This window comes from Pseudomonas asplenii (assembly GCF_900105475.1).
GTDB classification, from domain to species: Bacteria; Pseudomonadota; Gammaproteobacteria; order Pseudomonadales; family Pseudomonadaceae; genus Aquipseudomonas; species Aquipseudomonas asplenii.
The window spans coordinates 4,588,506-4,646,176 of the sequence record NZ_LT629777.1 but is presented as its reverse complement, the minus strand read 5'-3'; the positions used below and the strand labels follow the sequence as shown (position 1 = coordinate 4,646,176).

The following is a 57,671-nucleotide window of genomic DNA, read 5'->3' as shown; positions in this document are numbered from 1 at the left end:
AAGCGGTGGTCATCGCCCGCGACGACAGCCAGGGCGATGCGGATAACCAACGCCTGGTGGCCTATGTCTGCGGTGAATCGGTACCGGCCGAGCAACTGCGCAGCGCGCTGCTCAGCGCACTGCCCGAGTACATGGTGCCGAGCGCCTTCGTCCACCTGGAGGCGCTGCCACTGACTGCCAACGGCAAGCTCGACCGCCGTGCCCTGCCCGCCCCAGGCCAGGACGCCTTGGCCAGCAAGGCCTACGAGGCGCCACAAGGCGAGACCGAAGAGGCCATCGCCGAGATCTGGAAAGGCTTGCTGCACCTGGACCAGGTCGGTCGCCATGACGGCTTCCTGGAACTGGGCGGTCACTCGCTGCTGGCCGTGCAGTTGCTTTCACGGCTACGGCGCAAGCTCGGGGCGCGGATCAGCCTGCGCGAACTGTTCGACGCACCGACCGTGCGTGGCCTGGCCACGCTGGTCAACGCCAGTGCACCGAGCGAAGCCCAGTCGATTCCGCTGGCCAACCGCTCGGGCCGGCTGCCGCTGTCGTTCGCCCAGCAGCGCCTGTGGTTCCTCGATCACCTCGATCACGCCGCCGGTGCCGCCTACCATTTGCCGATGGCCTTGCGCCTGACCGGCAGCCTGGACAAGGCGGCGTTGCAGGCCACCCTGGATCGTCTGGTGGCGCGTCACGAAACCCTGCGCACCCGTTTTGAACTGGTGGACGGCGAACCGTTGCAGAAGATCGCCCCGGCCGATACCCGCTTCCCGCTGACGCAACAGGACCTGCGCGCACTGTCGAACGAAGCCATTGAGGCAACGCTGGAGCGCCTCGGCCACGACAATGCGACCCAACTGTTTGACCTGAGCCAAGGCCCGCTGGTGCGCGGCCAACTGCTGCAAGTGGCGGACGCCGAGCATGTGCTGCTGATCACCCTGCACCACATCGTGTCCGACGGCTGGTCCAACAGTGTCCTGGCCCATGAAGTGAGCGTGCTGTACAACGCCTTCAGTCAGGGGCAGAAGGATCCGTTGCCGGCACTGGCGCTGCAATACGTGGATTACGCCGCCTGGCAGCGTCAATCCCTGGACGGTCCGGCGTTGCAAACCCAGGTCGACTTCTGGCGCAAACACCTCGAGGGTGCGCCCAGCCTGCTGAGGCTACCGCTGGATCGGCCACGCCCGGCGATCCAGAGCTATGCCGGCGGCATCGTCGATTGCGCCTTCTCGCCGAAGTTGAGTGCCGACCTGCGAGCGTTCAGCCAGGCCCAGGGCAGCACGCTGTTCATGGTGCTGCTGGCGGGCTGGTCGGTGATGATGAGCCACCTCAGCGGCCAAACCGACGTGGTGGTCGGCACCCCTGTCGCCAACCGCCAGCGGCCGGAACTGGAGTCGTTGATCGGTTTCTTCGCCAACACCCTCGCGCTGCGGGTCGGTACCGACCACGACCTGCGGGTAAACGACATGCTCGGGAAGATCAAGGACCTGACGCTGGCGGCCTACAGCCATCAGGACCTGCCGTTCGAGCAGGTGGTCAGCGCCTTGCAGCCGACCCGCAGCATGAGCCACAGTCCGTTGTTCCAGGTGATGCTGAGCCTGGACAACACCCCACCGGCACCGCTGCAACTGCCCGGACTGCAGGTGGCGTCCCTGGACAGCGCCCACCGCACCACGCAGTTCGACCTGTCGTTGTCGCTGGTGGACGCCGGCGAACACATCGGTGGCAGCCTGCAATACGCCAGCGACCTGTTCGATACCAGCACCGTGCAGGCCATCGCCGAGCTGTTTGCCAAGCTCCTGGAAAACCTGGTGAGCGACGCGCAGCAGTCGATCGGCCAATTGCTGGAAAACACCCCGGCGCTGCCACGTTCGGCCCATGCCATGGCGCTCGCCGAGCCGACCGGGGAGGAACGGCCCGAGGCACGGCCTTACGAAGCGCCACAAGGCGAGACCGAAATCGCCATCGCCCAACTCTGGAAAGAGCTGTTCAAGCTGGAGCAAGTCAGCCGGCATGACGACTTCTTCAGCCTGGGCGGCATTTCGCTGATGGCCGTGCAGATGGCCTCGCGCTTGCGCAAGGTCCTCGGCAAGCCGATCGCGGTGCGCGATCTGTTCGTCGAACCGACCATCGCCGGTTTCGCCCAGACGCTGGACGGTCAGGCTCGCCCGGGTCAGCACAGCAACCTGGTGGCGATCCGCCGTACGGGCTCGCAGCGGCCGTTGTTCCTGGTTCACCCCCTCGGCGGTGAAGTGCAATACGCCCGGGACCTGGCTGCGGTAGTGGATCCACAGGTACCCGTCTACGGCCTCGCCGCCAGTGGCCTGGTTGCCGGCGAAACACCGCTGTCGGAGCTGCCAGCCATGGCCGCGCGTTACCTGACAGCCATTCGCCAGGTTCAGCCACAGGGACCTTACCGGATCGCCGGCTGGTCGGCCGGTGGGCTGATCGCCTATGAAATGGCCCGTCAGTTGCAGGCTGGCGGTGAACAGTTGGAGTTCGTCGGCATCATCGACACGTCAACGCGTCCTGAACCGGCGTCGGCGCAGTTCGTGAGCGAGGCACACTTCCTGATGGACTGGCTGCCTCGGCAGATCGATCCCCAGGTACAACGGCAACTGGCTGGGCTGGCGCAGGAGAATGCCATCGAGGCGATGCTGGCGCTGTGCGTGGCCCAACAGCTGCTCCCGCTGGAACTGCCCCAGGACATCGATGCCGACTTGCTGCGTGGCCATCTCGCGGTGGCCTATGCGACACACTTGGCGATCGGCGCCTATGTCAGCCCAGCCAGCTCACTCAAGGTATCGCTGTTCACCGCCAACGGTGAGGAACGCAACGATCCGTTGTTGGGCTGGGGAATGCTGCTTGAAACGCCACCCAGCGTCACGGCACTTGCCGGGACCCATGAAACGCTGGTCAAACCACCCCTTGTCAGCGCACTGGGCCAGGCGATCTCTCGGGCCTTGAAGGAGAGTGCCGCTCAATGACCCTTGAAGACAAAACCTTTCACTCTCAAAAAAACGGCGCCGGTTGAGTGGCGCCAGCCCAGTGAGCCAGTGGCCGGTACCCATCAAGCGTACAGGCCGCTGGCGCACTCATGGAATGGGCGAACCTTCCTTGATCATTCGTCGTCCCTGCTTATACTGCCCGACTTGCTGAACAGCCAGCGGGGCCGATTGACCGGCCCCGCTGACAATCGTCCGGGCAGGCCCCTGCGCACGCCCGTGCCGCAGCAGCTGAGAACATGAGCACCTTCGAATATAAGCACCTTTGAACAAGAGCCTCCCATGACCGATCACGACCTGAGCTTCCTGCCCGACCCCGACGCCGACTCCATTTCTTCCGATGTCGCCGGTTTCGGCGGCCTGCTGGTGTCCACCCAGATCCCGACCCGCGCCGACGGCAGCCTGGAGCTGGGCGATATCACCCTGCAGAGCGAATGCACGCTACAGGCGCTGAAGGTGGCGCTGGAAAAAGCCGGCAGCTCACTGGACCGGGTACTGCACCTGACCATCTACCTGACCGACATGGCTGATCGCGCGGCCTTCAACGAGGTCTACAAACGCTTCTTCGCCAAGCCCTGGCCGGTTCGGGCAGCGGTGGGCGTAGCAGCACTGGCGACCGAGGGCATGCGCGTGGAAGTCACCGCAATGGCGGCCAAGGCCTGATTTCAGGGACTGGCACAACTCCCTGGGTTATGAGCTTTGCGCAAGCGCATTCCAGGCCACCCGGCGGCAACGGATGCCGGCCGGGCGTTTCACCGGTACAATGGCCGTCTTGACCGTGCAGCCTGACTAGAAAAACATGTCCCTACCCAAGCATCACCTCGAATTGCTCAGCCCCGCCCGTGACGTGGCCATCGCCCGCGAAGCCATCCTGCATGGCGCCGATGCCGTGTATATCGGCGGCCCAAGCTTCGGTGCCCGCCACAATGCCTGCAACGAGGTGAGCGATATCGCCCAGTTGGTGGAATTCGCCCGGCGCTATCACGCGCGGGTCTTCACGACCCTCAACACCATCCTGCACGACAACGAGCTGGAGCCGGCGCGCAAGCTGATCCATCAACTCTACGATGCCGGGGTCGACGCCCTGATCGTCCAGGACCTGGGCGTGATGGAACTGGATATCCCGCCGATCGAGCTGCACGCCAGTACCCAGACCGACATCCGTACCCTGGAACGGGCCAGATTCCTCGACCAGGCCGGCTTCTCCCAACTGGTGCTGGCCCGCGAGCTGAACCTGCAGGAAATTCGCGCGATCGCCGACGAAACCGACGCGGCCATCGAGTTTTTCATCCATGGTGCCTTGTGCGTGGCCTTCTCCGGCCAGTGCAACATCTCCCATGCGCAGAACGGTCGTAGCGCCAACCGGGGCGACTGCTCCCAGGCCTGTCGCCTGCCCTACACCCTCAAGGACGACCAGGGGCGCGTGGTCGCCTTCGAAAAACACCTGCTGTCGATGAAGGACAACAACCAGAGCGCCAACCTGCGTGCCCTGGTCGAAGCCGGCGTCCGCTCGTTCAAGATCGAGGGTCGCTACAAGGACATGGGCTATGTGAAGAACATCACCGCCTACTACCGTCAGCGCCTGGACGACATCCTCGAAGGCCGCCCGGACCTGGCCCGTGCTTCCAGCGGCCGGACCGCGCACTTCTTCCTGCCGGACCCGGAAAAGACCTTCCACCGTGGCAGCACCGATTATTTCGTCAGCGATCGCAAGATCGACATCGGCGCCTTCGACACGCCAACCTTCACCGGCCTGCCGGTGGGTGTGGTGGAAAAAGCCGGTAAACGCGACCTGCAGGTGGTGACCTTCGAACCGCTGTCCAATGGCGATGGCCTCAACGTGCTGATCAAGCGCGAGGTGGTCGGCTTTCGCGCGAACATCGCCGAACCCCGTGGCGAATTCGAGGAAGACGGTGAGAAACGCTACCGCTACCGCGTCGAGCCCAACGAAATGCCGGAAGGTATGCACCGCCTGCGCCCCAACCATCCGTTGAACCGCAACCTGGACCACAACTGGCAACAGGCGCTGCTCAAGACCTCCGCCGAGCGCCGTATCGGAGTCAGCTGGAGCGCCCGCCTGCGCGAGGAGCGCCTGGAGCTGAGCGTCACCAGCGAGGAAGGCGTCACGGCCAGCGTCGCCCTGGACGGGCCATTCGGCCTGGCCAACAAACCGGAGCAGGCCCTGGAGCAACTGCGCGACCTGCTCGGTCAACTGGGCACCACCCAGTACCACGCCACCGCCATCGACCTCGATGCGCCGCAGGCCTACTTCATCCCCAATTCGCAGCTCAAGAGCCTGCGCCGCGAAGTGATCGAAGCCCTGACCGAAGCGCGCATCGCCGCCCATCCACGGGGTGGACGCAAGGCCGAAACCAGCCCGCCGCCGGTCTACCCCGAGTCGCACCTGTCGTTCCTGGCCAACGTCTACAACCAGAAAGCCCGTGACTTCTATCACCGCCACGGGGTCAAGCTGATCGACGCGGCGTACGAAGCTCACGAGGAAACCGGTGAAGTGCCGGTGATGATCACCAAGCACTGCCTGCGGTTCTCCTTCAACCTGTGCCCCAAACAGGCCAAGGGCGTGACCGGCGTACGCACCAAGGTCGCGCCGATGCAACTGATTCAGGGCGACGAAGTGCTGACCCTCAAGTTCGACTGCAAGCCTTGTGAAATGCACGTGATCGGCAAGATCAAGGGCCACATCCTCGACCTGCCGCAACCGGGCAGCGCCGTGGTCGGCCATATCAGCCCCGCCGATCTGCTCAAGACCATCCCGCGCGCACCGCATTGAGTTGAGCGGCCTTGACGGCCGTTCCCGTCACACGGGCAAATAAAGTCGCCGAGCCGCGCCGCAGGGCTTGCATATCGGCGCATTGCCCTCTTCAATGAGCAGGCCCAGCCTCCAGGCGGGCCCCTGTTTCCTTGTCGAGACGAGCCAGATGGATCTGCGCCAGAAACCCGCCCTGTGGAAGACCTTGTGGGCCTTGCCTGCGGCCACCCGCTGGCTGCTGTTCGGCATCGGCCTCTCGCGCATCGCCTCGTTCATGGTCTGGCCGTTTATCGTGGTAGCGATGAACCGGCGCTTCGGCACACCGATCACCGATATCGGCGCACAACTGGCTCTGGGCGCGCTGATCAGTATTGTCCTCTCGCCGCTCAGCGGTTTTCTCGGTGACACCTTCAATGCCCGTAACCTGATGGGCTTCGGTTGCCTGCTGGGGGCCGGCTGTTTCCTGCTGATGGGGCTGGCGCCCGGGCAGACCAGCTACTTCATCGCGATCATCGGCATGGCGGTCGCCCACAGTATTCTCGAACCGCTGTTGCGGGTGCTGCTGAGCGATACCGTCGCCACCGACAGCGAGCGCACCCTGCTCTTCCATATCCGCTACTACGTGGTCAATTGCGCGGCCGCCAGCGGGCCGCTGATCGGCATGTGGTTCGCCAACCGCGAGAGCGACGCAGTGTTTCCCCTCGCCGCGTGCACCTACGCAGTGCTGGCGCTGACCATTGTCGCGGCCGCGCGCTATCGGCTGCAGGCAGCGCATCTGGCCGCCCCCGAAGCGGCCTCGCCGCCCTTGCGCCAGGTGTTGCGGGCGATTCTCGGCAGTCGCCTGTTCCTGACCATCATCGTCGCCAACTTTTTCCTGGTGCTGGTCTACGCCCAGGTCGACGAATCGCTGACCTTCTACCTGTTGGCGCTCAAGGTCGAGGATATCAATAACGTGATCGCCACGCTGAACGTCACCAACGCTTCGGTGGTGCTGGTGTTCCACCTGTTCCTGATGGGCTGGCTGATGACCCTGGCCGACAAACGCGCCTATGTCCTGGCTCTCGGCTGCCTGATGATCGGCCACGCGATCATCGCCCTCAACACCGGCGCCCTGTGGTACGGCTGGATACTGGCGATCGGTTTCGCGACCCTGGCCGAGATTATCGTCATGCCGCTGTTCGCGACCATGATCGATCGTCTCGCACCACCCGGCATGCGCGGCAGCTTCATCGGCATTTCCATGCTGGCCGGCCTCGGCTCGGCACTGGCCCCCTTGCTCGGCGCACTGGTGATCAGCCACTTCGGCGGGGTTGTGCTGTTTTCGGCGCTGGCCCTGGCCTGCCTGCCCATCGGTCTGCTCGGCTACCGCGCACTGGATGCCGGTCAACCGGCCAGCGCGCTGGAACCGACGACATGAACGCCGCGACCCGGCCCTACTCGGAGTGATCCTGGGATGAATCCTTACCAACTGCTGGCCCCGCGTTCATTCTGGCGCAGTGCCGTGGCGCAACAGACGGTCGCGGGCATGAGCGAGTTGTGGTTGCCGCAATTCGACATCGAACGCGACGATGCCATCGTCACCGCGGGCTCCTGCTTTGCCCAACATATCGGCCGGGCCCTGGTCGAGCGCGGGATGAACTGGGTCGACAGCGAGCCGGCGCCGGCCGGACTGTCGGAGGCCGAGCGCAAGGCGCGGCACTATGGTGTATTTTCCTTTCGTACCGGCAATCTCTACACCCCGGCGATGCTGCGCCAGTGGCTGGAATGGTGCCTGGGCATCGAGGAGATGCCCGAAGAGATCTGGAGTCGTGATGGGCGGTTCTTCGACCCGATGCGTCCGGTCGTCGAACCCGAAGGCTACGCCAGCCGGGAGGCACTGCTGGAGGCCCGCCAGGTCACCTTGGCGGCGATGAAAACCGCACTGGAACGGGCCAAGGTGTTCATCTTCACCCTGGGGCTGACCGAAGCCTGGGTCGACCGGCGCAGCGAGCGGGTCTACCCGGTGTGTCCTGGCACCTTGCACGGGACGTTCGATCCAGCCCTGCATGCCTTGCGCAACTTCGGTTTTGTCGACAGCTACCGGGACATGCACCGGGCGCTCGAATTGCTGTACTCACTGACCCCGCGAATCCGTGTGCTGCTGACCGTCTCGCCCGTGCCGCTGACTGCCACTGCTACCGGCCAGCACGTCTTGACCGCCACCACCTACTCCAAATCGGTGTTGCGCGCAGTGGCCGGCCAGCTTTGCGAGGAACAACCGCACGTCGACTACTTCCCCTCCTACGAAATCATCACCGGCACGCCGTTCAAGGCCGCCTTCTACCAGGACAACCAGCGTGAGGTGACGGCCGAGGGTGTGGCGTTCGTCATGCGCCAGTTTTTCAGCGCCCTGGACGGTAAACCGGCGGCTGCCCAAGCGCCTGTCAATCCGGCTATCCATCTGCCCAGCGAGGACCTTGTTTGTGAAGACGCCGTACTCGACTACTACGCCAAACCCTAGTTTCCTGTTGTTGGGCGACTCCAATGCCGGGCCGATCGGCAAGGCCGCGCAGGCCCGCGGGCTGTCGGCCTGCGGCGGCCCCTTGGGCGCCGGGCGCGATTTCAACGTCGACTTCCTGGTGGCGAGGCCGGGCGACGTGGGGTTTCGTGATCCAGAAATGGATCAGCGTTATCGCCAGGCGCTTGCACTGGCCGGGGTTGCTCGGCTGGGGGAGCTGTCGATTCCGCTGGTCAGTACACTGGGAATGAGCGTGCACTTTCTCGCCAGTCGGCCAAACTGGCATTGCTATCAGGACGACAACGGCGAGTTCGATGCGGGGTTTCTGCAGGGGGCCTTGTTCGAGTCGATCATCGAAGAGATGAGCCGACATGCCCTGGCGTTCCATGAACGGGTGCTGGCAATGGGCATCAGGGTGCTGATGGTTCTGCCGCCGCAGCGTGTGCCGGAGTTTTCCAATGCCGAGGTTTTCATGGCGGCGCAGGAAGTGCTGATTCGACGGTTTCGCGAATTGGGGGTTGAGCTGGTCGATGTAAGGGAAGCCGCCAACGGTGAAGATGGCTGGCAGGACCCGCGTTTCTGCGAAATCGATGACCCCCTGCATGGCAACCTGGCCTTTGGGGAACTGATCGTCGATGCACTGCTTGACCAGCTCCCACAACGCCATTACGCCTGATATACCGCACCCGGTCTCCCACAGGATCCTGCGGGCGCTGACAGAGGTGTCAGGTTTCGCTCCAGGGTTGCGGCTGCTCACCGAGGATGGTCACCCGTTCGCCATACCGCGAATGCGGGAAGTAGTCCCACACGGCGTGGTGCTGGGTGCAGCGGTTGTCCCAGAACACCAGGGTATTGGGTTCCCAGCGTACCCGGCAGGTCAGGATCGGCTCGCGGGCCACCACGTCGAACAACAGGCCCAGCAGCGCCTGGCTTTCACCATCGGACAACTGGACGATATGCGAGGTGAAACCGGAATTGACGAACAGTGTCTTGCGCCCGGTCTCCGGGTGGCGCACCACCACCGGGTGTTCGTTTTTCGGCAAGCCTTCGGGCGCCTGGTAACCCTTCCACGGAATCGAACCGTCGTGGACCGCCGTCAACCCCTGCAGGAAGCCCTGCATCGTCGGTGAGAGCATGTCCAGCGCCAGGTGCATATTGGCGAACAGGGTATCGCCGCCGGTGCCGATGGCCGGGATTTCCTTGATGTACAGCATCGAGCCCATCGACGGTGCGAGATCGGCGGTGCCGTCGGTGTGCCAGGCTTCCCCGGCGACGAAACGCGACTGCGCGGTGGCCCGGATGACTACCAGTTCGGCATCGTCGCCGTCGATGTCCTCCACCGGCAGCGCCCGCAGCTCACCGAACAGGCGGCCGAAAGCCTTGTGCTGTTCGACACTCAGATGCTGGTCGCGAAACACCAGCACATGGTTCTCCAGAAAGGCCCGGCGAATCTCTGCCAGTTGCTCGGGTGCCAACGCCTGGGACAGATCCACCCCGCCAACCTGCGCGCCAATGATCGGCGTCAGACGGTCGAGCGTGATGTGCTGATAAGGCGCGCGTCGCTCGCCGGCGATCCTCTCGACTGCTTTCAATGCCCACTGATCCATGTTCCCTCACCTTTCTTGAGTTATTCCTGCAATCTGCCTGGCCTGACTGCCGGGCTGAGCGGACTTGCCCGCGCTCGGCTGCACAGCAGCCGCCAAGCAGTCGACTCGGCCCCGACAGTGGCTCAGTTTCCAGCCTTGCGCAGCGAGCGCGGACGCATATCGGTCCAGTGCTTGGCGATATAGTCCAGGCAGGCCTGGCGTTCGCCCCTGGCACCCGTGGCGGTCCAGCCGATGGCCATGTCCTTGCCCTGCGGCCAGATGGAGTACTGGCCCTGGTCATTGATCACCACTTCGAACATTTCTGCTTCATTGTTCATGCTGTTCTCCAGAGAAATAACGACGAACGGCCGGAGCCGCCTCGATCAGGCAGCGACTCAGACCCTCTGCCAGCGCCCTCAATACCTGCCGTCGGGCATCAGCCTGCTGCTCGCCACTGCCGGCACGGACCAGCGCGCAGATCCGCGTTGCCCCGGCGCAGATGCTGGCGTAGGCCTGGACATCGTTGTCGGCATAGACGGCGGCCACGATTTTCGCGTAAGCCCGGCTGTTGGAATCGGCGAACGCGGCTGCGTTGGCATCGGTACTGAGCTGGGCGTAGTAGTCGGCATAGCCCAGGGCATCACCGAAGTGCTCGGCGATCATGGCCGTATTGGCCGCCGCGGTGGCATAGACCATGGCGATCTCATGGGCCCGGGCATAACCGCTGGCATAGGGAAAGGCCCGCCGGTACAAGGCGGGCAATATCGGCTTGAACGCCGCCAGCCACTCGCCGCGCCGGCCGTTGAGTCCCAGCGCGGCACGCCGATGCAACTGCTGCAAGGTGAGCATATCCGTGGTTTCGACCCCTTCGATTGCAGCTTCGAGCAATACCGGCAACACCGTCTCGGCCTGCCAGACGTGCATCAGGCGAAACGGTGGTGGTTCGCCAAACCCCGCCAGCGCCGCCTGCAAGTCGTTGCTCCAGCGCAGAGCCCAGTCCTCGGGTTGTCCGGCCAGCAGCACCGGAATCAGCTCCTGCAGCCAGTGCGCGTTCTGTTCAGGTTGCATGCTCGCCTCCCTGACCGATCGTTTCACCAATCAGCCGTGCCCAGTGACCGGCGACGATGCCGTAGTGGTCGGTATCCAGCGTTTGCCATTCGAGCAATTGCGGCAACAGTGTCTGCCAGGCCGCCTTGAGTTGATCCATCTGCCAGTTGCGACCGACGCCATACGGGTTGGCCTGGCGGGCAACGAACAATCGTGTGCAGGTGCTCGGCAGAACCGCTGGTGTGAAAGTCCCCATGCTCGCCATATTGTGCTGACAACAGGTAGTCAGTCGTTGCAGGTAGCCCTGCATCTCCCCGGACAGGCCCTGCTCGGCGGCCTGTGGCCAGCGCTGGGAAAATTCGCGCTGGAACACCTGCTCGATATCCCGCGCGTCCATGCGGGCCAGCTCGGCTCCGGCGTCCGGCGCCGGTGGATCGATCAGGTACAGCAGTGGCTGGGGCAGACCCGCCTGGTACGCCTGCGCGCACATCGCCTGGGCCACCCAGGCGCCGAACGACCAGCCGGCCAGCCGCCACTGGCAGGACTGATACGGCAACCGGGTCTGCAACGCCTGCAGGTAATGGGCCGCCCGTTGCTCGATCGTCACCGTCGGCAACTGCGGATGCTGCAGCAGCGGATCGGCGATCACGCACACGCCCAAGGTCTCGGGCAACGCCGCCGCCAGTTCGCGATAGGCCTGCACATCGCCGCCTACCGGATGCACCAGGCACAACCAGTCACGGCCGGCTCCCGGACTCCAGACGTCGAGCTGCACTGCCTGTGCCCAATCGGTGACCGGCGCCTGGGTCCGACTGCCGCCGAGCAGCGCAAGAATCTCCCGTAGGCTGACCCTGGGGCTGAACTGCGACAGTTGCAGGCCCACCCCCAACCGTGATTGCACCTCGTCGATCAGGTCGAGCAGGGTCAGCGAGTCCGCACCCAGTTCGTACAACGAATCCCCATCCTCCAGCGCATCGACGCCGAGCCATTGGCACAGGCACTCGCGCAGGTGTACTGCGGGATCCGGATCATCGTCGGCTGCTGGCACTGCCTCGGAAACCAGCGCCTTGTGCCGCTGCGGATAAAACTGTCGCGACGCTTCGATCGACGTGGTCGAAACCAGACACTGCGGCCATTGCAGCGCCAGGGCCAGGTCAAACACCTGCGCCCCCTCTTCGACCGACAAACCGACCGCCAGGTGACGCTGATGAGCCTCGTCAGCGCCGCTCACGGCGGTGGCCATGCCCCGCTCGCGCCAGATATCCCAGTTGAGCCCCATCCGCACGCAGGTGCTCGCGGTATCCGGTTGATACTGGGCGAAGCCGTCCAGTACCGCGTTGGCAGCCGCATAATCGAGGTGGCCCGCACCGCCGAGCAACGCCGACATCGATGAGCAGTACAGGACAAAACCCGGCGACAGCCGTGCGATCAGTGCCTCGACGGCCAGCATGCCGAGGGTTTTGGCCGCCATCGCGCTGTCCATCTGTCGTGCGTCGCGGTTGCGGATCAGGCTGCCGGCGCCGATGCCCGCTGCGTGAATGACCCCCGCCAGCTCGCCGTAGCGCTGCGCCAATTGCTCGACGATGGCTGGCCAGCGCACCAGATCGGTGATATCGGCCAGCACGTTATCGACCCGCTCACGATAGGCGAGCAGGTTCGGTGGCAGTTCCCCGCGCCGCGAAAGCACCACCACCCGCCGCCCTGGAGCCTGCAGCAGGTGCTCGCACAGGCTGCTGCCGATGCCGCCATTACCGCCCAGCACCAGGAAGGTACCGGTTGGCGGCAACAATGCCGAAGCCGGCAGTGGCGTCGTCGGCGGACTGGCAATCAGCCGTGGTTGCCACAGGTAACCATCGCGAACTGCCAGGCGCCGGGGCAAACCCGTCGGGTTGCCGAGCAGTGTCGCCAGCGGCACGGCCTGGCTCGCCCATTGCGCCGATTGCAGATCCAGCCAGTGAACCCGCAGCGGATACTCCTGCGGCGCCACTTCACAGACTCCGGCCAGGGCCCCCAGCTCGGGCCGGCGCACCGCACCATCGACCGCGCAGGCCTGCGCAGACAGCAGCCACAAGCGTAACCGCGTCTCCCCCGCCATCGCTCCCCAGGCCTGCAACAAGGCGCTCGGCGTATCGAGGCAGGCCCATTGGGCGCCAGCCAGACTCTGTTCGTTCACCTTGCCGCTGACCGACAGCGGCAAGGCATGCAGCCAATCCAACTCGGCCGTGCGCGGCTCAAGCAACTCGGCCAGCAAAGTCGACAACGCCTGGGCGTCAGCCGGGTCCAGTTCGAAGCGATCCGCACTCAGGCGGCGCAAGCCATTGCCGGCGCGCACTTCGACAACACGTTCATAGACGCTGCCCAAGGCCTCCAGTAACCCTCCCGCCAGCGCTTCGGCTGTGCAGACCACCAGGGTGCCGCGCTGCCCGTTGACCGGCCCGGCCTCCAGACGGCGGACCCGCACCCATTGACGCTGGTAGAACCAGTCCGGCAAGGCCTTGCGGGCAGACGCCGGCGCAGCCTCGACCGATATGGGCGACGGCACTGTGGTCGGCTGGAAGCGACAGGTTTCCAGGTCGAACGCCGACGGCGGCAGGTTCCATGGCGGCGCGGCCGAGCGCTTCGGCCAAACGATCCGGGCGCCCTCATACCAGGCCCGGAGGATGTCCTCCGGTGTCGCGTCCTGGGCCGGCCAAGCCTCGCTCGACAGCGGCACTTCGCGAATCAGGGCCTCCTCCACCAGCCATTGGCCACCGGCCTCCAGGCGCACGCCATAACGCCAGCGCTGCTGACGGCGGCCCGATTGCAGGAAGCGCAACAGCGCTTCGTGCTGGCCCGGAAACTCGTCCCGGTACGCCTTGATCGCCGCGATGTTGCGCAACAGCGCGCTGCGACTATGGGCGCTGATCAGCAGACAGGCCGGGCCGGGTGCCGTAGCGGGCTCGATCGCAGGAGCGGCCGCGACGATCACATGGGCATTGGTGCCGCCGATGCCGAAGCTGCTCACTCCGGCCACACGCCGACGGCCCTCGGGCCAGGCATGCGGCCGGGTCGGAATGTAGAACGGCGTGTGCTGCAGATCGATCTGCGGATTGATCCGGTTGAAGCCCAGGTTCGCCGGCAGTACGCCGTGATACACCGCCAGGGTGGCGCGGATCAGTCCGACCACGCCGGCCGCCGCGCCCAGGTGGCCGATCTGGCTCTTGACCGAAGCCAGTGCACAGTTGTTCGCTGGCGCCGCGCCGAAGGCCTTGCTCAAGGCCGCGACTTCGATCGGATCGCCCAGCAGCGTGCCGGTGCCATGGGCCTCGACATAGCCGATATCGACGCCGCGCAGGCCGGCCTTGTCCAGCGCCTCAGCGATCACCGCGCTCTGCCCGGCCACCGACGGTGCGGTGTAGCTCATCTTGTCTCGACCGTCGTTGTTCAGCGCCGAGGCCTCGATGACCCCGTAGATCCGGTCACCGTCGCGTTGCGCCCGAGCCAGCGGCTTGAGTACCACCACCCCGTAACCGCTGGCACCGAGCGTGCCACTGGCATCGTCGCTGAACGGCCGGCATTGGCCGTCGCGGGAAAAGATGTGCTGCGGCCGGTAGCGGTAGCCGTCGGTCAGGGTCGGGTCCACCAATACCCCGGCGGCCAACATCACCTCGGCATCGCCCTGGCGCAGCAGCGCCGCCGCCAGGTGCACGCCGATCAGCGAGCTGCCGCAAGCGGCCTGCACGCTCATCGCCGGCCCGTTGAGGTTCAGGTGATAGGCCGCCTTGGTCGCGAGGAAATCCTTGTCGTGATGCAAGGCCATCTGGAAGCCGTCCGGCAACTCGGTTTCATCGGCCTGACGCAGCAGTTGCTGGAAATAGGTGGTTTCGCCGCAACTGGCGATCAGGCCGATCCGTGGTCCCTGCGCCGAGGGCACCAGGGCCGCATGCTCCAGCGCCTGTACGCAAGCCATCAGCAGATGACGCTGCTGCGGGTCCATCAGCCGGGCCTCCTGGCGACTGATGCCGAAATACTCGGGGTCGAAATCGAGCATTGCGGCCAGTTGGCTGCGGGCGCCGACCAGTCCCTCCCCGGCGTCGAACAGCTCGACGCCCGACTCGCCCGCCTGGACCATCGCCCAGAACGCGCGCAAGTCCGGCGCGCCGGCGACGTTCACGGCCATGCCAATCACCGCCATCGGTGACTGGACAAGCTCGCCAGCGCGCGCTTGCCGCCCGGTCTCGGCCGGCGTGCTCGCCAGGTGGGCTGCCAGGCGGCGGATGCTGACCTGCTCGAACAGGTCGGCCATGCTCATCTGCAGATCGGCCTCCTGATTGTAACGGGCGTGCAGGCGCATCAGGCCGAGGCTGGTGGCGCCGGCCTCGAAGAAGCTCTGGTCGAGCCCGATCGGCCGGCCGATCACGGCTTCGAACAGCTCGCCCAGGCGCCGTTCCAGCGGGTTGGTCGCGAGCGTAGACGTGTGTGTGGCCTTGCGTTCCAGACGTTCGCCCAGCCCGGGCAACGCCTTGCGGTCGACCTTGCCGCTGGGCGTGCGTGGCCATTGTTCGATCCGCCAATAGGCGTCAATCCGCACTTGTGCCGGCAACTGCAGGGCGACCCGACGATCGAGTGCCTCGGCGGTCACTGAAGTACCGTCGAGTTGCAGGTAGGCGTTCAGTTTCGCCGACTCGGCTTCAAGGGTGACCACCGCGCCGCTCACCTCGGGCTCCTGCATCAGGGCCGCTTCGATCTGACCGAGTTCCAGGCGGTGACCGCTCAACTTGATCTGCTGGTCGTCACGCCCCAGGTAGTGCAGGCAGCCCTCGGCGTCGACCCGGGCCAGATCGCCCGTGCGATAGAACAGCCGCACGCCCCCACTGCCGTCGGGCAACTCGACGAACCGGCGGCTATTCAACGTCGGATCGCCCAGGTAGCAGCGCGCGACCATCGGCCCGGCCACCAGCAGGTAGCCCGTAATACCCGACGGTAGTGGCCGGTCATGTTCGTCCACCAGGAGCAGGCTGGCATTGCTCACCGCCCGGCCGATCGATGCACGCAGCGGCCAGTCGCGTGCCCCGCCCTCCAGGCGCAAACCGCAGACCACGTGGGTTTCGGTCGGCCCATAGTGATTGAACAGGCTCGCCTGGGGCATGCCGGCAAACCAGTTGCGCAAGGTGTCGGTACACAACAGTTGCTCGCCTGCGGTGATCACCTCGCGCAGACGCGTCGGGTAGATGCCCCGGTTCACCGCGGTTTCGGCCAGGTGCTGCAAGGCCACACAGGGCATGAACAACCGCTCGATGTCCGCCGCCAGCAGGTACTCCAGCAGCGCCGGGGCATCCTGGCGCCAGGCCGGCACGATCAGGTGGTAGCAACCGCCGCCACACAGGGTGCTGAAGATTTCCTGGAACGACACGTCGAACGACAGCATGGAGAACTGCAGGGTCTGCGCCCGCGCCGCCAGACCGCCGGCACCGCGCTGCCAGTGCAGCAGGTTGCACAGCGTTCGGTCCGAGACCTGGACCCCCTTGGGCGTGCCGGTCGAGCCGGAGGTGAACAGCATGTACAACGGCCGCTCACCCTGGTGCGGCGTACGCGTGAACACTCGTGCCGGCGCATCGAGGTCCACTCGATGGCTGGCAATGCCGTGTTCACCCAGCTGTTCAAGGGCCGCCCGGGTACTCTCGCTGAACAACAGGCGATCGGCCCCAGACTGAATCAGCACCTGGCGCAATACCGCCTGCGGATAAGCCGGATCGAGCGGCACCGCCGTCAGGTTGAGCTTGGCCAGGGCCAGCAAGGCGACGATATGTTCAACCGAGGTATCGAGGAACAGCAGCACCGGTCCCGGTGTTTCCCCCAGCGGCGGCAGGTGCGCGGCATCGCTCAGGGTCGCCGCCAGGGTATCGGCCAGTTCGTTCAGGTGGCGGTAGTTCAGCCGCTGTTGGCCGCCGACCAGCGCCGTGGCCTGCGGTGTGCAACGCACCTGATGTTCGAACCAGTCGGCCAGCGTGGCGAATGCCGGCTGTGCGGACTCGCCCCGGCTGGCTGCCGGCAAGCGCTGGCGGTACGGCAACAGCCACCGGTCCAGCGGCTGGGCCGAGGCCGTCAGGAGCCGGTCCAGACTGTCACGAAACCCATCGGCCGCCGTCTGCACCTGCGCCTGGTCGAAGTAGTCGCACTGGTATTCCCACCAGCCTGTCAGCCCCTGCGCGCTGTCCACCAGCGACAAGGTCAACGGACACTTGGCCTGCACCGGCCCCCTGAACTCCAGGCGTGCCTGGAGCCTGTCCAGCTTGGCGAAGTCGGTGTTTTCCAGCACAAACATGAAATCGAACAACGTCTGCTTGCCCGACAGGCGCAGATCTTCGACCACATCCGCCAGGGCCACGTCCTGCAAGGCCAGAACCTGACGGAGCAGATCGGTCTGTTCGCGCAGCAGTTCGTCCAGTGAATGCTGGCCCTCGACTGCCGTCGGTATCAGCACGGTATTGGCAAACATGCCCACCACATCCTCGAACTCCGCCAGGGGCCGGTTGGACACCGGGCTGCCGATGCGTGGGCGCGACAGTCCGGTCAGCGCATACAGGCTCCAGGCAAACACGCTGAACAGCACCTCGAAACGGGTCAGGCGCCGCTGTACGCAGAACCGTTCGAGCGCCGCACAGAGTGCCGGCTCCAGGTGCTGCCGGTATTGCCGGGCCTGGGCACCGCCGACACGGCGTGGCGCGACCAGGGCCGGCGAGGCTGGCGGCTGCTCACGATGGAACTGCGCCAGGGCGCGACGCTGTTGGCGATAGTACGGATCGACACTCCATTGCCGCTGCCACTGGCCGAATTCCAGCGGGGTCAGACGCACCGATGACACCGGGAGGTCGTCGCCCTGCCGGTTGGCCCCATACAGGGCGAGCAGATCGTCGAACAGCAGGTTCAGCGACCAACCGTCAACCACCGTGTGGTGCAGATGCAGCAGCAGCCGGGCACTGCCGTCGGCGAACGGTAGCAGCCAGGACTGGAACAGCGTCGCCGTGCCCAGGTCGAACGGCGTGGCGAACACCAACTCGGCGAAAGCCTGCCAGTTGTCCTCGGTGAATTGCCCGCGGGGCAGACGTCGACAGGTCGTGCCCTGTTCATCGATCAGTTGGTCGAGCCCCTCCGGCCCGGCGACGAAACGCGTGCGCAACGCGCCATGGCGCTCGACCAGTTGCCCCACCGCCGTGCCCAACGCATCCAGATCGACCGAGGCCGGCAGGTGCAAGATCATCGGCACGTTGTACGCCGTCGAATCCGGCTCACGCTGCTGCAACAACCACAATCGGCGTTGCTCGGCAGTAGCGGGCAGGCGCCGGGCGCTACTCGGCGCCGGTGCCGGCGGGTACGCAGCACTGGAGCCCTGCGGCTCACTCAGCTTGGCAGCCAACCCGGCGAAGGGTTCGCCGAGCAACTGCTGCATACTCAGCTCCACCTGCCATTGCTGGCGGATCGCCGAACGCAGCCGCAGGGCCTTGAGCGAGTCGCCACCGCTGCCCAACCAGTCATCCCCGGCACCGAGCTGTGGCTGGCCGAGCAGGGTTCGTACCTGCGCCAGCAGCCAGGACAGTTCCGCGCCCTCCTCGTTACCCGCCGCCAGATCGTCCGGCCGCGGGGCACGCCATGGCTGGCGGGCCTCCTCCAGCAAGCGCTCACGGTCAACCTTGCCATTGGCGGTCAAGGGCAGGCGCTCAAGCAGAAACAGGTGGTGTGGGCGCATGTAGCCCGGCAGCTGCGCCTGCAGATAAGCGTCGAAATCGGCATGCTCCAACGGCCCCCGCGGCACGATAAAAGCCAGCAACTGATGGTCCTCGGCGGCCTGGCGGCGTGTGCAGACATAGGCCTGGGCGACACCCGGATGTTCGATGATGCGCTGTTCGACCTCCCCCGGTTCGATACGAAAGCCACGGACTTTGACCTGGCGATCGGCGCGGCCGACATATTCGATCAGACCGGACTCGTTCTCCCGCACCCGATCGCCGGTGCGATAATGCCGCTGCAACTGGCCGGCGGCGTCCGGCAAGACGAGGAAACAGCGTGCAGTCTCCTCGGGGCGCTGGCGGTAGCCCTGGGCGACCCCGCTGCCGCTCAGATACAGCTCGCCGACGGTTCCCGGGGTAACCGGTCGCTGCTGCTCATCGAGAATGCGCACCCCGGTATCGGGCAAGGGGCGGCCGATGGGCACCGAGGCCCCGCTGAAATGGCGGGCAATCGGCTGGCACAGGGCGAACGTGGTGCATTCGGTCGGCCCGTAGACATTGAAGATCTGGCAAGCACTGTCCGGGTTGGCCCGGTACCAGTCGCGCACCGCCACCGCGCTGATCTGCTCGCCGCCGATCAGCACCTGACGCAGGCTGGCAAAGCAGCGCGGGTATTGCCGGGCCAGGGTATTGAACAGCGACACGGTCATGAACAGGCTGTCGACCCGCTGCGCCTCCAGCACATGGGCCAGTTGCCGGGCGTCGAGCAGGTCGTCGTCAGCAACGATCACGCAGGTACCGCCGTTTAGCAGCGGCGCCCAGAGTTCGAAACTGATGGCATCGAAGGCCGGGTTGGCCAGGCAGGCGATTCGATCGCCGGGACGGATATCGATGTAGCCCCCCGACTGTACCAGCCGCAACAGGCCACGCTCGCCGACTTCCACCGCTTTCGGCGTGCCGGTCGAACCCGAGGTGTAGAACAGGAAACTCACCGCTGCCGGCTCATCGGGCAGGGCCAGCGGGGTCTCTGCCACGTGCTCCAGCAGCGTCGAGACATCGGCCTGCCACAAACGGTTCGACAGTTGCGCGAGTGCTTCGTCCACCAGCAGGCCGACGCAACCGCTGTCTTCCAACATCTGCGTCTGGCGCCCGCTTGGGCTGGCACGGTCCAGCGGCACCACCACGGCGCCGACCTTGAGTGCGCCGATGATTGCCGCAAGCCAGCGCCAGGAACGCGGCATGCACAGCGCCAACGACTGGCCGGGAGCCACGCCGCGCGCGAGCAGCGCCTGAGCGATACGCTCACTGGCGGCGGCCAGTTCAGCATAGCTCAGGGTAGAGCTGAAGGGTGCCTGCCGGTCGATCACCGCCAGGGCCAGAGGCCTTGTCCTCACCTGTTCGGCAAAACGTCCGAGCAGGGTTGCAATGGCTTGCTGAGCGTTATCCATTACGCCTCCTGCGGCAGAGAATCGGCTGGCGAGGTCACAACGATGTCGAACCGCCGCAACTCCTGTTCCAACGTCCTGGCGACGCGCTGCAGCTCCACCGTCTCGAGCATGTCCCAGTGACCGCCATTGACCAGCCTGGCCAGATAGCCCTCCCCCGCCCGGCGCCGCCAGAAGCTGCGCAGGCCATGGAGCTGGGCACGATTGAAGCCTTCACGGGCCTGGATCAGCACCACCCGCCCGGCCTTGGGCGCACAAACGTAGTCCGCCACGGCCATGCGGTTGTGGTTGTAGATCTGGAAATAGCGCTCGACCTGGGCATCGTCGATGCCGGGGTACATGCCGTTGAAGCGCACCAGCTTGTCGCGGAACTCGGCCATGTCCACCGGGGCCATCTGCTGGCGATAGGCGCTGTTGTCAGAGCCCTGGGTATCGAGCAGCACCACGGTGACCTGGCGATAGCCCGCTGCGGTCAGGCGCCGGGCCATTTCATAGGCCACCAGCCCACCGAACGACAGCCCGGTGAGAATCAACGGTTGTGCCAGCAGCGGCTCGATGAGCCGCATGTAGGCAACGGCCATCGCCTCGACCGTGGGTTCGGTGGTCTCGCCAGGATTGAGCCCTGGCGACTGCACACCGTAGACCCCCACCGATTCGTCGAGGACCTTGGCCAGCGACAGATAGCAGAAAGCCGTACCACCGGCCGGGTGGATGCACACCACATTGCGCTGACCGGCGCCACGTCGGAACTCGATCAGGCTGCCTTGCGCCGTGGTCGGCCCGGCGCCCGAGCGAATCCAGCCGCCCAGGGCCTCGATGGTCGGATGGCCGATCACCACGCGGATCGGCAGCTCGATGCCAAATACCTCGCGGACCTGATGCGCCATCTTGATCGCGGCGATGGAGGTGCCTCCGACATTGAAGAAGTTGTCGCGGATACCGATCTGCGAAGCCAGCAGCAGGCCCTTCCAGATCTGATAGAGCGCCAGTTCGATATGGTCGCGCGGGCTCGACAGATTGACCTGACGGTTCGCCAGATCGTGGTCGGCCATGGCCCGCAGGGCATCACGGTCGATTTTGCCATTGGCGGTCAGCGGCAGCGCCTCCAGCCACAGGTAGGCACTGGGCAGGACCTGCGCCGGCAGGGTCAGCGCCAGGTGTTCATGGGCCGCCGCTTCCTCGGGACGCGTGGCCGCAAAGCTGCAACAGGCCACCAGACGCTGGTGCTGCGCGCTGTCGCCAACCATCAGCACCACCGCGCGGCGCACACTGGGGAACGCTTCGAGCCGGGCCTCGATTTCTCCCAGTTCGACCCGCACGCCACGCAGCTTGACCTGAAAATCGTTGCGGCCCAGGAATTCCAGTTCGCCGTCGGCGCGATAACGCGCCAGGTCGCCGCTGCGGTACAGGCGCTCGCCGGGCACGAACGGACTGTCAATGAAGCGTTCAGCCGTCAATGCCGGCAGCCCCAGGTAACCACGGGCCACACCGACACCGCCGATATGCAGGTGACCACTGACGCCAACCGGCACCGGTGCATCGTGCTCGTCGAGGACATACAGGTGGCTGCCGGCAATGGGCCGACCGATGGGCAGTTGCCGGGCCGGCACCTCGGCGCCGGGTTGCAGGGTCCAGACACTGTTGATCACCGTGGTTTCGGTGGGGCCGTAGACGTTGTGCAGGCGCGCTTCGGGCAATACTTCCTGGAAGCGCCGGGCAATCGCCGGGGTCAGTTCGCCACCGCCGCAGAAGACATTTCGCAGATCCTGGCACTGACTGACCTCATCGACCTCCAGAAACAGCTGCAGCATCGCCGGCACGAACACCAGCGCCGAAACCCGCTGCTCGCGCACCGTCCGTACCAGATAGTCTGGCTCGAGATGGCCGCCAGGGCGGGCCAGCACCAGGCGCCCGCCCATGGCCAGCGGCCAGAGCAGTTCCCAGGCCGAAGCATCGAAGCCGAACGGAATCTTTTGCAGCATGCTCGCCTGCTGACCGTCAGCACAGATCTGCTGACACCACAACAACAGGTTGCTCAGGCCACGATGGGCAACCATCGCGCCCTTGGGCAGCCCGGTGGTACCGGAGGTGTAGATCACGTAGGCCAGGTGCTCGGGTGTCAGGCCGATGTTCTGCGGGTCGGGGTTGGCCACGGAGCGTTCAGCCCACTGGGCCGCGTCACTGTCGAAATCCAGCACCGGCACTGCGCATTGCGCCACGCCGAGTGTATCGCGCAGCAACTGTCGCGTGGCGCCCTGCCCCAGGACCACCCGTGGCTCGCTGTCGCTCAGCATGTGGCCCAGGCGCCCGACCGGATAGGTCGGATCCAGCGGCACGTAGGCACCCCCGGCCTTGAGCACCGCAAGGATCGCCACCGGCAGCGCCAGCGAGCGCTCCAGACACAACGCCACACGCACATCGGGGCCGACGCCGAGGCTGCGCAGATGGTGGGCCAGGCGGTTGGCACGCTGGTTCAACTCGGCGTAGCTGAGCGATTCGCCCTCGCACAGCACCGCACAGTCTTGCGGCGCAGCCGCCGCCCGGGCTTCGATCAATCGATGCACACAACCGGGTTCCCGGGCCAGCGGCGCACTGCGGTTCCAGTCGAAGACCATCTGCTCGCGCTCGGCCTCGGTCAGCAGTTGCAACCGGCCAATCGGCTGTTTGGCGTCAGCCGCGATCTGTTCGAGCAACTGCCGGTAATGGCCGCTCAGGCGCGCCACGGTACTCGCCTCGAACAGGTCGGTGTTGTATTCGATCACCAGTTGCAGGCCCTGAGCCTGTTCCACCAGTTCAAAGGCGAGGTCGAACTTGGCGGTGGCGCTGCTGGTGCCGTAGGACGCCAGGCTCAACCCCGGCATTTCGACCGCCTCCCCAGGAGTGTTCTGCAACACCAGCATCACCTGGAACAGCGGCGAATAGGCCGTGTCGCGCTCGGGGTTGACCGCTTCGACCACCCGTTCGAACGGCACATCCTGATGGGCATGGACCTCCAGCATGCGCGTGCGCACGTCACGCAGCAGCTCGGCGAAGGTCCACTGCGGCTGCAACGGGTTGCGGATCACCAGGGTGTTGACGAAGTGGCCGATCAGCGGTTCGATCTCGGCCTGTCCACGGTTGGCGAACGGCGTGCCGATGCACACTTCCTGCTGACCGCTGTGACGCCACAGCAGCACCGCCAGTGCCGCCATCAACACATTGAACAGCGAGCCCTGGGTCTGCCGCGCCAGGTCCTGCAGTTCGCGCAGGGTACCGCCGTCGATGCGACTGACCAGGGTCGCCCCGGCATAACGCTGCACCCGGGGCCTTGGGCGGTCGGTGGGCAGCGTCAGCAACGGCGGCGCATCGGCCAGGGTCCGCCGCCAGTAGTCGAGCTGCGCCTGCAAGGCTTCCCCGCTCAGGCGGCGCTGTTGCCAGCAGGCATAGTCGGCATATTGCACCGCCAGTGCCGGCAGACTCGACGGCCGGCCTTCGAGGTAGTCGCCGTAGAGGGTCACCACTTCGCGCAGGATGATACCCATGGACCAGCCATCGGCGATGATATGGTGCAGGTTGTACAGCCACAGGTGTTCCTCGTCCGCCAAACGCAACAACGCGGTGCGCAACAGCGGCCCCTGTGACAGGTCGAACGGCGCTCGCGCGTCCTCGGCCACCCGTGCCCGTACAACCGACTCGCGCTCGGCGGCTGGCAACGAGCGCAGGTCGGTGACCGGCAACGACAACGGACGATACTCATGAACCCGCTGACACGGCTCGCCATCGTGGTCGCCGAAGGTGGTACGCAGCACTTCGTGGCGGCGAACCAGTTCGTTCAGGGCCCGCTCCAGCACGGCGACATCCAGCCGCCCCTTGAGCAGCAGCGCATTGGGGATGTTGTAGAACGGATTGCCCGGCTCCAACTGGTCGAGAAACCACAACTGTCGCTGGGAAAACGACAGCGGCAAGGGTGCCGTGCCAGCTGCGCGTGGGACGATGCCCTCATTGGCGCTCAACCGCTCGATCAAGACCGGCTTGTGCTGCTTGAGCGCCTGCAGCAGCTCTTCGTTGAGAAAGCCCTTGGGCGCCTTGCAGCGCAATTTGTCGCCATCGACTTCCAGCACCACGCCATGACGGTCGAAAAAGGCCAGCAACTGATCGGCATTCATATCTCAATCTCCTCCATGTCGCTGTCGTCATCCGTGTGCGTGTGACTGAACGCCTCGACCTGGGCGCTGCGCTGTTCGCCTTCGGCGCGCAGGCCACCGACCATCGAATAGATCAGTTGATGGCTCGACCCCAGGTCGAACAAGGCCGGCAACGTCTGTTCGTCGATCGAGCCCATGCCGCACACCCCCAGGCCATGGGTGGCCGCGGTCATGATCAATAGCTGGGTCATGGCCCCGGCCTCGATATGGCAGAAATCGCGGCTGCGCTCGCCATAAAGCGGCTGGATCGCGGCCATGTCGGCGATGAGGAACAGCGAGAACGCGGCGTTTTCGTAGACCGGGCGATTGACGAAGTAATCGTAGGTATCGGGATCGAGTCGCGATTGTTCGCCGATTGCCAGCAATTGGTGCTGCACCGGGTCGTAGTAGTAGGCCCCACCGGACACCCCGGCGACCCGTTGCGGCTTGATGTACAGGTAGGCCTGCAGCGGATAAAGGCCACCCGCCGAAGGGAACTGGTACTTCACCTCACCGTCCAGTTGCCCGCGTGACAGTCCGGCCAGCCAGTGGGCGAAGGCCTCGGTGGCAATCGCCTGCAACTCGTAGCGGCGCACCGAACGGCAGTCACGCAAGCGCTGGGCGAAGCCGGCCTGCGTCGGCAAGGCCAGCGCCACTGCCGGCAACGCCTGGGCGAAACGTCGGCGCCCGCGCTCGTCAGCCTTGAACTGCTGGCGTACTTGCGGATCCTCGATCACCGCCTCGCTCACCGCCGCCGACGGCTGCACGCGACCGGTCGGTGGTTGGCTGGCCAGGTTGCGGCGGTACAGTTCCAGCAGGTTGGCCAGGGTCGGCTGGGCCAGCAGTTGCGCCAGGTGCGGCCGGAACTGCAGCTCGGCGGCCAGCGCGTTGCTGATTCGCACGATATCGATGGAAGTGGCGCCCAGGCTCAGGAGGTTGGCGTTACCGGCAATCGTCTCGCGCTTGAGCAACTGCTGGACGATCGCCACCAGCCGTTGCTCGCGGGGCCCCTCAGGTACCAGTGACGGCCCCGATTGCTGGTCCTCCAGTGGTTGTGGCAGGCGGCTTTTGTCGACCTTGCCATTGGCCGAGAGCGGCCAGGCCTCCAGGAAGGTGAAAGAGCTCGGCACCATGTAGGCAGGCAGCTTGTCCGCCAGGTAGAGCGCAAAATCGCCGGCCTGCAACTGCTCGTCGCTCTTGATGAGATAGGCCGCCAGGCGTTTTTCGCCGAGCTGTTCGCCGAGAATCCGCACCACCGCGCTCTGCACGCCGGGATGACGGTTGAGTATGGCTTCGATCTCGCCCAATTCGATGCGATAGCCCTGAACCTTGACCTGGTTGTCCTCACGCCCGAGGAATTCGATATTGCCGTCGGGCAGCAGGCGGCCGAGATCGCCGGTGCGATACAGCCGCTCGCCGGTCGCCGGGTGCGCGAAGAAGCTCGTAGCGCTCTGTTTCTCGTCGCGCCAGTAGCCCTTCGCCAGGCCGATACCGCCGATATACAACTGCCCGGGCACCCAGGTCGGACGCGGTTGCAGCGCCTCGTCGAGGACATGAAAGCGCTGCTGGTCCAGCGCCTTGCCATAGGGAATGCTGCGCCAGACGGGGTCGACCTGGCCGATCGGGTAACAGATCGACCAGATCGAGGCTTCGGTCGCGCCACCGAGGCTGATCAGCTCGATGGCTGGCTGCAAGGCCCGTGCACGTCCCGGCAGGTTCAGCGCAATCCAGTCGCCGGACAACATCGCCAGGCGCAGGCAGGCAGGCAACACACCGCCCTCTTGCTCGACGGACTCCAGCAACAGCCCGAGCAGTGCCGGCACCGAGTTCCAGAGGCTGACCCGATGGCGCTCGATCAGCTCGCGCCAATGCAGCGGGTCGAGTGCCAGGCGCGGGTCGAGCAGCACCACTGCCGCGCCGACGGCCAGGCTGCCGAAGAAGTCATAGACCGACAAGTCGAAGCTCAGCGACGAGATCGCCAGGACCCGGTCCTGTGGGCCGACGGCAAAGCGCCGATTGATGTCCAGCAGGGTGTTGACCGCCCCCCGGTGATCGATCACCACGCCTTTGGGCACGCCGGTCGAGCCGGAGGTGTAGATGACGTAGGCCAGGTGCTCGGGGCTCAGCTCGACCGCGTGCAACGAGACCTCGCGGCTGTCGGTGACCTCGCTGACGCTGATGACCTCGACCAGCGTCGACCAGTCGCTGTCTGCTTTCAGACCGGGCTGGCCGAGCAGCAGACGGGTTTCGGCGCGTTCCAGGATATGCCGCACCCGCTGCGCCGGCAGTGCCGGATCGATCGGCAGGTAGGCGCCCCCGGCATACAGAATCGCCAGAGTGGCCACCAGTTGTTCCCAGCCACGCTCCATCATCACCGCGACCAGTTGGTTGGGCTGTACGCCCCGGGTCTGCAAGTGTGCTGCGAGCTGACGGGCCTCGCGACGCAGCTGCTGGTAGCTCATCTGCCGCATCGGCGCAATCAGTGCGACAGCCTCGGGGGTCGCCAGGGCCTGGCGCTCGAACAGCTCGTGCATCAACAGCGATGTGGTCGGATAAGCCGGGGCTGGCGGCAGGCACGCCTGCGGCAACAGCCCGGGCGTGTTCGCGGCCCAGGCTGCGGGTTCGAGCAGACGGTCGAGCAGGCTGTTGTAGGCGGCGAACATCTGCTCGACCAGACCTGCGGGGAACAACTCGTCGATGCTGTCCCAGTTGAACAGCAGCCGTCCTTCCAGTTCCAGCAGGGTATGGTCGATCCACACCTGCGGGGTCTGGGTGATGCTGTGCACGTTCTGCGCCTGCAGGGCGTCGGCCAGGTTGTACTCGGCCTGTTGCGTGGCAGCCTCGGACAAGGTGCTGTTGAACACGATCGGAATCGCTGTCTGCTGCGCCCCGCGGGCCTGGGACAGTTCGCGCAGCACACGCACGCCGCTGACCACCGCATGGTCGATGTCCTGCCACAACTGCTGCTGGATCGCCCGAGCCTTGTCGGTAAAACCGACGCGGCCGTCGATCCGCACCTCCAGCAGCACCAGCGAGGTGAAGTCGCCGATGATCGAGTCGACATCCGGGTGCAGCGGCAATCGATTGAACAGCGGCAGGCTGAGGGTGAAACGTGGCTGGCGGCTCCACAGCGCCAATACCTCGCTGAAGGCCGTCAGCAACACCACCGACGGGGTCACGCCAAACTGCTTGGCCAGAGCCTTGATCCGGCTCCAGTGCTCAACCGACAGTTGCCGGTCGCGCCGGGTGAAATGCGGCGTGGCGATGCTCTGCGGCTGGCACACCAACGGCAGGTCGGGGGCCGGCGCCAGGCTGGTGACCCGCTCGCGCCAATAGGCCAGGGCCCGCTCGTAGCGTACGCCACTGCGCAACTGGTGTTCGGCCAGTACGTAATCGCGGAAGTTCAGCCCCGGTGCGGGTAGCATCCGTTGCGGTTCCAGGTAGAACCCCATCAGTTCGCGCGCGAGGATCTGGCTGCTGGCGGCATCGACGATCAGCGCATCGAGGCTGATGTGCAGGTGGCTGATGTCGTCGTCGAGCAGGGTCAGGCTGAACTCGAACAACGGCCAGCGGCTGGCGTCCAGCACCTGGTGGGACAGGCGTTGGCGATTGCCCTCCAGCGCCTGTTGCGCAGCTTGTTTGTCCATGCCGCGCAGGTCGACGCAGGGCATGCAATACGTCGGTACCTGTTCCAGGACCTGCTGGGTGCCATCGCTGAGGAACACCGCCCGCAGCATGTCGTGGCGCTCGATCATGCGGTTCAGCGCGTGCTCGAAGCGCGGCACATCGAAGTCGCGAATGCGCAGCTCCTCGTAGCCGTGGGCGCTGACGCCGCCGAGGCTGACCGTAGACTCGCGGCCGAACCAGTAGGCCTGCTGGATATCGGTCAGGGGGAACGGCTGGTAACGGTTGAGCGGATCCGGCGCAATCACGCTGAAGGCCGGTTCACTCTGGATCTGCTCGTCGCGGCTGGCACGGATCGCATCGATCAGTTCACCCGGCGTCGGCGTTTTGAACAGGCTGCTCAAGGACAATTGCGCAGCCATCCGCTGATTGATCGCATACACCAGCCGCGTAGCCAGCAGTGAATGGCCGCCCAGTTCGAAGAAGTTGTCCTGCAGACCGACCCGCTCGCACCTGAGCACTTGCGCCCAGATATCGGTCAATTGCACCTCGTCGGCTTCCCGGGGTGCCACGTAGGTGCTGCTGGATACTTGCTCCGGTGCCGGCAATGCGCGGCGGTCGAGCTTGCCGTTGCGGGTCAGCGGCAGGTTCGCCAGGGACACCCAGGCACTGGGGATCATATGCTCGGGCAACTGTCGGCGCAGTGCCTCGCGCAGCACCTCGACCGGGGCCGGGCCAACGATATAGGCCACCAGTCGTGGGTCGCCCGGGGCATCTTCGCGCAGCAGCACGGCGGCTTCCAGTACACCCGGCTGTTGCTGCAGCAGGCTGTCGATTTCACCCAGCTCGACGCGGAAACCGCGCAGCTTGATCTGCTGGTCGATACGCCCCAGGTACTGCAGGTTACCGTCGGGCAACCAGCGCACCTGGTCGCCGCTGCGGTACATGCGCGCGCCCGGCTCGCTGCCGAATGGATCGGGCAGGAAGCGCTGGGCGGTCAGTTCCGGCTGGTTCAGATAGCCACGCGCGAGGCAGGCGCCGGCAATGTACAACTCACCGGGCACGCCCGGCGGCACCAGGTTCAGTGCCTCGTCCAGCACATACAGCCGGGCCTGGTTGATCGGCCGACCGATCGGTGGTGCCTCGGGCCAGTCGGCGGCAGCGGCGCAAGCCAGGCTGAACTGACTGACCACATGGGTTTCGGTCGGGCCATACTGGTTGTACAGGTGCGAGCCCCCCAGCCCCTGGACGAACGCGCGCAGTTCGTCATTGACCCGTAGCGCCTCTCCGGCGGTGACGATATCGCAACCGCCGAGTGGCGCGGACGCGTCGGTGCTGCCCAGGCCAGTCACCTGTTGCAGCACCGCGAACGGCAGGAAGGCCCGCTGCACACCATCGGCCACCAGGGTCGGGCGCAAGGTGGCGAGATCCTTGCGTGCCTCCTCGTCCATCAGCACCAGGCAGCCCCCCTGACACAGGGTGCTGAAGATTTCCTGGAACGACACGTCGAAGTTCAACGAGGCGAATTGCAGCACCCGCTGCGCAACCGGGGCCTGTGCGGCGGCGTCGAGCAGTTGCCAGTCGATCAGGTTGTCCAGCGCCCGATGGGTGTGCACCACGCCCTTGGGCCGGCCGCTGGAGCCGGAGGTGTAGAGCACGTAGGCGAGGTTGTCCGGCTCGATCGCCACCTCGGGACGGGTGTCCGGCTGCTCGGCCCAACGCAGCGCGTCGGTGTCCAGGCAGTAGAGTGGCAATGGGTTGGGGCCGACCGGCAGCTTCTCGCGCAGGCTGGAATGGGTCAGCAGCAGGCTCGGCGCGGCATCGCTGAACATGTAGGCCAGGCGTTCGGCCGGATAGGCCGGATCGAACGGCACATAGCCGGCGCCGGCCTTGAGGATCGCCAGCAGGCCGATGACCATATGCGGCGAGCGCTCCAGGCTCAGGCCGACCCGGTCCTCGGGACCGATGCCCTGCCCGCGCAGAAAATGCGCCAGACGGTTGGCCGCCCTATTCAGCTCAGCGTAGTCATATCGTTGTTCGCCCTGCTGCAGTGCGCCGGCTTGTGGCGTGCGCTGTACCTGGGCCTCGAAGCGCGCCAGGAAGCCGACTTGCGGAGCACGATCAGCGCGGTGGCGACTCCAGTCGTGGAGCAGTTGCCGCTGTTGCTCGGGAGACAGCAGGTCGAGGCTGGCGACCGTTTGCTCGCTGTCGGCAACCATCTGCGTGAGCACCCGGCGCAGGTATTCGCCGAAACCTTCGACCGTCGCGGCGCAGAACAGCCCCGAGGCGTACTCCAGGCCACCGACGATCTGCCCGTCGCACTCGCTGAGGGCCAGTTGCAGATCGAACTTGGCGACCTGCTGGTGGCTTTGCAACGTCTGCACCTGCAGGCCCGGCAGCGCCAGTTGCCCGGACTGCCCCTGTTCCCAGGCGAACAGCACCTGGAACAGCGGGCTGTGGGCCAGGCTACGTGGCGGGTTGAGCAGTTCGACCACCTGTTCGAATGGCAGATCCTGGTGCTCCTGGGCCTGCAGCGCCACCTGACGGGTGTATTGCAACCACTGGCTGACACTGGGGTTGCCCGTCACCTGCAGGCGCAAGGCCAGGGTATTGACGAAGAAACCGATCAACGCTTCCAGTTCGCTGCTCGGGCGGTTGGCCGAAGGTACGCCGATCACCACATCGGACTGCGCCGAAAGCCGTGCCAGCACCAGCGCCCAGCCGGCAAGCAGGGTCATGAACAGCGTCGTGCCCTGGCGCCGACTCAGCTCCTTGAGGCTGCGGGTCAAGGTCTCGTCGAACAGCAACGGCACGACAGCGCCGCGATAATCCTGTACCGCCGGCCGCTTGTGGTCGGCCGGCAGTTCCAGCAATACCGGCGCCTCGGCCAGGGCTTCGCGCCAATAGCGGCTCTGGCGCTCCAGCACTTCACCGGTCAGCCATTGGCGTTGCCAGGCCGAGTAGTCGACATATTGCAGCGCCAGTTCCGGCAAGGGGTCGGCGCGATCCTCCAGCGCAGCGGCGTACAACTGGCCCAGCTCACGGGTCAGGATGCCCATCGACCAGCCATCCGAGACGATATGGTGCAGGGTCAACAGCAGCAGATGATCGTCATCCGCCAGGTGGACCAGCACGGCTCGGATCAGCGGGCCGTGTTCCAGATCGAAGGTCCGGGCGCCCTCCTCGCTGACCAGGCGTTCGACGTCGGTGCCGGCAACGGCGCTCAGCCGTTCGAGCTTCAGGCCTTGCCCGGGTTCGGCGATCACTTGTCGTGGCTCACCTTCGACACTGATGAAGCGGGTCCGCAAGGCTTCGTGACGCTCCACCAGTTGCAGGAGGCTGCGCTCCAGCGCCGGCACCTGAAGCGGACCGCGCAATTGCAGGTTCAGCGGCATGTGGTAAGCCGCGCTAGCGCCCTCCATCTGTGCCAGGAACCACAGGCGTTGCTGGGCAAACGACAACGTTTGCGCGCGACCCCGCGCGACACGCACGATGGCTGCCCGACGGCTCTCCCGCGCGCCTTCCAGGCTGCGGGCGAAGAGTTTCAGTTGCGGGGTGGCGAACAGTGCCGAGGCCGCGACTTCGCGATCAAGCTGACGACGAATCCGCGCGATCACTTGCATCACCAACAGGGAATGCCCACCCAGGGCGAAGAAACTGTCGTCGCGTCCGACCCGCTCGACACCCAGCACTTCGCTCCAGATCCGCGCCAGAGCGTTTTCCAGTTCGCCTTGCGGGGCCACGTAGTGGCGTTGGTCGAAGGCGGCGGCGTCCGGCGCCGGCAAGGCCGTGCGGTCGAGCTTGCCGTTGGCGGTCAGCGGCAAGGCATCGAGGCGCACGAAGGCCGTCGGGAGCATGTAGTCAGGCAGGTTCAGCGCCAACTGTTCGCGCAAGATGCCAGGGCTGGTGACTCCGGCCTCGGTTTCAACGTAGTAGGCAACCAGCCTGGGCGGTGCGTCTGCATCGCTGCGCAACAGCACCACCGCGTCACGAACCCCGGCGACGTCGACCAGGCGTGCTTCGATTTCGCCCAGTTCCAGCCGCAGCCCCCGCAGTTTGGCCTGGGAGTCGTTACGGCCGAGGAACTCCAGGTTGCCGTCGGCTCGGCAGCGCGCCAGGTCGCCGGTACGGTACAGGCGATCCCCGGCCACGAACGGGTTGTCGATAAAGCGCTCGGCATTCAGTTGTGGCTGGTTCAGGTAGCCGCGGGCGACACCACCGCCGCCGATATGCAATTCGCCAGCAACGCCGGGCGGTACCGGCGCGCCGAGGGCGTCCAGCAAATAGACGCGGGTATTGGCCAGTGGCCGGCCGATGGGCAAACTGGCGTCGGGCGCTGGTTGGGCCGGAAATTCGAAGCAGGTGCTGTCGATACTGGCCTCGGTCACCCCATAGGCGTGCACGATGCGCACCGCCTCGCCACACAGCGCGCGCAACTGGCGGGCGCCATGGGCACTCCAGGTATCCGAGCCACAGACCACGGTATAGAGGAACGACAGCCCATGGCCGGTTTCCTCGGCCCAGGCCAGCAGCGGGTTGAGGACCGCAGGTACAAAGTCGGCGAAATCGATCTGCGCCTCGTGCAGCAGCCGGTACAGCGCCGGCGGATCCATCAGCACCTGGCGTGGGCACAGCACCAGTTCGCCGCCGAAACACAGGGCGCGGATCAGGTCGGCGCTGAACACGTCAAAGGAAAACCCGGCCATCTGCAGGTGGCGCAGGCCCGGGCGCAGGGCGTAGAGATTTTCCCAGGCGGCGCTCACCGCCAGCAAGCCACGATGCTCGACCATCACGCCCTTGGGCTGACCGGTCGAACCCGAGGTATAGATGACATAGGCCAGGTGACGCGAGGTCAGGCCAAGCGTGTGCGGCGCCAGGTCCTGTTCCGACTGGTCGGCCCAGCGCGGGGCATCCTCGTGCAGATCGAGCAGCACCGGTTGTTCTGCCACGCCGTCGAGAGCCGCGCGCAGTGCCTGGCGGGCCGGACCGTGGCTCAACAGCACCGCCGGCGCGCTGTCGATCAGCATGTGGCGCAACCGCGCCTGCGGGTAGCCAGGGTCCAGCGGCACATAGGCACCGCCAGCCTTGAGCACCGCCAGCACCGCCAGCGGCATCTCCAGGCTACGCTCCAGGCACAGGCCCACGCGTACGTCCGGGCCGACGCCCAGGGCCCGCAGTTCATGAGCCAGGCGATTGGCCCGGGCATTGAGTTCACCATAAGTGAAGCTGTCGTTGCCACAGCGCACGGCAATGGCCTGGGGATCACGGCGCACCTGCGCTTCGAAGCGCTCGTGCAGACAACACTGGGCGTCGAAAGCCTGTTCGCTGCCGCTCCAGTCCCGCAACTGGCTATCGCGCTGATCGGTACTGAGCAGCGGCAATGCCGCGACCGACTGCTGTGGCTGCGTCACCATACCTTCGAGAACCTGGCGCAGGTAGCCGGCAAAACGTGTCACCGTTGCTACGTCGAACAACGCGCTGGCGTACTCCAGGCCACCGCTGATGCGACCGTCCTGCTCGGCCAGCACCAGCGTCAGGTCAAACTTGGCCGCCTGATGACGGCTGCGCAGTGGCTGGCTGTCCAGGCCGGCCAATTGCAACGCACCGGGCTCGGTGTTTTCCCAGGCGAACATCACTTGGAACAGCGGGCTGTAGGCCTGACTGCGCTGCGGATTGAGGAGTTCCACCACCTGCTCGAACGGCAGTTCCTGGTGTTCCTGGGCACCCAGTGCCACCGCACGGGCCTGTTCGAGCAGTTGCACGCAGGTCGGCGCTGCGGCCAACGACAGCCGCAGCACCAGGGTGTTGACGAAAAAGCCGATCAGCCCCTCGGTTTCCCGGCGAGTGCGGTTCGCCACCGGAGTGCCGATCAGAATGTCGTCCTGACCCGACAGCCGTGCCAGGACCACCGCCCAGGCGGCCAGCAAGGTCATGAACAGCGTGGTGCCATGACGCAGGCTCAGGGCCTTGAGTTGCTGGGTCAGGGTTTCATCAAGCAGCAACGGCTCGAAACCACCCTGGTACTGCTGCAACGCCGGGCGTGGACGGTCGCCGGGCAACTCCAGCAAGGCCGGTGCCCCGGCCAGGGTGTCACGCCAGTAGTCGCCGTGACCGGCCTGACTCTGCTCGGCAAGCCAGTCGTGCTGCCATCGGGCGTAGTCGGCGTATTGCAACGACGGTGCTGGCAACGGGTCGTCCAGCCCTTGGCGAAAGGCCTCGTAGAGTTCGCCCAGTTCGCGGGTCAGTACCGCCATCGACCAGCCGTCGCAGATAATGTGGTGCAGGGTCAGCAGCAGGACATGCGCCTGTTCACCGAGGATCAGCAGACGCCCGCGAAACAGCGGGCCGTTATGCAGATCGAACGAAGCCCCGGCCTCCTCGTCCGCCAGGCTTGCCACCTGCGCCTCGGGGTCCGTATGCGTGGCGAGATCGTGGATCTGCCAGGAAAAGCCGCAATCGGCCGCCGCGATCAGTTGGAGCACCTCGTCGTTATCGGCGACGAAGGTCGTGCGCAAGGATTCGTGACGGGCAACCAGGCAATCCAGCGCCCGTTTCAGCGCCGGCCGGTCGAGGGCGCCGTGCAGGCGCAACCCGAACGGCACATGGTAGGCGTCGCCACCTCCGGCCAGTTGGGCGAGAAACCACAGCCGCTGCTGCGCGAAGGAAGCCCGTGGCGGCGTGCTGCCCCGCGGTGCCGGAATGATCTTCGACCGTTTGTGCAAAGCGGCGAACTGTGCCGGCGTCATTTCACGCAACGAGGTTTTGTCGAACATGAGAGGCTTCCGTCGATGACTGCATTATTTTTCTTGGTTTCCTGGGGCGTGATTCGCCCCGCACGCCGCGACCCGGCCTTGTGGGCCGGGTCGCTCCCAGGGTCTCAGGGGGAAGCGCGGGTGTCCTGCGCCTGGGTAAAGAGGTAATCGAGCAGCGCTTCGATGGTCGGATGATCGAACATCACCCGCATCGGCAATTCGATGCCCAGCAGATCGTCGATACGGGCGACAATCCGGGTAGCCAGCAATGAATGACCGCCCAGTTGGAAGAAATTGTCGGTCAGGCCGACCCGCTCGCAACGCAGCACCTCGCACCAGATTTCGGCCAGGGCGAGCTCGATGGGCGTGCTCGGCGCGACATGACCGAGCCCCCCATGGGAGCTTTCGTCAGGACGCGGCAATGCCTGGCGGTCAAGCTTGCCGTGGGTGGTCAGCGGCAGGCTTTGCAGCCGGACATAAGCCGTCGGCACCATGTGTTCGGGCAAGGTCGCGGCAAGCTGTGCACGCAGGTCGCCGACATCCGCTGCCACGTCGCCGGTGGTGTAGTAGGCCACCAGGCGAAGGTCGCCCGGCTGGTCCTCGCGGGCGAGCACCACCGCCTCACGTACGCCCGGGCAACGGCCCAGGCAGGCTTCGATTTCCGCCAGTTCGATACGAAAGCCGCGAATCTTCACCTGGAAGTCGTTGCGCCCGAGGTATTCCAGGCTGCCATCGGCGCGATAGCGCGCCAGGTCGCCTGTGCGGTACAGCCGATCGCCTGCCACGAACGGGCTGTCAATGAAGCGCTCGGCAGTCAATTGCGCACGGTTGAGGTAGCCACGGGCAACACCGGCGCCACCGATATGGATCTCGCCTTCGACACCGATCGGCACCAGTTGCCCTGCCGCATCGAGCAGGTAGCAGCGCAGATCGGCCAGAGGCCGGCCAATGGCACTGGCACCGCTGCGTTCGGCATCTTCGGCGCGCAACGCCAGGTAGGTTGCGTGCACGGTGATCTCGGTGATGCCGTACATATTGACCAGTTGCGTGTCGCTGTTGCGCGGGTCGGCGAACCACGGCTTGAGCGTGGTCATTTCCAGCGCTTCGCCGCCAAACACCACGCAGCGCAGGCTGTGGGTCGACTCACTGCGGCTCTGGGCCTCAAGCAGCCCACGGAACGCACTGGGTGTCTGGTTGAGCACGGTCACCCGCTGTTCGCAGAGCAACCGGTAGAAATCTGCCGGAGCACGGCTCGTCAGCGCCGACACGATCACCAGACGCCCGCCATGCCACAGCGCACCCCAGATTTCCCAGACCGAGAAGTCGAAGGCAAAGGAATGGAACAACGTCCAGACATCATCGCGGTTGAACGAGAACAACGCGGCAGTGCCAGCGAACAGCCGAGTGATCTGGCGGTGCTCGACCATCACGCCCTTGGGCTGGCCGGTCGAACCCGAGGTATAGATGACATAGGCCAGGTTGGCCGGTGTCAGGCCCAAGTGCGCCGGGTCGAGGTTGTCCGCCGGGCAGTCGGCCCAGCTTTCGTTGTCGAGGTCGAGGCATTCGGGCGGATTCGCCAGCCCTTGCCGGGTCTCGGCCAGCAACGCGCGGGTCGCGCCGTGGGTGAGTACCAGTGCCACGCCGCTGTCCTGCAACAGATAGGCCAGGCGCTCGCCGGGATACGCCGGGTCCAGCGGCACATAGGCGCCGCCGGCCTTGAGAATCGCCAGCAGGCCCACCAGCATTTCCACCGAACGTTCGACACACAAACCCACCCGGACTTCCGGGCCGACACCGCGCTGGCGCAGGTGATGCGCCAGGCGATTGGCCCGGGCATTCAGTTCGCCATAAGCGACGCTGATGCCATCGCAGATGAGTGCCACGGCCGCAGGCTGCCGGGCAGCCTGGCGTTCGAATGCCTGGTGCAGGCAATCACTGCCGCCCGCGTCCGGCGCCGGCAGATTCCAGCTGTGCAACAACTGCCGGCGTTCGCTGGCGGGCAGAATATCCAAGCGGTCGGCACGGCTTTGGGGGGCCTCCTCAAGTGCCTGGACCAGGCTTTCCAAGGCCCGCTGCATCATTGCGCAGGTGCGTGTCGCATCGAGTGCGGCGCAAACCTGGGCACCGATGCGGAACCCTGCGCCGCTGTCGTCGACGGCCAGCACCAGCGGATAGTTGGTGCGCTCTTCGCCGCCCAGTACCTCGATGCCTTTCCAGGCCCCGGAGGTCGAGTCACCGCCTTCGGTCGCCCGCTCGCTATGTCGGTAGTTGAGCAGACTGGTGAACAACGGCGTTGGCGAGGCGATGGCGCTGCAACGCTGAGCCAGGGCCAGCGAGGCATGTTCGTGCTCGAACAGTCGGGTCAGCAAGCCATGGGTGCGGCGGACACAGGCCGCCACGCCTTCGGCGGCCAGGTCGATACGGATCGGCAAGGTATTGATGAAAGGCCCGAGGATGCGCTCGGCCCCCTCCCCGCCGTACAGGCGCCCGAACAGTACGGTGCCGAACATCACGTCGTGGCGACCGCTGGTGCGCGCCACCACCTGCCCCCAGGCGACGTGGAACAGGCTGGCCGGACTCACGCCCAACGCCTGGGCCGACTGGCGCAGACGCTGGCCGAGGCCGGCGTCGAGCATCAGCCGGGCCTCGCCGACACCGCTGCCATCGCCCTGGATGTCGAGCAGGCCGAACGGTGCGGACGGTTCGCTCATCCCCGCCAGCATGTCGCGGAAGAACTGTTCCTGGGCCGGCAGGTCGCCGCCCTTGACCCGTTGCGCGATGAAATTGCGGTAAGGCAAGGCCGGCAACAGGCTGGCCGCGTTGCCGTCGAGCAACGCCTCGACCTCGGCATTCAACTGCTTAAGCGAGGTGTTATCGTCGATGATGTGATGGAACAGGCGCAGGCCGAGCCAGCGCCCACTGGCCTCGTCCCGGGCGATCACCAGGCGCATCAGCGGTGCCCGGTCCAATGGCAGCCGGTAGTGTCGTGGGTCGAAGCGCTGGCGCAGTTGCGTGGAGATATCGCCTTCGGCCGGGTCCAGGTGCAACTCTTCGACCAGGCCGTCAACCTGCCGCCAGACCACTTGCACCGGCTCATCGAGGTCGTCCCAGAACACTGAGGTGCGCAGGATGTCGTGACGAGCGACGACGGTTTCCAGCGCGCCCACATAACGCTCCAGGGTCGCTCGGTCGCTGAAGCTCATCAGGCACCAGAGCAGATACGGATCGCCCTTGCGCGCCATCAGATGGTGGAACAGCATGCCTTCCTGCAGCGGCGACAACGGATAAATGTCCTGGACGTTGTCCGCGCCCCCCTCGACCGTGGCGACGATGGCGTCGATCTGCCGTTGCTCCAGGTCGACCAGCGGCAGGCAGGCGGGGCTGATCGGCTGGCCACGAACAATGCCATTGGGCGGAATCGGGGCCGCGAGCTGCGCCACGTCGACACCAGCGGCCAGCTCACGCAATACCGGGACGCTGAACATCAACCGGGCATCCAGCTCGATACCCTGCCGACGCAGGCGTTCGAGTACTCGCAGGGCCGACAGCGAATGCCCGCCCAAGGCAAAGAAATTGTCATCGCGACCGATCCGCTCACGGCCGAGCACATGGGCCCAGGCCTCGGCCAGGGCGGTTTCCACCGGCCCTTGCGGAGCACTGAACGGTCGGGTGCCAAAGGCACTGTCATCGGGGGCCGGCAAGGCCTTGCGGTCGAGTTTGCCGTTGGCGGTCAGCGGCAGCACCTCCAGGCTGACATAGGCGGCCGGAACCATGTGCTCCGGCAAGGCCGCCGCCAGTTGTGCTCGCAGTGCCTCGACGTTCGGTGCAGTGCCCTCGGCGAGCGTGTAGTACGCCACCAGACGCAGCTCGCCGGGCGTGTCCTCACGGGCAATGACCAGCGCATCGCGGACCCCGGCACAACGGGTCAGGCAGGCTTCGATTTCACCCAGCTCGATACGGAAACCACGGATCTTCACCTGGAAATCGTTGCGGCCAAGGAACTCCAGGCTGCCATCGGCCCGGTAGCGCGCCAGGTCGCCCGTGCGGTACAGGCGCTCACCGGGGACGAAGGGGTTGTCGATAAAGCGTTCGGCGGTCAGTTGCGCGCGATTCAGATAGCCGCGGGCAACCCCGGCGCCGCCAATATGGATTTCGCCTTCGGCACCGATCGGCAGCAACTGCCCGGCGGCATCGAGCAGGTAGCAGCGCAGATCCGCGAGTTTGCGGCCGATCGGGCTGCCAGGCTGTTCGGCATCTTCGGCACGCAGCGCCAGATAGGTTGCATGCACGGTGATTTCGGTGATGCCGTACATGTTGACCAGTTGCGTGTCACTGTTGCGCGGATCGGTGAACCACGGTTTGAGCGCGGTCATTTCCAAGGCTTCGCCACCGAACACCACTTGGCGCAGACTGTGGGCGGCCGTGCTGCGCGCCTGGGCAGCGAGCAGGCTGCGGAATGCGCTCGGGGTCTGGTTGAGCACCGTCACGCCCTGCTCGCAGATTAACTGGTAGAAGTCCGCCGGGGTCCGACTGGTCAGGCTCGGCACGATCACCAGACGCCCGCCATGGAGCAGCGCGCCCCAGATTTCCCAGACCGAAAAGTCGAAGGCGAAAGAATGGAACAGGGTCCAGACATCGTCGGCATTGAAGTCGAACTGCGCGGCAGTGCTGCTGAACAAACGGGCCACCTGGGCGTGCTCGATCATCACGCCCTTGGGCGTGCCGGTGGAGCCGGAGGTGTAGATCACGTAGGCCAGGTGATGCGGGGTCAGGCCCTGCTCCTGCGGGTCGAGATTGTCGGCGGGCCGTTCGGCCCAGCGCGTGGCGTCCGTTTCCAGGTCCAGCAGGCGTGGCTTGCTGGCCAAGCCCTTGCAGGCGGCCGTCAGGCTGGGCCTGGCGGCGGCGTGGGTCAGCACCACCGCCGGGGCACTGTCGGCGAGTAACAGGTGCAGACGCTCACTCGGATAGACCGGATCGAGCGGCACATAGGCGCCACCGGCCTTGAGAATGGCCAGCAGGCCCACCAGCATGTCCAGCGAGCGCTCGACACACAGGCCCACCAGCACATCGGGGCCAACGCCGAGAGTACGCAGGTAGCGCGCCAGACGGTTGGCACGGACGTTCAGTTCGCCGTAGCCCAGGGTCTGTCCGTCGAGGCTGACCGCCGGTGCCCAGGGATCGAGTGCCACCCGTTCTTCGAACAGGTGGTGCAGGCAGCGTGGCGGCTGGGCGGCATGGCTCACCTCGTTCCATTCGCTCAACAGCCGGTCGCGTTCTTCAGTGCCAATCACCGACTCACTGTCAAGGCGGCGCTCTGGCGCCTCCAGGCATTGCCCCAGCAACTGCAGATAATTGTCGCGCAAGCGGGTCATGGTTTCTTCCTTGAACAGGTCAGCCGAGTAGTTCCAGAGCAGCGACAGCGTGTCGGGATTATCGGCGCGGGTGCCCCGGGGAATCACCACCACCTCGATGTCGAATTTCGCCGTCTGGTTGCTGTAGGCCTCGAACAGCGAGAGATCGAACCCTGGTCCCTGCAGTCGTGGGATCTGCGAGTTGTGGAAGCTGAAGGCCACCTGGAACAGCGGATTGCGTGACAGCGAACGGCTGGGCTGAAACTCGCGCACCAGCCGCTCGAAAGGCACGCTTTCATGGTCGTAGACATCGAGCATCCGCTCGGCCGTGCGGCCCAGTAGCTGGCGCAAGGTCGGTGCACCACTGAGATCGGCGCGGATCACCACACTGTTGACGAACATCCCCAGGCAGCGCTCGTAGGCCACCGACTTGCGGTTGGCCACGGCCGAACCGACCAAGAAATCCTCGATGCCGCAACGTCGGCCCAGCCACAACTGGAAGACTGTAAACAACGTGGTGAAGACCGTGACCCCTTCGGCTTCGCTGAAGCGGCGCAGCCGGGTGGTCAGTTCGGCAGGCAATTCCAGGCGCAGTTGCCGGCCACGTCCGCTGCGCTGGGCCGGCCGAGGGAGGTCAGTGGGCAACGGCAGGGTGAAGGGCGCGTCCTGCAACTGCTGCCTCCAGAACTGCATCTGCCGCTCGTACTCGATCTCGGCCGCTGCGCTCTGCTGCCAGCGGGCGTAGTCAGCGTATTGCGCGCCCGGTGCCGGTAGCGGATCGCTGCGTTCGCCGTGGTGAAACTGATAGAGATGCAGCAGTTCCTGGAGAAACAGGTTAGCGCTCCAGCCGTCGTGCACGAAGTGGTGTTCGATATGCACCAGCGCGTAGGCCTCGACACCCCGCCGCACCAACAGCCAACGCACCAGCGGCAGGCGCGCGACGTCGATGGCGCGGTGCACTTCCTGCTCGACCCTTGCGATGAAGCCCTGCTCATCATCCGCCGGGATATCAATGCAGCTCAGGGCAGCACGGGCCTGTTCGTGCACACGCTGGTAAGGCACTCCTTCGCCGTCGTCATGGAAGGTGGTGCGGAAGATCTCATGACGCTCGACGATCTCGTCGAGACAGCGTTGCAGCAACGACTCATCGATCCGGCCATGGATGCTGATCACACTCTGGGCGTGATAGGCACGGGCGTCAGACACCCTGTTCAACCACCAGACGCCACTTTGCTGGTAGGACAGCGGCGCGATCGAGGAAGCTGCGGCAACCAGCGGTTCGGTGGCAGGTCCGGCGGCCAGCGGCTCGCTCAGCCGCAGGGCCACCTGATGCAATGTGCCATCGAGAAACAGGCTCTTGAGCGGCAGGTGCCGACCGCCCTGTTCGCGCACCCGCACGCTGATCTGCAAGGCACTCAGGGAGTCGCCGCCCAGGGCAAGAAAGTTGTCCTCGCGCCCGACTCGCGCGACGTTCAGCACCTCGGCCCAGATACCCGCCAGCCACTGTTCCAGTCCGTCCTGTGGCGCCACATACTCGCGGCTGATCAGCGCGCCGGCATCCGGCACCGGCAACGCCTGACGATCAAGCTTGCCGTTGGCGTTCAGTGGCCATTGCGCCAGGCGCATGCAGGCCGCCGGCAGCATGTGGTCGGGCAACGTCTGTCGGGCGTGTTCACGCAACTGTGCCGGCGTGATCTCACTGTCCGCCAGGTAATAGGCCACCAGTCGCCGCTCTCCTGGTGTGTCTTCGCGGGCGATCACCAGGGAATTCTCGACACCCGGCAAGGCGTTCAGACAGGCCTCGATCTCGCCAGGCTCGACCCGGAAACCCCGGACCTTGACCTGGAAATCGCTACGGCCGAGAAACAGCAATTGGCCATTGGGATCGAAGCGCGCCAGGTCGCCCGTGCGGTACAGGCGCTCGCCCGGTACGAAGGGGCTGTCGATAAAACGTTCGGCGGTCAGTTGCGGGCGATGGAGATAGCCACGGGCCACACCGCTGCCGCCGATGAACAGTTCGCCGACCTCCCCCAGGCGCACCGCAGCACCGGTCTCGTCCAGCAGGACCGCGCTGGCCTGGTCGATCGGCTCGCCGATCGGCACGGGCGAGTGCGGGTCATGGTATTCGTCACAGCGGTAGACTGTCGCCCAGATGGTGGTTTCGGTCGGACCGTAGGCATTGAACAGTCGCCGCCCCTTCGCCCAGGCAGCCACCAGCGCCGGGTTTGGCGCCTCGCCAGCAAGCACCAAGGTGCCCAGTTCGGGTAATGCGGCCGGCTCGCCAAGCCCGGCGAGCACCAGCGGTGGCAGGGTTGCATGGCTGATGCGCCGTTCGTGCAACACCTGCATCAGGTTGTCGCCCAGCAGCAACGTACCGGGCTCGACGATCTCCAGGCAAGCGCCATGGGTCAGGGCCATGACCCATTCGAAGACCGATGCATCGAAACTGAAGGACGCGAATTGCAGCACCCGATCCCCGGGGCCGACGGCGAACAGCGGGCCCTGCACCCGGGCCAGGTTGACCAGCCCGCGATGTTCGACCATCACGCCCTTGGGCATGCCGGTAGAACCGGAGGTGTAGATCACATACGCCAGGTGATGGTCGTTCAGGCCAAGGGACGGTGCTGGAAGATTGTGTTCGGGGCAATCGGCCCAGGCGGCTTCGTCCGTCAGGTCGAGTACCTCGGGCGGTTCGGCCAGACCCGCCAGCGCCGGGCTCAGACCGTCGAGCGCGCAGGCATGGGTCAATACCAGCCGTGGCGTGCAGTCGGCAAGCATGTGCGCGAGGCGTTGTGCGGGGTATGCGGGGTCCAGCGGGACGTACGCACCGCCGGCCTTGAGCACGGCCAGTACGGCCACCAGCATCTGCGGCGAACGCTGCAGGCACAGGGCAACGAGAGTATCGGGACCGACGCCCGCTGAGCGCAGGTGGTGGGCCAGCCGATTGGCCCGGGTGTCGAGTTGCTGGTAACTCAGGACCTGCCCCATGAAACTCAGCGCCGGGGCCGAGGGGGCACGCAATACCTGGGACTCGAACAATTGCTGGATAAGCATGGCGTTCGGTTCTCTGACCAATTCAAGCCTCTCATTCCCTTGGAGGATTCACGATCAGTGACAAAGCCTGCGCAGGGATGACAGCGCTAGGGTTGACCCGATCGGCTGCGATTGCTTGAACTGTGCCGTCCATAGCAATCTTCTTACACTGGAGGGGATTCTGTCCCACAGCGCGGGAGGATAATAACCACGAATTTTGTCGGCTGGGAATATAAAGTTACGTTTTCCCTATAGCGATTTCGCGCTTATGGCGGTAAACGCGCCGGTCCTGTTTCGAGCGCACGCCGTGACGGGCCATCCATGGCCCAACACGGCTAACCCGGCCTCCCAGGCGGGCGAATCGCGCAACAGAACGTCCACCGAGCCCGCTGGACGGGGCGTTTTTCGCAACCGAAGACGGCTCTGGCGGCCTGTACGGTCAGTGCGTCATCTTGCCGTGATCGTGCATCGGCATTTCGGTCAGAGCACGGGCCGTGGCCTTGACCTCGATCGACTCCTTAACGCCCTGGGCGTTCTCGACCACCAGGGTCAGTGGCACGCTATCGCCCTCCTTCACCTGGCCGACCAGGTTCATCAGCATGATGTGATAACCCTCGGGATCGATGTCGACGGCCTGGCCAGCGGGCAGTTCGACCGAGGCGACAGGCTGCATGCTCATGATGTCGTTCTGCATCTTCGACTCATGGATCTGTACGAGCTTCGCCACGGGCGAACTGGCCTCCAGCAACTTGCCACCCTCGCTGGAGGTAATACGCATGAAGGCCCCCGTGGACGGTTGTCCCGGAACAGTGGCACGAACCCAGGCATCTTCCACCAGAGTGTGCGCCGAGGCGTGCAGGCTGAGCATTCCAAGAATTGAAAAAGCGATGTACTTCAATGGTTTCATTTAAATATCTCGAATAATTCCAGCTGACGTCTGTCAGCAGACCGACATGACGGTAAGCAGGTCTTCGGCGCACTGTTGCGCCGTCAGCGACGGCGACAGGCCCAGGCGCAGACGTCCGCGGCTGTCGTAGACAAAGCTGGTGGCGGTGTGGGACAGCGTGTAAGTGGAGCCGGCCGGGATCTTTTCGTAGAACACCTTGAACTCCTTGGCCGTTTGCGCGGTTTCTTCCAGGGTGCCGTAGAGGGCGACGAAGCTCGGATCGAAGGCCTTGACGTAGGCGTCAAGCACCTCGGGCGTGTCGCGCTCCGGATCGAGGGTGATGAATACCACCTGCAGCTTGTCGCCATCGGGGCCCATCAGCTTCTTGGCCCGGGCTGCCCGGGCCAGCGCCGTCGGGCAGACCGCCGGGCACTGGGTGAAGCCGAAGAAGATCATCGGCATCAGGCCACTGAAGCTGCCGAGCAGCGTGACGTTGCCCTGGGTGTCCTTGAGCTTGAACTTGCGCCCGAGGATCTCGTCGCTCAGGTCCTTGCCGTACTTGTAGGACAGTTTGCCGGAGCTGTCGCAGCCGGCCAGCAAACCCAGACCCAGGACGCCGAGGCCGGCAACGACCTGGCGGCGAGTCAGTAACTCATTCATGTAAACGGCCCTCTCGGTAGCCTTTGTGCAACGCAAGGGGTGGCGACGCTCGTGCCCTGGCGCCATTGCGCGAGCGTGAGCTGCCGACCACGATTGGCAGGGTGGGTCAGGCGCGGGCCCCAGGCGGTGCGCGCGAGCGGGCACCGGGAAAGACCGGGGCCACGGCCTGCTGCGCACTGAACGTCGCGCTCGGGTAGCCGAGCGGTCGGACGCCAGCGAAGAACAGCGTGGTATGGGAGTCGGCCAGTGCCGGATGCTGGAACAGCAACGAGCAATAGCCGCATTTTTCCCACAATGCGAGATGATGGGACGATGGTTGCGGGCTGCGCTGCGCCACCAGGCCGATACCCGCCGGCGGGCCACCGCAGATATCGTCCAGCGCGGCCTGCGGGGCGCGGGCCTGGCTCATCCCCTGCCCAATCAGCGGACCGGCGAACACCAGCAGCATGGCGAGCAGGCTCAGCCAGGCTCCGGCACGGTGCCTGAGAGTTGCGCAGGGGATAAAGGAGGTCATGGGCCGGCAATTTACCACTGTCGCCCGCTTGACGTTGGCCGGTGCGACAAAATGGCACACGACCAGGTCCTGGCTGATTCACGGTGTCAGCGACGTCGCTACGGCAGGGGCAGACTGCACGCAAGTTCGATGCAGTTCACCGACGAGGCGCTGCTACTTGCTCGCCACCTTGGCGCCCAGCGATTGGCCCAGACGGATTTCATGCTGGATTTCCAGCACCCTTTCCAGGGCGCTGCTGGCCTGGGGATCCTGCATCGGTGCGTGAATCGCCGCAGACACCAGGCTGATCAACTTGGCCATGACTTCGGCATCGGTCGCCGGCCGTCCCAGGCTCATGGCCTGCATGAGAAAGCGCAACTCGGTACCGGCGATTACCCCGGAGATGGCCTTGAGGGCGAACTGCAGGCGCACGCCCACCTCGTTGCGTGGCATATCCGGCAAGGCCAGGGCAAAGGCATTGAAGAACCGCTCGAACACCGGCTGATAGTGTTCCTTCAGGTAGGCCTGGATGAAGGGTGACGTATCGCTGTAGACCCGCCCGAGAAAACGCACGAAAGAGCGCCCTTCCTCACCGGAACCGCTGCGTTCCAGACCCATGGCCGGAGCGAACAGCACGCCGAGCAGGGTGTCGCAGTCCAGCGGGCCATCAGCCTGCTCCTCGCAACGGGCGAGCAGTTCCAGACGTTGTTCGTTGAGGGGGCCGAGACGCTGTTCGAGCAGCGCGGTCATCAGGGAATCCTTGTCCCCGAAGTGGTAGTTCACTGCGGCCAGATTGACCTGGGCCCGTTCGGTGATCTGGCGCAGCAGTACGGCGTCATAGCCATACTTGGTAAACAGTGCCTCTGTGGCATCCAGCAAGCGAGTCTTGGTGACATTGGGAGCACTGAGTTTCTTTGCGACCATGGGGAGAGCCTTTACAAGGAGAGAGCTGATCGAACAAACTGTGTTTTAAAAATAAATTTGATTTTTATAACCCTGAAAGCCTTGAAACGCAAGCGCCTCGCTGGCTCCACCCTCGCGCAAGGCCCTAAACGACTCACGAAAAATGCGATGAAACGTCGATCAAAAGTGTTTCTTTTTGTCACAAAAGAGCAGCAAAAAACATCCGGTTTCCTCGCCCCGGACGGCTAGCATCGAATCGGGATCACGGCTACTATTCAAACAAAATTTTAAAATAGGAAAACAAAATCTGTGCCTGATCCTGCCTCGCAACGCACCTGGACACTTGCAGCACGCTCAGGTTCTGGCTGGATCGTGAACGGACCTGCCGGCGCGCTCAGCGATGACTGAAACGACAGCTCACCCAGGTCTCATTTCCTTGCAAGGCATCGATAAGACCTATCGCCTTGCCGAGCAACCCCTGACCATCCTCAAGGATGTCTCGTTGTCCATCGAAGCCGGTGAAAGCTGCGCCATCCTGGGTGCATCGGGTTCCGGCAAAAGTACCCTGCTCAATATTCTCGGCCTGCTCGACCTGCCCAACAGCGGCCGCTACCACTTCGCCGGACACGATATCTTCAGTGCCAGCCCCGACCAGTTGGCGGCCATTCGCAATCAGCAGATCGGTTTCGTGTTCCAGAGCTTCAACCTGCTGCCACGCCTGGACGCCCTCGACAACGTCGCCCTGCCCCTGAGCTATCGTGGCGTGCCGCGCGGCGAGTCGCTGGCCCGGGCCAGGGTGGTGCTCGAACAGGTCGGTCTGGGCGAACGCGCCCACCATCGCCCCGCCGATCTCTCCGGCGGCCAGCGCCAGCGCGTGGCGATTGCCCGGGCGCTGGTCGGCGAGCCCTCGGTGATCCTCGCCGACGAGCCGACCGGCAACCTCGATAGCAGCACGGCCCAGGAAATCATGGACCTGTTGCTGGAACTCAACCGGGAGCGTCAGGTAACGCTGATCATCGTCACCCACGATCCGCACATCGCCAAACGCCTGCATCGGCAGATCCGCGTGCACAACGGCGTGGTGCACGAGACGTGTCCGGCATGAGCCTGCAGGTCGAGCAGAGCGCCAGCCAGTTGCTGCACGAGGCGTTCGTCAGCCTGCGCACGCTGGGCAAACGTTCGGTACTGGCGCTGCTCGGGATCATCATCGGCAGTTCGTCAGTGGTGGCGTTGATCAATATCGGCCACAACGCGGCGCAGGAGGCGGCGGCGATCTTCAAGGACATGGGCACCGATACCCTGGTCGCCCAGTTTCCCGGCAATGCCGACCTGCGCGAGCCGATGCCCGCCAGCCTCGATACCGCGCGCCTGCAGGCGCTGGTTCCGGCCGTGCTGTACCTGGCGCCACTCGTACTCTCCAGCGGCTCGGTGGTATTCCAGGGGCACGCCACCAATGCCAACTGGGTCGGCAGTACCACACAATTGGCCGGGGCCATGCGCCTGAAAGTCCGCGAGGGACGTTTCCTGTCCGACTTCGACCAGGGCGAAACCTATGTCGTGGTCGGTGATCGCATTGCCCGTACCCTGGGCAGCGCCGGCCTGCCATTGCGCATCGGCGACCGGATCCGCCTCAACGACTACCTGTTCCAGGTCATCGGAATCCTGCACAGTCAGCCCGCGGCCGTGCTGATCCCGGTACAAACCGACGACTCGCTGTTCCTGCCGCTGGCCGGGATGAGGCGCATCGTCGATGGTCCCCAGATCAGCAGCGTGATTGCCCGGGCCGCGGCCGAGCAGAACATGGAAACCGTTGCCAGCGATCTGACCGGGGCGCTGAAAAGCACCCTGCGCGGGCGCGAGGTGGAAGTGCAGATACCCCAGCAGATGATCGACGGCATGACCCGCCAGAGCCGGACCTTCGGTTACCTGCTGATGGCCCTGGGGGGGATTTCATTGGTGGGCGGTGGCGTGGGGGTCATGAATGTGATGCTGATGAATGTATCCGAACGCCGACGGGAGATCGGTATTCGCATGGCGCTGGGGGCAAGACGGCGGGACATTCGCAACCTCTTCCTGCTCGAAGCCGTGACACTGACGGCGGTGGGCGCGCTGTCCGGGGCGATCCTGGGGGTCACTGCGGCGTATCTGTATGCCCGGTTGTCCGGCTGGCAGTTCTCCCTGGCCGCTGCCTCCTTGCCGCTGGGGGTCGGCAGCACGTTGCTGGTGGGGCTGTTCTTCGGGCTCTATCCGGCCATTTCCGCCTCACATCTGCAACCGGTGGAGGCACTGCGCGATGAATAGGTGCAGGCCATGGACGGCCACCCTGCTCTGCCTGCTCTGCGGCCCGGTCTTTGCCGCCAGTTCCCTGGTCGGCCAGCCATCGGCACCGTCCCTGCGCAACAGCCCGACGCGCAGCGTGCTGCTCAGCGAACAGAAGACCGACCTGACCCTGGGCGATGCGGTCTACCTGGGGCTGCGCAACAACCGGGGCATTCGCAGCGCCTATCTGCAGCGCATCGCCCAGAAGTTCGACCTGCGGGTTTCCGAGGATACCTTCAACCCCAAGCTGCTGCTCTCCGGCCAATACCGCACGACCAAGGGTTCCCAAGACAACGTTCGCAACACCACATTGTCGCCGACCGCCAGCCTGCTCGGCGAATACGGCACCCGGCTGAGCATGGCCTGGACCCAGCAGTTGAACAATGCCGATGTCGCCGGTCGCTATCGCAGCGATGGTCTCGACCTGGCAATCGTCCAGCCGCTGCTGCGCGGTGCCGGCTGGGACGTGACCACCGCGCCGCTGCGCCTGTCGCGCATCTCCGAGCAGATCAACCGGCTCAACCTCAAGGCCAGTGTGTCCCAGACCATCAGCGATATCATCAGCGCCTACCGGGAAATGCTCCGCTCCCAGGAGCAACTGATCATCGCCCAGGACGCGCTCAAGCGTGCCAAGGCGCTGCTGGAGGTGAACAAGGCGCTGATCGCTTCCGGACGCATGGCCGAGTTCGAGATCGTCCAGACCGAAGCCGACATCGCCACCCAGGAGCTGGGAGTCGAGGAAGCCCGCAACCAGGTGGATATCAATCGCCTGGCGCTGCTGCGCCTGCTGGCCCTGGACCTGTCGACGCCCATCCATGCCAGCGAGGCGCTGGAAGCGGCGCCGGTCAGTATCGACAAGCAGGACGCCCTGCGCCTGGCCAGGGTCCAGCAACCGCTGTACCTGGCCACCCTGCTGGGCAGCCAACAGGCCGACCTCAATCTGGTGATCGCCAAGGATCAGAGCCGCTGGGATGTGTCGCTGGTGGCCGGCGCCAACCAGATCCGTGACCGTCTCGACAGTGATGCCGGCAACAGCGGTTCACGGCGCTGGGACAGTTACGCCGGGGTCCAGGTGCAGATTCCGATTGGCGACCTGAGCACGCGCCAGGCCGAGGTGCATGCGCGGGTCGACGTGGAGAACCAGGAACTGATCCAGGCCGACGCCCGCCAGGCCCTGGAACGCAGCGTCAACGACGTGGTGCGCGATCTCGGTACCCGCTGGCGGCAGTATGAGATCGCCCGGCGCGCGGAGGATCTGTCGCGACGCAAACTGAATATCGAACGGGAAAAACTCAGCGCCGGCCGCTCGAGCAACTTCCAGGTGCTGAGCTACGAGGGCGATCTGCGCAGCGCCGAGAACGCCCGCCTCAATGCGCTGATCGCCTACCTGAACGCCCAGACGCAACTGGATCTGACCCTGGGCATGACTCTGGAGAGCTGGGACATTGCACTCAATGACTACTGACAAGCAGGCCCGGCGCAAACGCTGGATACAGGCCGGTGGGCTACTGCTGGCGGTGGCGCTGGCCGCTGTCGTCTTCACCAGCCTGCGCGCACCCGCCGCCGCCGAGCCCAGTACCGGGCGCTGGATAGCGGTGCAACCGGCACCGCTGGTGCACCAGATCGGCCTGGTGGGCAAGATCGAACCGCAGAAGACCATCATCCTGACCGCCCCGTTCGAAGGCAATGTACAGGCCATTCTGGTGGAACAGGGGCAGCGGGTCGAAGCCGGACAGACGTTGTTGCAGATGGACCCGGGCCTGCTGGAGATCCAGTTGCGCGATGCGCTGTCGGCCCAGCTCAAGGCCCGTCGCGCGGTGCAGGAACTGCAGGACTGGAACAACAGCCAGCAGGTGGCACGAGCCCGGCGTACCCTGCGCAGTGCACAGATGACGGCCAGCAACACCGAGCGCAAACTGGGCGAAAGCCAGAACCTGTTCGAGCGCGGCATCATCCCCCGCAATGAACTGCAGGATCTGCAACAGCAGTTGCAAAGCCAGCGTATGGACCTGAGCGCCGCCGAAGGCGACCTGCAACAGGCGCTGGATCAGGGCAAGGGCGAATACCGGCAGATCGCCGATATGGAACTGACCAATGCCACGGTCAAGTACGAGACACTCAAGGCGCTGCTGGACGGCAAGAACGTGGTCGCGCCGTTTGCCGGTATCGTCGTCCCCGCCCCCGGCGCCAACGGCTCGCAGAACTCCGCCAACAACAACTCGGCGCCGGTACAGACCGGCAGCCGGGTCAGCCAGGGCCAACTGTTGTTCGGTCTGGCAAACATCGAACAGTTGAAGATCGTCAGCAAGGTTTCCGAGCTGGACATCAACCAGTTGCACCAGGGCCAGAGCGTCGAGATCCTCGGTGACGGCTTCGATGGCGAACGGCTCAGTGGCTCGGTCGATATCGTCAGCAGCCTGGCCCTGCCCAACGAGACCCCGGGAGGCAGTGCCCAGTTTCCGGTGACGCTGTCGATTCCCAAACTGAACCGCGAGCAGTTGCAGCGGGTACGCCTGGGCATGAGCGCCCGCCTGACCATCGTCACCTACCGCAACGACCAGGCGTTCGTCCTGCCGACGGCAGCGATCCTGCGCGATGCCAAGGGCACGGCGGTGGATTATCGCGAGGCGCTGGACCAACCGATCAAACGCCTGCCGATTACCACCGGGCAGGCGACGCCGGATGGGGTCGAAGTGTTCGGCCTGCAGCCGGGATTCGTGCGGGTCGTCGAGTGAGTCCGGGCAGTTCGCCAGTAGTAGTGAGCCTGCGCTAGTTAGCCAGCATTGGTTAGAAAACTCCTACGCATAAAGCGGTAAATATGACGGTTACTACAATCCCTGCCCAGCCGGCCCGGGTCGGCTCCTGACTTACAATGAGTCCGCCGATCGACTGAACTCGAAACCCGGCTTTTCCTACTTTGGTACGGGATACTTTCCGATTTCGTCGCGACACACCTGATGCCTCCCGAGCGAATGCCGCAGCCATTGGCAAGGAACTCCCATGTGCGACCCAAACGAGAAAAGCGCCGGCCCGCCCCTGTTCCACCCCGCTCAACCACAAGCGTCACCGGCCACGCTCGCAGCGGCTGACGTGGCGGCGTCGGCCTTGCTCGGGCTGATGGGATTACGCGACGCGCTGGTGGCGTTCAAGGGACCACTGGCCGACGACCCGGAATTTCGCCGAGTCATCGAGCACTTGCTGTTCGGCCATGAGACGCGCGAACGCATGCTCGGTCAACCGGCTCACCGGCCAGCTCAGGAACGCCCGGTGGACTGGCTGATCGGTCAACCACCCGGGTTTTAAATTCAAAAATAATGCACTTGAAGCGCATTATTATGAATTGGCCAGCGATACGCGGAGGCGGCACACTGGGCTCGTTCCTTCCCCCAAATGTCGGAACCTTGAAAGGGCTTGGCGCCAGTCGCCCAAGCCCTTTTTTTCCCATGCCTTTCGAAGTGGATCGTCCTCGACATGCTTGCCCGCTGGTCTCGCCGCCTGTTGCCCCCCTCGCTCAATACTCGCCCAACAGAATGGAGCCGCGCCGCCATCGGCGTTGCCCTGGGTACTTTGATCAGCGTCTGGACCTGCGCCCAGTTGTTCGGGCTGTCGGTGGCGCTGCACCTGATAGGGCCGCTGGGGGCCTCGGCCGTGTTGCTGTTCACCGTCTCTTCGGGCGCCCTCGCCCAGCCCTGGTCACTGATCGGCAGTTATTTCTGCTCCACCCTGGTATCGATGCTGGTGGTGCACTTCCTTGATCGCAGCCTGGGCAGTGCCGGCCTGGCGGTGGGGCTGGCGCTGCTGACCATGTGCCTGTTGCGCTGTCTGCATCCGCCGGCCGGCGCCCTGGCGCTGCTGATGGTGATCGCCGACCCGGAGACCATCGCACTGGGCTGGCGGGTACTGGAGCCGGTGATGCTCGCGGCGGCTTGCCTGCTCTTGGTCGCCATCGGCTACAACAACCTGACCCGGGTCCGTTACCCCAAGGTGCATGTCGAGCCACCCAGTACCTTCATCAGCCCCCATCAGCCCGGTGAACCGCCCGGTATTACCCGTGATGACCTTGAGCAGGCCCTGGCGCAGATGGAGGAATTCATCGATGTGACGCCCGAGGACCTGGAGCAACTGATCAACGCCTGCGAGGCCCAGGCCAGGCGCCGCAGCATCGGCGAGGTGTTTGCCTCCCGTCGCTGATTTTTGCCCCATGCTGGAGCAGGCGGCCCGGCAGACAGCCGTTGACGGTGCAAGCCGGCCATTCACGGGCAGCTCCGCGCCCATAGAGTGACACCGGGCGAGCCCCATGTGGAAACCGCCAGCCGGCGCGCGGTGGCTGGCGATAGCGCCCGCTCAGGCGCCAGGCAATCGCACCCTCACCCCACGCTTCGTCCAGATTGGCGCAAAGCTTGCTAGAACCGGAATAACAGCCGTCAACGCAGACGGTTGATTTCACGACAAAGGCGTTGTGTTGCCCCGTTTCGACGGAGTGCGACACAGCGCCTTTGTCTTTTCTGCAAGTTTTGTTTCCCGGGCAGGAGCAACGGACCATGACCCAGACCAGCGTGCGCAGCGTGTGCCCCTACTGCGGTGTCGGCTGCGGCATCGTCATGCAAGTGCGTGATAATCAGGTGATCAAGGTCAGCGGTGACAAGCAGCACCCGACCAACTTCGGGCGCCTCTGCACCAAGGGCAGCACCTGTGCCCAGCCACTAACCCACCCCGGGCGAATGGCCCAGGCCTTCCTGCGCCACGAACGCAAGCGTGACCCCGGCCAGGTCGGCATGGACCAGGCCATCAGCGAAACGGCACGCCGGCTCAAGGCGATCCTGCTCGAACACGGGCCCGATGCCTTGTCGTTCTATGTGTCGGGACAGATGTCGCTGGAGGCCCAGTACCTGATCAACAAACTGGCCAAGGGCTTTATCCGCACCCACCTGATCGAGTCCAACTCCCGCCTGTGCATGGCCAGTGCCGGTGCCGGCTACAAGCTGTCGCTGGGAGCCGACGGGCCACCGGGCTCCTATCAGGACTTCGACAAGGCCGAGCTGTTCTTCGTGATCGGTGCCAACATGGCCGACTGTCACCCGATCCTGTTCCTGCGCCTGATGGACCGACTCAAGGCCGGCGCCCGGCTGATCGTGGTCGATCCACGGCGCAATGCCACCGCCGACAAGGCCGACCTGTTCCTGCAGATCAAGCCGGGCAGCGACCTGGCCCTGCTCAACGGCCTGCTGCACCTGCTGGTGAAAAACGGCCACACCGATCCCGAATTCATCGCCCGCTTCACCGAGGGTTGGGAGGCGCTGCCGGACTTCCTTGAAGACTATCATCCGGCCCGGGTCGCCAGCCTCACCGGCCTGCCCGAAGCGCAGATCCGCCAGGCCGCGCAGTGGATCGGCGAGGCGGCCGAGTGGATGAGCTGCTGGACCATGGGTCTGAACCAGAGCACCCACGGCACCTGGCACACCAACGCGCTGTGCAACCTGCACCTGGCCACCGGGGCGATCTGCCGCCCCGGCAGTGGGCCGTTTTCCCTCACCGGCCAACCCAACGCCATGGGTGGCCGGGAAATGGGCTACATGGGCCCGGGGTTGCCCGGCCAACGCTCGGCCCTGGTCCCCGCCGACCGCGAATTCATCGAAGACCTCTGGCAGATTCCCCGCGACAGCCTGAGCCAACGGGTCAGCGGCGGCAGCGTCGCGCTGTTCGAAGACATGCAGGCGGGCAAGATCAAGGCCTGCTGGATCATCTGCACCAACCCGGTGGCGTCCGTACCCAATCGGCAGACAGTGATTGCCGGGCTGCAAGCGGCCGAGCTGGTGATCGCCCAGGACGCCTTTCTCGACACCGAGACCAATGGTTACGCCGATATCCTCCTGCCGGCCGCGCTATGGGCCGAAGCCCAGGGCGTGATGATCAATTCCGAGCGCAACCTGACGCTGATGCGCAAGGCCGTCGATGCACCGGGCCAAGCCCTGCCGGACTGGCAGATCATCGCCCGGGTGGCCTGCGAAATGGGCTATGCCGAGGCGTTCAGCTACGCCAGTGCCGCTGAGGTGTTCGACGAGATCAAGCGCGCCTGGAACCCGAAAACCGGTTACGACCTGCGCGGCGCCAGCTACGAACGCCTGGAACAGACGCCCTTGCAGTGGCCCTGCGGCCCCGGTCAGCAGGCCGACCGTAATCCGATCCGCTACCTCAACGACGGCCTGGGAAAACCCGCGCAAGCGGCCGCCGACGGCAGCAAGCCACATTTGCTGTTCCCCACCGCCAGCGGCAAGGCGATGTTTTTCGCCCGGCCCTGGCAGCCGGCGGCCGAGCAACCTGACGCTGACTTCCCGCTGGTGCTCAACACCGGCCGTCTGCAACACCAGTGGCACACCCTGACCAAGACCGGCAAGGTCACGACGCTGAACAAGCTCAACCCTGGCCCCTTCATCGAAATCAACCCGCTCGATGCCGCGCGCCTGGGCATTGCCGAAAAGGATGGCGTCGAGATCCGTTCGGTCCGTGGCCGAGCGGTGCTGCCGGCGCAGATCAGCGACCGGGTGGCAGCGGGCAACTGCTTCGCGCCCTTTCACTGGAACGATGTCTATGGCGAAGACCTGGCGATCAATGCCGTCACCCACGACGCCGTGGACCCGATCTCGCTGCAACCGGAATTCAAGTTCAGTGCCGTGGCGCTGAGCCGGGTCGACGTCCCCCAGCCTGATCCACTGCCCTTGCCCACGCGCACGGAGGCTCCGCATACCATGCAGACTCAAGCCCTGGCCCGGATCCTCGGGTTCGACACCGCACCCAGCATTCAACTGGCGCCCAATGAAAACCTCTACCTGCAAGGTTTCCTGCTGGGACTGGGCAGCAGCCAGGCCAACGCCGGGCTGCCGACGCTACCGGCCAGCGCCCCGTTGCAACCCGCCAACCGACTGATCATCGAGGGGATTCTGGCCGGTCTGTTCTCCCGCCAGGAGTCGGCACAACCGAACCCCAGCGGTTCGGAACAGCCCCCGCTGTTGCTGCTCTGGTCATCGCAAACCGGGACGGTGGAAGCGTTTGCCAAATCGGCCGCCGAGCGTTTGCAGGAGAAAGGCCATCGGGTGCGCCTGGCATCGATGGACAGCATCCAGGCCAAGGAGCTGAGCCAGGCCGGCCGTGCCCTGCTGCTGACCAGTACCTTCGGTGATGGTGAGCCACCGGACAACGCCCATGGTTTATGGCAGGCGCTGGCGGCGGACAACGCGCCGAGCCTTGAGAACCTGCGCTTCGCCGTGTTGGCCTTCGGCGACTCCAGCTACGAGCAGTTCTGCGGTTTCGGCCGCAAGCTCGACGAACGCCTGCACAGTCTCGGCGGCCAACGTCTGGCGGCGCGGGTCGACTGCGAACCGGACTATCAGGAACCGGCCAGCGCCTGGCTGGACAAACTCGATTCGGCCCTGGCCGCCAAGCCCGTATCGGTCGCCAGCGCGCCGCGCTACAGCCGCCAGCAACCGCTACCGGCGCGGTTGAAACACAACCGCCTGCTCAGCGGCCCTGACGCGACCAAGGAAACCCGGCAATTCGTCTTCGACCTGGCGGACAGCGGACTCGACTATCAGGCCGGCGATGCCCTCGGGGTCTGGCCCAGCCATTGCCCCGAAGCAGTCGAGCGACTGCGCAGTTGCCTGAGCACCGCCGATGCCGAGACGGTGGTGACCGTCAAGGACAAGACACCGATGCCGCTGATCGAGGCGCTGAGCCGTCACCTGGAGATCGGCCGCATCAGTCCCGCCCTGTTGCAACTGGTGTTCCAGCGCTCGGGCAGCCACCAGCTCAAGCGTCTGCTGGCCGACGAGCACAAGACCGAACTCAAGGATTGGCTCTGGGGCCGGCAACCGGCGGACCTGCTGCGTGAACTGCAGGTCGATCTCGGCGCCCAGGAACTGGTGGATTGCCTGAAACCGCTGCAACCGCGGCTGTATTCGATTGCCTCAAGCCCCAAGGTGCACCCGCGCGAGGTTCATCTGACGGTCTCGACCGTTCGTTACGAGCGTGGCGGCCACCCGCGTTCCGGCTGCTGCTCGGGCTTTCTCGCTGATCGTACCGAGGGCCTGGAGGTGCCGATCTTCGTGCAGAAATCGGCCAATTTCCGGCCGCCCGCCGATCCCCAGGCGCCGATGATCATGGTCGGCCCTGGTACCGGGATCGCGCCCTTCCGGGCCTTTCTCCAGGAGCGTCAGGCGATTGGGGCGAGCGGAAAGAACTGGTTGTTCTTCGGCGAACAGCATGCCGCCAGCGATTTCTATTACCGCGAGGAACTGCAGGCCTGGTCTGATCAGGGCCACCTGCAGCGGCTCGATACGGCGTTTTCCCGCGATCAGGCACAGAAGATCTACGTGCAGCAGCGGATGATCGAGCAAGGAGCACAGTTGTGGGCCTGGCTGGAGGAAGGTGCCGGGTTCTACGTGTGCGGCGATGCCAGCCACATGGCGCGGGATGTCGATGCCGCGCTCAAGCAGGTGATACGCACCCACGGAGGGCTGGATGCGGATGAGGCACAGGCATATGTCGCCGCGTTGGCGGCAGACAAGCGTTATGTGCGAGATGTGTACTGATCGACGAAGGGTCCGCAAGAACGCCCCCATAGCTGGCGAACTCCGCCCAACATGCACCAACACAGGTCGCTTTCACGCTGAAAACGCCGCAATAAACCGGAGAAACCGGGCAGACCAGTACTTGGCACGCTCCCTGCTTTTACCTCAATACCCTCTGCCATGAATGACCTGGCAGACCGTTCCGGTGGTCAACGGCGATCACCTGCAGAACAGGAATAAAAAACACCAGGCAAAGGCGCCTGGAGCTTCGGCTCCAGGCGTTTTTTTTTGCATTTTTTCTGGCTGGGCCAGCCCGTGATTGGCCGTGATCCGAGGAAACACCATGAACGCTATCGTGAATATCGAACATCGCAAGAAACTGGTGATCGTGGGTAATGGCATGGTCGGCCATCACTGCGTCGAACAGTTGATCGAGCGCGGCGCCCTGCGTCACTTCGAACTGCATGTCTATGGCGAGGAATGGCAACCGGCCTACGACCGCGTGCACCTGTCCGAATACTTCGCCGGCAAGGACGCCCATGCCCTGGCCCTTGGCGAGCCCGGGCTGTACGAGCGGCATGGCGTCAAGCTGCACCTGGGCGTCGAAGTGCTGGAGATCGACCGCGAGCAACGGGAGATCGTCACCCGTTCCGGGCGTCAGCCCTACGACCAGTTGATCCTGGCCACCGGTTCCTATCCGTTCGTGCCGCCGATTCCCGGTTCCGAAGGTTCGGCACGGCTGGTCTACCGCACCCTCGACGATCTCGATGCGATCCGCGACGCGGCTGTCCAGGCACGACGCGGCGTAGTGGTCGGTGGCGGCCTGCTTGGCCTCGAGGCAGCCAATGCGCTCAAGTCACTCGGCCTGGAAGCCCATGTGGTCGA

At 65.0% G+C, this 57,671-nt stretch carries 25 protein-coding genes (2 of these 25 cut by a window edge); 14 read left to right on the top strand and 11 right to left on the bottom strand.

Translation table 11 applies throughout. The features are described from left to right. The 6 genes from BLU37_RS20920 to BLU37_RS20895 all read left to right on the top strand — a co-directional run. Positions 1 to 2,969, top strand: partial view of a non-ribosomal peptide synthetase gene (locus BLU37_RS20920; RefSeq protein WP_090208443.1) — the end only. The gene continues 10,633 nt to the left of window position 1, outside the view; the window shows 2,969 of its 13,602 coding nt (coding positions 10,634–13,602); its start codon lies off the left edge, out of view; its stop codon occupies positions 2,967 to 2,969. Positions 2,970 to 3,269: 300 nt separating this feature from the next. Then, positions 3,270 to 3,650, top strand: coding sequence for a RidA family protein (locus BLU37_RS20915; RefSeq protein ID WP_010451608.1), 381 nt, complete (start codon positions 3,270 to 3,272; stop codon positions 3,648 to 3,650). Positions 3,651 to 3,786: 136 nt separating this feature from the next. Next, entirely contained in the window at positions 3,787 to 5,778 is a 1,992-nt protein-coding gene (locus tag BLU37_RS20910) for a peptidase U32 family protein (protein WP_090208438.1), read from the top strand. A 148-nt stretch (positions 5,779 to 5,926) separates the two neighbouring features. Next, positions 5,927 to 7,174 (top strand): MFS transporter, encoded by a 1,248-nt coding sequence (locus BLU37_RS20905; protein WP_010451606.1) that lies wholly within the window; start codon positions 5,927 to 5,929, stop codon positions 7,172 to 7,174. 36 nt (positions 7,175 to 7,210) lie between these two features. Next, a complete protein-coding gene (locus BLU37_RS20900) occupies positions 7,211 to 8,257 on the top strand; it encodes a GSCFA domain-containing protein (RefSeq protein ID WP_090208432.1) in 1,047 nt (348 codons plus the stop codon). Further along, positions 8,220 to 8,930: a hypothetical protein gene (locus BLU37_RS20895; RefSeq protein ID WP_026007749.1), complete on the top strand. Its 711-nt coding sequence runs from the start codon at positions 8,220 to 8,222 to the stop codon at positions 8,928 to 8,930. Before BLU37_RS20900 ends, BLU37_RS20895 begins: the two co-directional genes overlap by 38 nt. Before the next feature lie 49 nt (positions 8,931 to 8,979). Here the strand turns inward: BLU37_RS20895 and BLU37_RS20890 are convergent, their stop codons facing one another. The 11 genes from BLU37_RS20890 to BLU37_RS20840 form a co-directional block, all read right to left on the bottom strand. Next, positions 8,980 to 9,861, bottom strand: coding sequence for a TauD/TfdA dioxygenase family protein (locus BLU37_RS20890; RefSeq protein ID WP_090208429.1), 882 nt, complete (start codon positions 9,859 to 9,861; stop codon positions 8,980 to 8,982). Positions 9,862 to 9,983: 122 nt separating this feature from the next. Beyond that, positions 9,984 to 10,178 carry an MbtH family protein gene (locus BLU37_RS20885; protein ID WP_010451602.1) on the bottom strand — a complete coding sequence of 65 codons (195 nt, stop codon included), beginning with the start codon at positions 10,176 to 10,178 and terminating at the stop codon, positions 9,984 to 9,986. Next, positions 10,168 to 10,908 (bottom strand): hypothetical protein, encoded by a 741-nt coding sequence (locus BLU37_RS20880; protein ID WP_090208425.1) that lies wholly within the window; start codon positions 10,906 to 10,908, stop codon positions 10,168 to 10,170. The genes BLU37_RS20885 and BLU37_RS20880 overlap by 11 nt, the downstream gene beginning before the upstream one ends. Continuing rightward, positions 10,898 to 20,041: a non-ribosomal peptide synthetase gene (locus BLU37_RS20875; RefSeq protein ID WP_090208422.1), complete on the bottom strand. Its 9,144-nt coding sequence runs from the start codon at positions 20,039 to 20,041 to the stop codon at positions 10,898 to 10,900. Before BLU37_RS20875 ends, BLU37_RS20880 begins: the two co-directional genes overlap by 11 nt. Further along, a complete protein-coding gene (locus tag BLU37_RS20870) occupies positions 20,041 to 24,183 on the bottom strand; it encodes a non-ribosomal peptide synthetase (RefSeq protein ID WP_090208418.1) in 4,143 nt (1,380 codons plus the stop codon). Before BLU37_RS20870 ends, BLU37_RS20875 begins: the two co-directional genes overlap by 1 nt. Continuing rightward, positions 24,180 to 34,598 carry a non-ribosomal peptide synthetase gene (locus BLU37_RS20865; RefSeq protein WP_090208414.1) on the bottom strand — a complete coding sequence of 3,473 codons (10,419 nt, stop codon included), beginning with the start codon at positions 34,596 to 34,598 and terminating at the stop codon, positions 24,180 to 24,182. Before BLU37_RS20865 ends, BLU37_RS20870 begins: the two co-directional genes overlap by 4 nt. Positions 34,599 to 34,702: 104 nt before the next feature. Next, positions 34,703 to 42,982, bottom strand: a complete 8,280-nt coding sequence (locus BLU37_RS20860) for a non-ribosomal peptide synthetase (RefSeq protein ID WP_090208411.1) — start codon at positions 42,980 to 42,982, stop codon at positions 34,703 to 34,705. A 418-nt stretch (positions 42,983 to 43,400) separates the two neighbouring features. Beyond that, positions 43,401 to 43,868, bottom strand: a complete 468-nt coding sequence (locus BLU37_RS20855) for a copper chaperone PCu(A)C (RefSeq protein ID WP_172833039.1) — start codon at positions 43,866 to 43,868, stop codon at positions 43,401 to 43,403. Positions 43,869 to 43,901: 33 nt separating this feature from the next. Further along, positions 43,902 to 44,507, bottom strand: coding sequence for an SCO family protein (locus tag BLU37_RS20850; RefSeq protein ID WP_090208403.1), 606 nt, complete (start codon positions 44,505 to 44,507; stop codon positions 43,902 to 43,904). Between the two features lie 106 nt (positions 44,508 to 44,613). Continuing rightward, positions 44,614 to 45,021 (bottom strand): DUF2946 domain-containing protein, encoded by a 408-nt coding sequence (locus BLU37_RS20845; protein ID WP_090208400.1) that lies wholly within the window; start codon positions 45,019 to 45,021, stop codon positions 44,614 to 44,616. A 153-nt stretch (positions 45,022 to 45,174) separates the two neighbouring features. After that, positions 45,175 to 45,924 carry a TetR/AcrR family transcriptional regulator gene (locus BLU37_RS20840; RefSeq protein ID WP_010451590.1) on the bottom strand — a complete coding sequence of 250 codons (750 nt, stop codon included), beginning with the start codon at positions 45,922 to 45,924 and terminating at the stop codon, positions 45,175 to 45,177. Between the two features lie 379 nt (positions 45,925 to 46,303). Here BLU37_RS20840 and BLU37_RS20835 point away from each other — a divergent pair, with 379 nt between their 5' ends. The 8 genes from BLU37_RS20835 to nirB all read left to right on the top strand — a co-directional run. After that, entirely contained in the window at positions 46,304 to 47,008 is a 705-nt protein-coding gene (locus tag BLU37_RS20835; RefSeq protein WP_090208397.1) for an ABC transporter ATP-binding protein, read from the top strand. Next, entirely contained in the window at positions 47,005 to 48,204 is a 1,200-nt protein-coding gene (locus tag BLU37_RS20830; RefSeq protein ID WP_090208394.1) for an ABC transporter permease, read from the top strand. Before BLU37_RS20835 ends, BLU37_RS20830 begins: the two co-directional genes overlap by 4 nt. Further along, entirely contained in the window at positions 48,197 to 49,687 is a 1,491-nt protein-coding gene (locus BLU37_RS20825; RefSeq protein ID WP_090208392.1) for a TolC family protein, read from the top strand. Before BLU37_RS20830 ends, BLU37_RS20825 begins: the two co-directional genes overlap by 8 nt. Continuing rightward, entirely contained in the window at positions 49,677 to 50,957 is a 1,281-nt protein-coding gene (locus tag BLU37_RS20820; RefSeq protein ID WP_090208389.1) for an efflux RND transporter periplasmic adaptor subunit, read from the top strand. The genes BLU37_RS20825 and BLU37_RS20820 overlap by 11 nt, the downstream gene beginning before the upstream one ends. A gap of 265 nt (positions 50,958 to 51,222) precedes the next feature. Then, complete coding sequence (locus BLU37_RS20815) at positions 51,223 to 51,525, top strand: hypothetical protein (RefSeq protein WP_090208386.1); 303 nt, start codon at positions 51,223 to 51,225, stop codon at positions 51,523 to 51,525. Between the two features lie 168 nt (positions 51,526 to 51,693). Next, the gene (locus BLU37_RS20810) at positions 51,694 to 52,413 is read left to right on the top strand and encodes an HPP family protein (RefSeq protein WP_090208383.1); all 720 of its coding nucleotides are present in this window, start codon (positions 51,694 to 51,696) and stop codon (positions 52,411 to 52,413) included. 350 nt (positions 52,414 to 52,763) lie between these two features. Next, positions 52,764 to 56,807, top strand: a complete 4,044-nt coding sequence (locus BLU37_RS20805) for a bifunctional nitrate reductase/sulfite reductase flavoprotein subunit alpha (RefSeq protein WP_090208379.1) — start codon at positions 52,764 to 52,766, stop codon at positions 56,805 to 56,807. Between the two features lie 322 nt (positions 56,808 to 57,129). Then, a protein-coding gene (gene nirB / locus BLU37_RS20800; protein WP_090208376.1) for a nitrite reductase large subunit NirB crosses the window boundary here: on the top strand, positions 57,130 to 57,671 show its start. 2,017 nt of this gene lie beyond the right edge of the window; the window shows 542 of its 2,559 coding nt (coding positions 1–542); the start codon lies at positions 57,130 to 57,132; its stop codon lies off the right edge, out of view.

Excerpts from the sequence above, each read along its gene's own strand:
- BLU37_RS20915 (WP_010451608.1), top strand. The coding sequence starts at position 3,270 with ATGACCGATCACGACCTGAGCTTCCTGCCCGACCCCGACGCCGACTCC.
- BLU37_RS20910 (WP_090208438.1), top strand. The coding sequence starts at position 3,787 with ATGTCCCTACCCAAGCATCACCTCGAATTGCTCAGCCCCGCCCGTGAC.
- BLU37_RS20905 (WP_010451606.1), top strand. The coding sequence starts at position 5,927 with ATGGATCTGCGCCAGAAACCCGCCCTGTGGAAGACCTTGTGGGCCTTG.
- BLU37_RS20900 (WP_090208432.1), top strand. The coding sequence starts at position 7,211 with ATGAATCCTTACCAACTGCTGGCCCCGCGTTCATTCTGGCGCAGTGCC.
- BLU37_RS20890 (WP_090208429.1), bottom strand. The coding sequence starts at position 9,861 with ATGGATCAGTGGGCATTGAAAGCAGTCGAGAGGATCGCCGGCGAGCGA.
- BLU37_RS20885 (WP_010451602.1), bottom strand. The coding sequence starts at position 10,178 with ATGAACAATGAAGCAGAAATGTTCGAAGTGGTGATCAATGACCAGGGC.
- BLU37_RS20880 (WP_090208425.1), bottom strand. The coding sequence starts at position 10,908 with ATGCAACCTGAACAGAACGCGCACTGGCTGCAGGAGCTGATTCCGGTG.
- BLU37_RS20875 (WP_090208422.1), bottom strand. The coding sequence starts at position 20,041 with ATGGATAACGCTCAGCAAGCCATTGCAACCCTGCTCGGACGTTTTGCC.
- BLU37_RS20870 (WP_090208418.1), bottom strand. The coding sequence starts at position 24,183 with ATGAATGCCGATCAGTTGCTGGCCTTTTTCGACCGTCATGGCGTGGTG.
- BLU37_RS20865 (WP_090208414.1), bottom strand. The coding sequence starts at position 34,598 with ATGTTCGACAAAACCTCGTTGCGTGAAATGACGCCGGCACAGTTCGCC.
- BLU37_RS20860 (WP_090208411.1), bottom strand. The coding sequence starts at position 42,982 with ATGCTTATCCAGCAATTGTTCGAGTCCCAGGTATTGCGTGCCCCCTCG.
- BLU37_RS20855 (WP_172833039.1), bottom strand. The coding sequence starts at position 43,868 with ATGAAACCATTGAAGTACATCGCTTTTTCAATTCTTGGAATGCTCAGC.
- BLU37_RS20850 (WP_090208403.1), bottom strand. The coding sequence starts at position 44,507 with ATGAATGAGTTACTGACTCGCCGCCAGGTCGTTGCCGGCCTCGGCGTC.
- BLU37_RS20845 (WP_090208400.1), bottom strand. The coding sequence starts at position 45,021 with ATGACCTCCTTTATCCCCTGCGCAACTCTCAGGCACCGTGCCGGAGCC.
- BLU37_RS20840 (WP_010451590.1), bottom strand. The coding sequence starts at position 45,924 with ATGGTCGCAAAGAAACTCAGTGCTCCCAATGTCACCAAGACTCGCTTG.
- BLU37_RS20835 (WP_090208397.1), top strand. The coding sequence starts at position 46,304 with ATGACTGAAACGACAGCTCACCCAGGTCTCATTTCCTTGCAAGGCATC.
- BLU37_RS20830 (WP_090208394.1), top strand. The coding sequence starts at position 47,005 with ATGAGCCTGCAGGTCGAGCAGAGCGCCAGCCAGTTGCTGCACGAGGCG.
- BLU37_RS20825 (WP_090208392.1), top strand. The coding sequence starts at position 48,197 with ATGAATAGGTGCAGGCCATGGACGGCCACCCTGCTCTGCCTGCTCTGC.
- BLU37_RS20820 (WP_090208389.1), top strand. The coding sequence starts at position 49,677 with ATGACTACTGACAAGCAGGCCCGGCGCAAACGCTGGATACAGGCCGGT.
- BLU37_RS20815 (WP_090208386.1), top strand. The coding sequence starts at position 51,223 with ATGTGCGACCCAAACGAGAAAAGCGCCGGCCCGCCCCTGTTCCACCCC.
- BLU37_RS20810 (WP_090208383.1), top strand. The coding sequence starts at position 51,694 with ATGCTTGCCCGCTGGTCTCGCCGCCTGTTGCCCCCCTCGCTCAATACT.
- BLU37_RS20805 (WP_090208379.1), top strand. The coding sequence starts at position 52,764 with ATGACCCAGACCAGCGTGCGCAGCGTGTGCCCCTACTGCGGTGTCGGC.